Annotated in this window: 45 protein-coding genes (2 of these 45 running past the window's edge); 17 read left to right on the top strand and 28 right to left on the bottom strand. The window is 39.0% G+C overall.

All coding sequences use genetic code 11. The features are described 5' to 3' along the window. Positions 1-937: the 5' portion of a sodium-dependent transporter gene (locus IE199_RS04095; protein WP_189767544.1), read on the bottom strand. 410 nt of this gene lie to the left of the window's left edge; 937 of the gene's 1,347 nt are visible here — the first part of the coding sequence; its start codon is at positions 935-937; the stop codon falls past the left edge of the window. A 398-nt stretch (positions 938-1,335) separates the two neighbouring features. Here IE199_RS04095 and IE199_RS04090 point away from each other — a divergent pair, with 398 nt between their 5' ends. Beyond that, the gene (locus IE199_RS04090) at positions 1,336-3,081 is read left to right on the top strand and encodes a methyl-accepting chemotaxis protein (protein ID WP_189767543.1); all 1,746 of its coding nucleotides are present in this window, start codon (positions 1,336-1,338) and stop codon (positions 3,079-3,081) included. Positions 3,082-3,191: 110 nt separating this feature from the next. On the opposite strand, the gene IE199_RS04085 is transcribed toward IE199_RS04090, so the two are convergent. Continuing rightward, positions 3,192-3,674, bottom strand: a complete 483-nt coding sequence (locus tag IE199_RS04085; protein ID WP_189767541.1) for a YajQ family cyclic di-GMP-binding protein — start codon at positions 3,672-3,674, stop codon at positions 3,192-3,194. Between the two features lie 205 nt (positions 3,675-3,879). Between IE199_RS04085 and IE199_RS04080 the strand changes: the two genes are divergently transcribed. Further along, positions 3,880-4,167, top strand: a complete 288-nt coding sequence (locus IE199_RS04080; RefSeq protein ID WP_189767540.1) for a VanZ family protein — start codon at positions 3,880-3,882, stop codon at positions 4,165-4,167. Beyond that, positions 4,167-5,102, top strand: coding sequence for a ketopantoate reductase family protein (locus tag IE199_RS04075; protein WP_189767538.1), 936 nt, complete (start codon positions 4,167-4,169; stop codon positions 5,100-5,102). Before IE199_RS04080 ends, IE199_RS04075 begins: the two co-directional genes overlap by 1 nt. Here IE199_RS04075 and thiI read toward each other — a convergent pair. The 3 genes from thiI to pomA form a co-directional block, all read right to left on the bottom strand. Beyond that, entirely contained in the window at positions 5,083-6,537 is a 1,455-nt protein-coding gene (gene thiI / locus IE199_RS04070; protein WP_189767536.1) for a tRNA uracil 4-sulfurtransferase ThiI, read from the bottom strand. The genes IE199_RS04075 and thiI overlap by 20 nt on opposite strands. 134 nt (positions 6,538-6,671) lie before the next feature. Continuing rightward, positions 6,672-7,625 (bottom strand): flagellar motor protein MotB, encoded by a 954-nt coding sequence (locus tag IE199_RS04065; RefSeq protein WP_189767534.1) that lies wholly within the window; start codon positions 7,623-7,625, stop codon positions 6,672-6,674. A gap of 11 nt (positions 7,626-7,636) precedes the next feature. After that, on the bottom strand, positions 7,637-8,401 hold the full coding sequence (pomA, locus tag IE199_RS04060) for a flagellar motor protein PomA (RefSeq protein WP_189767532.1): 765 nt from the start codon (positions 8,399-8,401) through the stop codon (positions 7,637-7,639). Positions 8,402-8,653: 252 nt separating this feature from the next. Here pomA and IE199_RS04055 point away from each other — a divergent pair, with 252 nt between their 5' ends. The 8 genes from IE199_RS04055 to IE199_RS04020 all read left to right on the top strand — a co-directional run bounded on the left by IE199_RS04055 (position 8,654) and on the right by IE199_RS04020 (position 17,502). Beyond that, complete coding sequence (locus tag IE199_RS04055) at positions 8,654-8,899, top strand: exodeoxyribonuclease VII small subunit (RefSeq protein ID WP_189767530.1); 246 nt, start codon at positions 8,654-8,656, stop codon at positions 8,897-8,899. Position 8,900: 1 nt separating this feature from the next. Further along, entirely contained in the window at positions 8,901-9,791 is an 891-nt protein-coding gene (ispA, locus tag IE199_RS04050; protein ID WP_189767527.1) for a (2E,6E)-farnesyl diphosphate synthase, read from the top strand. 22 nt (positions 9,792-9,813) lie between these two features. Next, positions 9,814-11,676 carry a 1-deoxy-D-xylulose-5-phosphate synthase gene (gene dxs, locus IE199_RS04045; RefSeq protein WP_189767525.1) on the top strand — a complete coding sequence of 621 codons (1,863 nt, stop codon included), beginning with the start codon at positions 9,814-9,816 and terminating at the stop codon, positions 11,674-11,676. A 171-nt stretch (positions 11,677-11,847) separates the two neighbouring features. Further along, a complete protein-coding gene (locus tag IE199_RS04040) occupies positions 11,848-13,392 on the top strand; it encodes an amidase (RefSeq protein ID WP_189767523.1) in 1,545 nt (514 codons plus the stop codon). 42 nt (positions 13,393-13,434) lie between these two features. Continuing rightward, the gene (locus tag IE199_RS04035) at positions 13,435-14,301 is read left to right on the top strand and encodes a TIGR02285 family protein (protein ID WP_189767521.1); all 867 of its coding nucleotides are present in this window, start codon (positions 13,435-13,437) and stop codon (positions 14,299-14,301) included. Positions 14,302-14,666: 365 nt separating this feature from the next. Beyond that, positions 14,667-16,286 carry a serine hydrolase domain-containing protein gene (locus IE199_RS04030; RefSeq protein ID WP_189767519.1) on the top strand — a complete coding sequence of 540 codons (1,620 nt, stop codon included), beginning with the start codon at positions 14,667-14,669 and terminating at the stop codon, positions 16,284-16,286. Positions 16,287-16,319: 33 nt separating this feature from the next. Further along, positions 16,320-16,979: a hypothetical protein gene (locus tag IE199_RS04025; RefSeq protein WP_189767517.1), complete on the top strand. Its 660-nt coding sequence runs from the start codon at positions 16,320-16,322 to the stop codon at positions 16,977-16,979. A 4-nt stretch (positions 16,980-16,983) separates the two neighbouring features. After that, positions 16,984-17,502, top strand: coding sequence for an RNA polymerase sigma factor (locus IE199_RS04020; RefSeq protein ID WP_189767515.1), 519 nt, complete (start codon positions 16,984-16,986; stop codon positions 17,500-17,502). Between the two features lie 23 nt (positions 17,503-17,525). Here IE199_RS04020 and ribBA read toward each other — a convergent pair whose 3' ends face one another. The 10 genes from ribBA to IE199_RS03970 form a co-directional block, all read right to left on the bottom strand. Beyond that, complete coding sequence (ribBA, locus tag IE199_RS04015; protein WP_189767514.1) at positions 17,526-18,635, bottom strand: bifunctional 3,4-dihydroxy-2-butanone-4-phosphate synthase/GTP cyclohydrolase II; 1,110 nt, start codon at positions 18,633-18,635, stop codon at positions 17,526-17,528. A 9-nt stretch (positions 18,636-18,644) separates the two neighbouring features. Further along, a complete protein-coding gene (locus tag IE199_RS04010) occupies positions 18,645-19,307 on the bottom strand; it encodes a riboflavin synthase (protein ID WP_189767512.1) in 663 nt (220 codons plus the stop codon). A gap of 11 nt (positions 19,308-19,318) precedes the next feature. Continuing rightward, positions 19,319-20,446 carry a bifunctional diaminohydroxyphosphoribosylaminopyrimidine deaminase/5-amino-6-(5-phosphoribosylamino)uracil reductase RibD gene (gene ribD, locus IE199_RS04005; protein WP_189767510.1) on the bottom strand — a complete coding sequence of 376 codons (1,128 nt, stop codon included), beginning with the start codon at positions 20,444-20,446 and terminating at the stop codon, positions 19,319-19,321. 2 nt (positions 20,447-20,448) lie between these two features. Next, positions 20,449-20,904 carry a transcriptional regulator NrdR gene (gene nrdR, locus IE199_RS04000; protein WP_189767507.1) on the bottom strand — a complete coding sequence of 152 codons (456 nt, stop codon included), beginning with the start codon at positions 20,902-20,904 and terminating at the stop codon, positions 20,449-20,451. 123 nt (positions 20,905-21,027) lie between these two features. Next, positions 21,028-22,284 (bottom strand): serine hydroxymethyltransferase, encoded by a 1,257-nt coding sequence (gene glyA / locus IE199_RS03995; protein ID WP_189767505.1) that lies wholly within the window; start codon positions 22,282-22,284, stop codon positions 21,028-21,030. Positions 22,285-22,587: 303 nt separating this feature from the next. Next, complete coding sequence (locus tag IE199_RS03990; protein ID WP_189767503.1) at positions 22,588-23,244, bottom strand: hypothetical protein; 657 nt, start codon at positions 23,242-23,244, stop codon at positions 22,588-22,590. Next, positions 23,244-23,831, bottom strand: a complete 588-nt coding sequence (locus IE199_RS03985) for an RNA polymerase sigma factor (protein ID WP_189767501.1) — start codon at positions 23,829-23,831, stop codon at positions 23,244-23,246. The genes IE199_RS03990 and IE199_RS03985 overlap by 1 nt, the downstream gene beginning before the upstream one ends. 22 nt (positions 23,832-23,853) lie before the next feature. Further along, on the bottom strand, positions 23,854-25,017 hold the full coding sequence (locus IE199_RS03980) for an ABC transporter permease (protein WP_189767499.1): 1,164 nt from the start codon (positions 25,015-25,017) through the stop codon (positions 23,854-23,856). Beyond that, positions 25,014-25,760: an ABC transporter ATP-binding protein gene (locus IE199_RS03975; protein ID WP_189767497.1), complete on the bottom strand. Its 747-nt coding sequence runs from the start codon at positions 25,758-25,760 to the stop codon at positions 25,014-25,016. The genes IE199_RS03980 and IE199_RS03975 overlap by 4 nt, the downstream gene beginning before the upstream one ends. Positions 25,761-25,762: 2 nt before the next feature. After that, a complete protein-coding gene (locus IE199_RS03970; protein WP_189767495.1) occupies positions 25,763-27,202 on the bottom strand; it encodes an alpha/beta fold hydrolase in 1,440 nt (479 codons plus the stop codon). 204 nt (positions 27,203-27,406) lie between these two features. Here IE199_RS03970 and IE199_RS03965 point away from each other — a divergent pair, with 204 nt between their 5' ends. Beyond that, positions 27,407-27,625 (top strand): EF-hand domain-containing protein, encoded by a 219-nt coding sequence (locus IE199_RS03965; protein ID WP_189767492.1) that lies wholly within the window; start codon positions 27,407-27,409, stop codon positions 27,623-27,625. A gap of 97 nt (positions 27,626-27,722) precedes the next feature. On the opposite strand, the gene IE199_RS03960 is transcribed toward IE199_RS03965, so the two are convergent. From IE199_RS03960 to IE199_RS03940, 5 genes are all read right to left on the bottom strand, one after another. Continuing rightward, the gene (locus tag IE199_RS03960; protein ID WP_189767490.1) at positions 27,723-28,586 is read right to left on the bottom strand and encodes a universal stress protein; all 864 of its coding nucleotides are present in this window, start codon (positions 28,584-28,586) and stop codon (positions 27,723-27,725) included. A gap of 247 nt (positions 28,587-28,833) precedes the next feature. Next, positions 28,834-29,955, bottom strand: coding sequence for a pyridoxal phosphate-dependent aminotransferase (locus IE199_RS03955; RefSeq protein WP_189767488.1), 1,122 nt, complete (start codon positions 29,953-29,955; stop codon positions 28,834-28,836). Beyond that, positions 29,955-32,072 (bottom strand): 5-histidylcysteine sulfoxide synthase, encoded by a 2,118-nt coding sequence (ovoA, locus tag IE199_RS03950; protein ID WP_189767486.1) that lies wholly within the window; start codon positions 32,070-32,072, stop codon positions 29,955-29,957. Before ovoA ends, IE199_RS03955 begins: the two co-directional genes overlap by 1 nt. 12 nt (positions 32,073-32,084) lie before the next feature. Then, positions 32,085-33,215 carry a hypothetical protein gene (locus IE199_RS03945; protein ID WP_189767478.1) on the bottom strand — a complete coding sequence of 377 codons (1,131 nt, stop codon included), beginning with the start codon at positions 33,213-33,215 and terminating at the stop codon, positions 32,085-32,087. A 135-nt stretch (positions 33,216-33,350) separates the two neighbouring features. Further along, on the bottom strand, positions 33,351-35,255 hold the full coding sequence (locus IE199_RS03940; RefSeq protein WP_189767476.1) for a tetratricopeptide repeat-containing diguanylate cyclase: 1,905 nt from the start codon (positions 35,253-35,255) through the stop codon (positions 33,351-33,353). Between the two features lie 289 nt (positions 35,256-35,544). On the opposite strand from IE199_RS03940, the gene IE199_RS03935 reads away from it, so the two are divergent. Beyond that, the gene (locus tag IE199_RS03935) at positions 35,545-36,849 is read left to right on the top strand and encodes a GGDEF domain-containing protein (RefSeq protein ID WP_189767469.1); all 1,305 of its coding nucleotides are present in this window, start codon (positions 35,545-35,547) and stop codon (positions 36,847-36,849) included. Positions 36,850-37,019: 170 nt separating this feature from the next. On the opposite strand, the gene IE199_RS03930 is transcribed toward IE199_RS03935, so the two are convergent. The 4 genes from IE199_RS03930 to nagX all read right to left on the bottom strand — a co-directional run bounded on the left by IE199_RS03930 (position 37,020) and on the right by nagX (position 44,031). Then, a complete protein-coding gene (locus tag IE199_RS03930; RefSeq protein ID WP_189767468.1) occupies positions 37,020-37,916 on the bottom strand; it encodes a LysR family transcriptional regulator in 897 nt (298 codons plus the stop codon). Positions 37,917-38,269: 353 nt separating this feature from the next. Continuing rightward, positions 38,270-41,425 (bottom strand): efflux RND transporter permease subunit, encoded by a 3,156-nt coding sequence (locus IE199_RS03925; protein ID WP_189767467.1) that lies wholly within the window; start codon positions 41,423-41,425, stop codon positions 38,270-38,272. 4 nt (positions 41,426-41,429) lie between these two features. Continuing rightward, positions 41,430-42,623, bottom strand: coding sequence for an efflux RND transporter periplasmic adaptor subunit (locus IE199_RS03920; protein WP_189767466.1), 1,194 nt, complete (start codon positions 42,621-42,623; stop codon positions 41,430-41,432). 265 nt (positions 42,624-42,888) lie between these two features. Beyond that, positions 42,889-44,031, bottom strand: coding sequence for a transmembrane glucosamine N-acetyltransferase NagX (gene nagX / locus IE199_RS03915; protein ID WP_189767465.1), 1,143 nt, complete (start codon positions 44,029-44,031; stop codon positions 42,889-42,891). Between the two features lie 194 nt (positions 44,032-44,225). Here nagX and IE199_RS03910 point away from each other — a divergent pair, with 194 nt between their 5' ends. The 4 genes from IE199_RS03910 to IE199_RS03895 all read left to right on the top strand — a co-directional run bounded on the left by IE199_RS03910 (position 44,226) and on the right by IE199_RS03895 (position 49,759). Beyond that, positions 44,226-44,678, top strand: a complete 453-nt coding sequence (locus IE199_RS03910; RefSeq protein WP_189767464.1) for a tellurite resistance TerB family protein — start codon at positions 44,226-44,228, stop codon at positions 44,676-44,678. A gap of 150 nt (positions 44,679-44,828) precedes the next feature. After that, entirely contained in the window at positions 44,829-45,659 is an 831-nt protein-coding gene (locus IE199_RS03905) for a CvfB family protein (RefSeq protein WP_189767462.1), read from the top strand. Positions 45,660-46,127: 468 nt separating this feature from the next. Beyond that, positions 46,128-48,458, top strand: a complete 2,331-nt coding sequence (locus tag IE199_RS03900; RefSeq protein WP_189767460.1) for a methyl-accepting chemotaxis protein — start codon at positions 46,128-46,130, stop codon at positions 48,456-48,458. 224 nt (positions 48,459-48,682) lie between these two features. Continuing rightward, on the top strand, positions 48,683-49,759 hold the full coding sequence (locus tag IE199_RS03895; RefSeq protein ID WP_189767458.1) for a serine hydrolase domain-containing protein: 1,077 nt from the start codon (positions 48,683-48,685) through the stop codon (positions 49,757-49,759). Between the two features lie 61 nt (positions 49,760-49,820). Here IE199_RS03895 and IE199_RS03890 read toward each other — a convergent pair whose 3' ends face one another. The 4 genes from IE199_RS03890 to IE199_RS03875 form a co-directional block, all read right to left on the bottom strand. Further along, a complete protein-coding gene (locus tag IE199_RS03890) occupies positions 49,821-52,295 on the bottom strand; it encodes a TonB-dependent receptor (RefSeq protein WP_189767456.1) in 2,475 nt (824 codons plus the stop codon). A 510-nt stretch (positions 52,296-52,805) separates the two neighbouring features. Beyond that, positions 52,806-54,245: a metalloprotease TldD gene (gene tldD, locus IE199_RS03885; protein ID WP_189767454.1), complete on the bottom strand. Its 1,440-nt coding sequence runs from the start codon at positions 54,243-54,245 to the stop codon at positions 52,806-52,808. Continuing rightward, entirely contained in the window at positions 54,242-55,075 is an 834-nt protein-coding gene (locus IE199_RS03880) for a carbon-nitrogen hydrolase family protein (RefSeq protein WP_189767452.1), read from the bottom strand. Before IE199_RS03880 ends, tldD begins: the two co-directional genes overlap by 4 nt. Then, positions 55,068-57,671 carry the 3' portion of a YhdP family protein gene (locus tag IE199_RS03875; RefSeq protein WP_189767450.1) on the bottom strand. The gene runs 1,374 nt beyond the window's last position, so the window shows 2,604 of its 3,978 coding nt (coding positions 1,375-3,978); the start codon falls outside the window, past its right edge — the gene reads right to left on this strand; the stop codon is at positions 55,068-55,070. Before IE199_RS03875 ends, IE199_RS03880 begins: the two co-directional genes overlap by 8 nt.

Here is a 57,671-nt window from a genome sequence, read left to right as displayed (position 1 = left end):
AGCCAACATTGCCCATACTATCAAACAGTGTTGGTAACACCTTAAAGACTAAAGTTGGGCCTTCAAGTAAGTCGCCATTTTCGGCAAAAATTTGCACGCCTTGCGCTTGCGCTACATACATAGCAGGAATAATTAAAAGGCCGGCTAAGAATGCAATTGATACGTCTATCAAGGTAACCTGGGCACCAATTGACACCATATTTTCCTTTTTGGAAATATAAGAGCCATAGATCACCATAACACTGGTACCTAAAGACAGTGAGAAAAACGCTTGTCCAAGTGCGCTTAATAATAAATTAGGCTCTAAAACTCGAGAAATATCAGGATTTAGGTATGCATTTAATCCTTCTTGTGCACCATCTAATGTCAGCACATAGATAATTAACAACACCAGCAAGCCTATCATCATAGGCATTAAACGCTTCGACCACTTCTCAATACCGTCTTCAACCCCTTTGCGGATAATAATAATGGTTAAAAACATGAATAAAACTGTGAACAATAAATTTCGACCAATTGAAGAGCCAATGACCCATTCAGCAATCCATTCTTGTTTCAACACTATCGCAATGGGTTCAACCGCGTAGGAAATCATCCATCCGGCTAAAATACCGTAAAAGCTTAATATTAAAGAGGCGCAAATCACACCACCAAAACCAACAAAAAACGCAAAGCGCTTTTGAAAAACAGTTCTAGACATCTTTTGTAGCGATGTAACTGCGTTAGCTTGCCCTGAACGACCGATGAGAATTTCTGCCATAAAAGCAGGATATGCTAAGCAAAATGCTAACACTAAATAAACAAGTACAAACGCCGCACCACCGTTACTTGCCGTTTGTGTAGGGAACCCCCAAATATTCCCCAGTCCAACTGCTGAACCAGCAGCAGCCATAATAAAACCAATGCGAGAGCTGAACTCCCCTCTAGAACCTGCCATGTAAACCTTTCTTTTATTTTTATCTTATGGATCTATTGAATGGCATTTAATTTACTTAATCTAAACCAATAAAAACAGTACTTTCCCAAGTTTACTGCAATATAAATTCACGCAAAGTACAATCCTTGTAAACTCATGCGTACCATTTAGTATACAAAACAAACAATTGTTGAAATAAAACTGCGCTTACATAACTCCTCAATACTTTACAGAAGCTTTCTTTATATACCCTATCAATATCAAATTTTCCTTTGATTTTGTCATTACTAATTTATTTATAGTTGAGTAAATCACCCCTTCTATTCTAAAAGGATTGCTATCTCAATTATCCTTAGTTCTAGATGAAATCAAACATATAGACTATTTTTTAATCAAGCAACTTCATAAAAGGTAGTTATATGAACTTAAACTCGATTCGAATTTTGATGACCACAGTTTTCAGCGGCATTATTCTCTTTGTGATCACAGTTATTTTATTTGTCACCAGTATGTATAACGCAATTATTGATGTCGAACATATTGCAGATAACCGTTACAAAGCATATCAACTGGCTGACGAGCTAAGGCAAAGCTCTGACGATTTGACTCGACTGGGCAGAACATACGCGGTTACAGGCGATGAAAAATACGAAAAGATGTATTTGGATGTGCTTGCAATTCGAAATGGCGAAAAATCAAGGCCAGTTGGCTATCATAAAATTTACTGGGATCTTGTGTTAAATTATGGCGATAAGCCAAAACCTGACGGTCCCTCGTCGATACTAATTGATGAAATGAAGGCAATAGGTTTTACCCAGCAAGAGCTAGACTATTTATCACAAGCACAAAAAAACTCAGACGGCTTAGTCGCTCTAGAAGTTGAAGCCATGAATGCTGTTAAAGGAAGATTCAAAGACAGTGCAGGCAACTTTACCATTGTAGGTAAACCAGATTTAAACACGGCAATTCAATTAACTCATGGCGAACAATACCATCGCTACAAAAAAGAGATTATGGAACCCGTAGACGCTTTTTTTACAACCCTAGAAAACAGAACAAAGGAAACCTTTGAAGCCGCCAACAACAAAGTTGAAGCTCTGTTAACTTGGGTAATAATCTTGCTAGCTTTAACCGTAGCATTTAGCATTTTTGGTGTATTTTTAGTCCGCCATCGAATTGTTAAACCCATTGAATTATTAGGGAAAACTTTTGAAGAAATAGGTAAAGAAAATAACTTATCAAAATCTGTCGACGAAAATGGAGCAACGGAAGTAAAAGCTGTGGCAACCATCGTCAACAAAATGTTGAGAAGTTTTAAAAAAACCATCACCAACATTGGAACAGCTGGTGGACAAATGTCTAAAAGCTCCCAAAAAGTAGCAGAGTTTATAAGGCAAAACAAAGCATTAAGTGAGCAGCAAAACTTACGATTAGAAACAATTGCGACGGCGGCAGAACAAATGACTGCGACTTTGAATGAGGTAACGTCAAACACTGTGAGTACTGCTGATTACGCCAATCAGGTAGAACAAGAAGCACAAAAAGGTATTAATGTGATGTCAAATACAAGTCAACAATTTTCAGACTTATCTACCCGGTTTGATGATACCGCCAATATCATTGCGCAGCTAACCGCTCAAAGTGACCAAGTCTCAAATGTTGTCAGTGTTATCCAATCCATTGCCGAACAAACAAACTTACTTGCCCTTAACGCCGCCATAGAAGCAGCTCGAGCTGGCGAACAAGGTCGAGGTTTTGCAGTTGTTGCGGACGAAGTAAGAACTTTAGCGCAACGCACGCAGCAATCTACAGGTGAAATCAGCGAAATAATTAACCAACTTCAAGAGAAAGCTGGCGGAGCTAACACGGCAATTCAACAAAGCCAGCAGCAAGTTGGTTCTACCCAAGAACAAGTATTAATGTCAGCAGAAGTTTTAGAGAGTATTTTTAAGGCGGTAAGTAAAATTAAAGATTTGACGCAAGGGGTAGCTACAGCATCACAAGAGCAGCTCTCTGTTACTGAAGATATAAACAGAAATATCAATGAATTAAGCTCTATTTCACAAGATGCTGTTAATAAAATGACTCAGTTTATGCAGGTCGTAGACATATTAGAATTAACCAGTGAGCAACTTAAGGAAAACTCCAGAGAATTTATTGTTTAGGCAATGCTCAGCAAAGTGCTGTTGGACTAGCGCCTAATGCAAAAAATTGACGTATTCAAAAGCGTGAGTTGCTCCAATGTTCCAAGAGCAACTCAACTTACATTACATGATCAATCTTTAAAATTAGTAAATTGGAAAGATTGCTCTAGCTCAGCTTCTTTAACTAATCGCATGACTGCTTGTAAGTCGTCACGTTTTTTACCTGTAACACGTACTTGCTCACCTTGAATGGCCGCTTGCACCTTCAATTTGCTGTCTTTGATCAATTTGACAACTTTCTTAGCAACAGGCTGTTCGATACCTTCTTTAAAGCTACATTTTGCAGAGCACTTTTTACCAGAAAACTCTGGTTCACCAACACTCATTGCCTGAGGGTCAACATGACGTTTGGTTAATTGATTACGTAAAATATCGACAAGCTGCTTCACTTGGAAGTCACCTTCTGCAGTTACGATTACGTTTGGCTTTTTCCATTCAAAACTAGCGTCAACGCCTCTAAAATCGAAACGAGTACTTAATTCACGAGATGCATTTTCTGCAGCATTTCGCACTTCTTCAACATTAATTTCAGACACTATGTCCATTGAAGGCATGATTTTATTCCTCAGTACGTATAGTTAGCCAAATGATAACAAATAAAATGCTGTCTAAAAATAACCACAACGGGCATTTTTTAATTCTCCAACATGTTATTATGGCGCCAACCATGACTGTTCATATTTAAGTTTGTAAATGAGAAGCCAACACCATTTATTACTATTTCTAGTATTTTTATTACTAGTCATAGGTGTAAGTGTCATGTCGCATGACCTGCAGCGTATTATTTTTAGAGGCACTCAAATAGATTCTATCGGCCATATGGTCGGTTTTTTTGGCTTAACTTGGTTTTTGCACGGTATTCTAAAGTACCCGTTAATACCATTGAGTATTTGTCTTATTTTTTATGCAGCTCTTACTGAAATTGGCCAATGGTACTTAGGTTTTAGAAATCCAGAAATGAGCGATTTTATCGCAGACGTTGTCGGCATTACGGTTTTCATCGCTTTAAAATGGCTAAAAGTCATGTACTTTCCTAAGAGAAGCTGATGAATGTAACCATCGTTGGACAAGGAGCAATAGGCTTACTTTGGTATCACCATTTGTCAAAAATGGATCACCAACTAAATTTGATGTGTTCTGCTCGAGCCAAAAACATCCCTGATGAAATGCACTTTTTTGATATAGAAGGCAAAGCAACAACGAGTAAAATTTTCCAAGCTGACATCGATAGTTTAGCTAGCTCAAACGTCATCATTTTTTGCTTAAAAGCTTACCAAGTTATCCCAGCCCTAGCTCAATACTTACCAGCGATTAATCAGCAAGCCGACATTATCCTATGCCACAATGGCATATTACCCAAGGAACTCTTGATTCCTTGGAATAATACCCATCGTCTTTATCAACTGTTAACCTCACACGGTTGCAAAAAAACAGGTGATTTCGCTATCACTCATACCGGACTTGGTCAAAGCCAATTAGGTAGTATTTATGGTAGCAAGTTGAAAAACGCCAGTAAAAGTGATGCACAACTAACAGCCGAGTTACATCATGCATTACCTGACGTGAGTTGGCACCAAAACATTTCTCATCTACAATGGCTCAAACTCGCGGTAAATTGTGTGATCAACCCAATCACTGCTTTGGAAAATATTGATAACGGTGATATTTTAAAAACTGAATATCAGCAACAAATAAAAACATTGTGTAAAGAAATAGCCACTGTTGCTATTAGTCAACAAATAAACTTAAACCCACAAAAGTTGCTCGAGTTGGTGTATAAGGTAGCCAATAATACCGCAAAAAACTGCTCGTCCATGCGAGCTGATTTAATTCATCAACGCCAAACAGAAAATGAATACATCAATGGCTTTATTTATAGAATGTCACAAGAGCACCATTTGCCGTGCCCTGTGAACAACGCTCTGTACCAGCAAATAGCAGAGCGTGAAAAAATGTTGGGAATTACGGTCGATAAACCTTAACGTTTTTGTAACCGTTTCCAATAAGGTAAAGTGCTTGAAGTTTACTCATTACACCTTGGTCACAATACAAGAAGTATTCTTTACTTTGGTCTAAGTCGCCAAACTGAGTCGCTAATTTGAAGAACGGTAAGTGCTGTACTTCAACACCGTCAATGTCGAGTGGATTTTCGTCTTCTTCTTCAGGACTACGAATGTCTAAAACAATAGCACCTGATTCAATAGCAGCAACTTCTTCCACTGCGTGAATTTCTTCTTCTGACGCTTCTCCTATTTCTTTGATATCAAAGATCCGCGTTTCTTCAATCACTTTATCTAGAATTGAGAAATCAAAATGTTCTTCTTCTGCTTCAACTTTTGACAATATTGCTTTAACTGTCGGTTTTTTGGATATAACACCACAATATTCAGGAATAGTTTTAGCAAAATCTTCTGTACCAATTTTACGCGCAATATCAATAATATCTTGTTTGTCGTATGCAGCCAGTGGACGCAGAATTAATGTATCTGTAACGCGATCTATAACATTTAAATTAGTCACCGTTTGGCTTGATACTTGGCCTAAAGCTTCGCCAGTGACCAAAGCTTGAATACCACGTTTTTCGGCAATTTTGGCTGCAGCACGCATCATCATGCGTTTAAGTACTACGCCCATTTGGCCGTTATCAATCTTTTCTAGTATTTCGGCAACTACCGGCTCAAAATCTACTGCAAAAAATTTAACACGGTGTGAAGCACCAAATTTATTCCATAAATAATAGCTAACTTCTTTAACGCCAACTTCATGTGCTGAACCGCCTAAATTAAAGAAGCAAAAATGTGTTCTTGCACCCTTTTTGATCATTTGGAAGCTAGAAACACCCGAGTCAAAACCACCTGACATTAAAGACAGAACATCTTCTTGTGTCGCAATTGGGAAGCCGCCTAACCCCTTATAGCGCTCTGTAACAATAAACAGGTCGTTACGTTTGATTTCAAGATGAATAGTCACATCAGGATTTTTTAATTTTACACGCGCAGACTCAACCGCTTGGTTTAAGCCACCACCAACATATTGCTCAACTTGCAATGAAGAAAACTCATGCTCACCGGTACGTTTTACGCGAACACAGAATGTTTTATTTTCAATATGTTTAGCATGAACCGCCAAGGTTTTTTCATAGATGTCATGCAAGTCAGTAAAATCTCGCTGTTGCACTTCGATAATCATAGCAACGCCTGGAATACACTGTAACGTCTCAACAAGCGCTAAACGGTTTTCTTCGCTGTTATTTTTTGAGTTTACTTCAATACTGTCCCAATTAATGCGCGAAGTCACTTGTTCATCGACTCTACGCAAAACGTTTTTGATATTAGATTCAAGGATCTTAGTAAAACGCTTTCGCACTGGGCGGCTTTTGATGGCAATTTCTGCCTGAAGCTTGATGATAAATCTCATAACAACATACCTAGAAAAAATGAGCCGCGGATTATACCCTATGATAATTAACAGTGCGAAATAAAAAAGGAACATTATTTGTTCCTTTTTTATGCAATCTCGCTATGGATTAAATTTAGCTGACCAAATCTTAGCTATTGGCCGTTGTTTATAATCGAGTATGGCTCCGTTTCTTTAGCTTTACCTTGATTAATCGAGATTTCAACTCGGCGGTTTCGCCTTCTATTTAGCGCATTATTATTTGGCACTAGAGGTTTTGCGTCGGCATGCCCTGCTACAGTCATTCGAGAGGAATCAAAATTTTCTACTTTAACTAGTTCATGAGCAATCGCCACTGCACGTTTGCTTGATAAATCCCAATTGGAACTAAACAGCTCTGACGATATTCCTTGGTTATCCGTATGGCCTGAAACCATAATTTCACCTGGCACGGTATTGAGCAACTCACCAATTTCTTTAATTATTGGTCGAAACTTAGGTTGTAAAAACGCAGAGCCCGAAGGGAAAGAACCGTTTTCTCGAATTCGAATAGTGATCTGTTGGCCTAACTGTTCAAGCTCAATCGCACCATCTTGAATTTGCTGTTCTAGCTGATCAGCAATTTTTTTCACCAATTCATTTACTTGTTCTTGTGATGCTTGCTCTAGCTCATCACTGGCCTTTTGTCTTGCCTGTGCTGACATCTCATCAGCCGTACTTTGTGATTGGCCGCCACGTTCTGTACCACGTTGCTCCTGTCGACCACCTGCTGATGTTTCATCGCCTGCTTGAAACTCTAACATTTGCTGAGTCATTTCAACCGTTTGTTGCTGTATAACTTCAATCGGCGTTGGCTCCGGTTTACCCGGTCTAAACTCTTGTGCAATGATACTGGTGCCTTTTGGAATATCTTTGACTTCAATTTTATTTTGCACACCAAAAGCAAACTTCATTGAACCTGCTATTTGCTTAAATTTAAGTACGTCCATTTCCGAAAAAGATAACAGTAATACGAAAAAACACATTAACAATGACATTAGATCGGCAAACGTACCCATCCACGGCGGTAACCCTGGAGGGGGGCACTTACACTCTGGAGGATTAGCCATAAATTACCTCGTCACTCTTCTGTTGTATTAATTGCGCGTTTACTTTCCGCTAGATAGTTTTTCAGTAGGCCTTCAATAACACGCGGGTTTTGCCCATCTTGAATACCTAAAACGGCATCTAAAATCAGTTCTTGGTTTAGCTTTTCTTCTGCCATTCTAAGTTTTAGTTTATTGGCAATTGGTATAGCTACAACGTTGGCTAAGAAGGCACCATATAACGTTGTTAATAGTGCTACCGCCATGGCTGGACCTATCGCTTTCGGGTCATCCATATTTGATAACATCGCAACCAGACCAATCAAGGTACCAATCATACCCATAGCAGGCGCAACATCGGCCAATGCCGTTAACATGCCAATGCCTGTTTCATGACGCTCGGTTGTTAAATTAATATCTTTTTGTAGCGTGCCTCGTACAACGTCAGCATCATGACCATCCACTAACATATCAACACCTTTTTGCATAAAGGAGTTGGATATCTCAGCTTCTTCAAGCGCCAAAAAGCCACCTTTACGAGCAGCATCAGCCATTTCCACTGACTTTTCAATTAACTCTTCTGGCTTTTCAAGCTTGAACATAAAAGCCTTACCCATAATTTTGCCAATACCAAAAAATTGTCCTAGGTTGTAATTGGCTAAAACCACAAATAAAGAGCCACAAAATACAATTAGAATTGACTGGGTATCAACAAACATGCTGATATCGCCCCCTAAGATCATGGCCATTACCACGAAGCCAATGGCACCTAAAATTCCTAGTAGCGTAGCTAAATCCACTCAAGCCTCCGAAATATACTTTGCTAAATTGAGAGCGCTATACCGATGATAACCTAAGGGCTAAAAATTGCGAATGCATTATCGATATTTTGTTATTCATATTTATACATGTATTATCGCCCATATTGTCAATAACTTAACTATTTTCCTTGTTTATTTTTGATTCCTGTCAAATTCCTCAAAAGTTGACCAATTAAGCCTGCTCATGTACCTTGCGCCTATTATTGTAATTACCTGATAAAAGTACGTTCAATGGCACGCAAAAAAATCGAAAATTTAAGCTTTGAAGAGGCTTTAGTTGAATTGGAGTCAATAGTAGATAGTTTAGAAAAAGGTGATTTGAACCTAGAAGACTCGATGACGCTATTTGAACGTGGTTTATCATTGAGTCAAATTAGCCAAGTCAAACTTAAAGATGCTGAGCAAAAAGTGCAAATTTTGATGCAACGTCACCAAGATTCATCATTAGCAGATTTTCAGCCAGAAGAGACGGAATAACGTGCCGACACTCGAAAACCTACAAGATTACCAACAACGCATTGACCAATATTTAGAAAGTGCGCTGAAAAAATTACCAATCAATGATGCCAAATTACATGAAGCAATGCGTTATGGCTTATTAATTGGTGGTAAACGTATGCGCCCTTATTTGACCTACATCACGGGTCAAGCACTTGGGGCAAATATTGAAGATTTAGACGGTGTCGCCGCTGCAATTGAATGTATACATGCTTATTCTTTGCTACACGACGATTTACCCGCCATGGATGACGATGATTTGCGTCGAGGAAAGCCAACCTGCCACAGAGCATTTGACGAAGCAACGGCCATTTTAGCTGGCGATAGTTTACAAACCTTAGCTTTTGATATTCTAGCAAATCACCCATTAAGCCCAGCAATTGATACTAAACGTATCTCGCTTATTCAACAATTAGTTGGTGCAGCAGGTTACCAAGGAATGTGTGGTGGGCAAGCGCTGGATTTAGCAGCAACAGATAAAAGCATTTCTTTAGCAGAACTAGAAACGCTGCATTCATTAAAAACAGGTGCTTTACTTCGAGCTTCCGTGCTTATGGCAGCTGAGTGCGCGACTTCAGTGAGTGCAGAAGACAAAAATGCCTTAGAGCAGTACGCCCACAATATTGGTTTAGCCTATCAAGTGCGTGATGATATTATCGACATTATTTCCACCGATGAAGAGCTAGGTAAACCAGCAGGTTCAGACCTAGAAGCCAACAAAAGTACCTACCCGGCATTGTTAGGCTTAGAAGGCGCACAACAAAAAGCTGACGACTTGTTTCAACAATCACTTCAAGCTTTGAGCAGATTGCCTTACAATACGCAGAATTTATCTGACTTTGCGACTTTTATTATTCAACGAACACACTAGTTCGTTTTAGAATGTAATTATTATGACTATAAATCTAAACGATTACCCCTTACTGTCTAACATCAATTCTCCTGACGATCTGCGTCAACTCAATCGAGATCAGTTGCCAAATGCAAGTGATGAGTTACGTCGCTATTTATTAAATTCTGTCAGTAAGAGCAGTGGTCACTTTGCCTCAGGACTAGGCACAATAGAATTAACAGTCGCCCTACATTATGTGTACAACACACCTTTTGACCATTTAATCTGGGATGTTGGTCATCAGGCTTATCCACATAAAATCTTGACAGGTCGACGAGATCAACTTCACACAATCCGTCAGAAGGATGGCTTACACCCTTTTCCATGGCGAGAAGAAAGTGAATACGACGTGTTAAGTGTTGGTCACTCAAGTACGTCAATTTCTGCGGCTTTAGGATTGGCAGTTGCTGCAGAAAAAGAAGGAAAAAATCGTAAAGTTGTTGCTGTTATTGGTGATGGTGCGATGACAGCAGGTATGGCATTTGAAGCGTTAAACCATGCAGGTGATATCCATAAAGACATGTTAGTCATTTTAAATGACAATGAAATGTCGATTTCTGAAAATGTCGGCGCATTAAATAATCATTTAGCAAAACTATTGTCTGGCAGCTTTTATACAGGCTTCAGAGAAGGTAGTAAGCGCTTACTAAATAACATTCCACCAATCAAAGAATTAGCAAGCCGAGCGGAAGAGCATTTAAAAGGCATGGTGGTACCTAGTACTTTCTTTGAAGAATTAGGTTTTAATTATATTGGCCCTATTGATGGTCATGACGTTAACGGGTTAGTAGAAACTATTACTAACATGCGCAACTTAAAAGGCCCTCAAATACTGCATATTGCCACGAAAAAAGGCAAAGGCTATGAAGCGGCAGAGCAAGACCCAATTAAGTATCATGCAGTACCTAAATTTAACCCGTCTGATACCAGCCTACCGAAAAGTGCGCCAAGTCTACCTACGTATTCAAAAATCTTTGGTGATTGGCTGTGCGATATGGCTCAAACCGATGATAAACTTGCTGCCATTACTCCGGCGATGCGCGAAGGCTCAGGCATGGTTGAATTTAGCCAACGTTTTCCTGAAAAATACTATGATGTGGCCATTGCTGAACAACATGCAGTAACGTTTGCGGCGGGCTTAGCGATTGGTGGCCACAATGCCGTTGTTGCTATCTATTCAAGCTTTTTACAACGTGGTTACGATCAGCTCATTCACGATATTGCTATTCAAAACTTACCGGTATTATTTGCAATAGACCGTGCAGGTATTGTTGGCGCTGATGGTCCTACACACCAAGGTGCATTTGATTTAAGTTTTATGCGCTGCATTCCAAACTTAGTGATCATGGCTCCTTCAGATGAACGTGAATGTCGTTTAATGTTAAGCACAGGTCACAAGTTAGATAAGCCAGCAGCGGTTCGTTATCCAAGAGGTAATGGTATTGGTGTTGAATTGCCAGAAATAAACGAAACGCTTGAAGTAGGCAAAGCAAACCTGATCACTAAAGGTGAAAAAATTGCCCTACTGAACTTTGGCACTATGTTAGGCGAAGCCAAACAAGTTGCAGAAAACCTCAATGCAACACTGGTTGATATGCGATTTGTTAAACCACTTGATGAAACACTAGTTATCGAATTGGCCACGTCACACGATGTGCTCGTTACCATTGAAGACAATGCTATTGCAGGCGGTGCAGGTTCTGGTGTAAATGAATTTTTATTAAGCCAAGGTAAAGCGATAAAAGTGCTAAACATTGGCTTACCTGACCAGTTTATTAAACACGGCACGCAGGCAGAAATTCACCAAGAACTAGGCTTAGACGCACAGGGCATGACAGCAAAAATTCAACAGTTTGTTGGCTAATGTACTAAGTTAACGATTAAAAGCGGCTAAATAGCCGCTTTTTTATTAATATCAAACAAATAAGTTTATAAAATTATTAATAATTAGTGTTTGTAAAATTTTTAACAGCACTAGACAAGCTAACCCGTGTCGCGATATAAAGGAATGAAACAACAATAAGAGCATACGGTTATGCGTGAATTAATCCTTTGTTTAGCTTTAATTTTTAGCTGCTTTTCATTTGCCGACATTGGCGAAAATACAAACTCAAATATACGAGAAATCCATAAAAAATTTACCGATGGAACGCTCAACAGTGAACAGTTGGTCAGCTTTTATTTAAAACGCATTGAACAACTCGACCGTAATGGCTTAAAGCTAAACTCAGTTTCACAATTAAACCCACACGCACTTGAACAAGCCAAAGCTTTAGATAAAAGGTTTGTAAAGGAAGGATTAACAGGTCCTCTGCACGGAATTCCAGTATTGTTGAAAGACAATATTGATACTGTCGATGATATGTCAAACAGTGCTGGTTCTCTTGCTCTTGCTAAGCATTTTCCAAAAGATGATGCATTTTTAGTTAAACGTTTAAAAGCCGCGGGCGCTATCATTATAGGAAAAACCAATTTAAGCGAATGGGCTAATTTTCGTTCTACCGCATCATCATCGGGTTGGAGCTCAATGTATGGACAAACCAAAAACCCCCATGATTTAACACGCAGTCCCTGTGGTTCGAGCTCAGGTTCTGGTGCAGCCATTGCAGCTAACCTTGCCGTTATTGCTGTAGGCACTGAAACTGACGGCTCTGTCACATGTCCATCAGCCGTAAACGGCATTATTGGAATTAAACCTACGCTAGGTACGGTAAGCAGAGATGGTATTATTCCAATAGCTCACAGCCAAGATACTGCAGGTCCGATGGCAAGAACTGTAACTGATGCCGTTATATTACTGTCTGCCAGTATTGGTTACGACAGTGAAGATCCTAGCGCTATTAAGACCAATAGTAAGCTCATCGAACACCTTAAATTAGACGGTTTAAAAGGTAAACGTATCGGCGTAGTTCGTAATTTAACAGGCTACCATAACGCTACAGATCAGGTTTTTGAACAGGCATTAACCACGTTAAAACAGCAAGGTGCAACAATTGTTGATGACTTGGCGTTTTCAGAGAAAGATAACTGGGGTGGTGCCGAATTTGAAGTGTTGTTATTTGAATTTAAACACGGGTTAAATCAATACCTTGCCGACACCGACAGCAGTTTACCCAAAACGCTAAGTGATGTTATCGCGTTTAACAAACAACACGCTGATAAAGTAATGCCGTATTTCAAACAAGAAATCATGCTAATGGCGCAAAGCAAAGGTAGCTTAACCTCCGACAGTTACCTTAATTCACTAAAAAAAGCTAAAGCTGCAGCCCAGCAACAAGGCATAGATAAACTACTTGCTGACAACAAACTTGATTTGTTGATAGCACCGACAACAGGCCCTGCTTGGAAAATAGACAAAATTACAGGAGATCATTATCTAGGTGCAGCTTCTAGCGCAGCGGCAATTGCCGGTTACCCTCATATCACCGTACCTATGGGGTTTGTACATCATTTGCCAGTAGGTTTGTCCTTTTTTGCAGGTAAACTAAGTGAACCCACATTAATTGAAGCGGCGTTTGCTTTTGAACAAGCCACACTGCAACGTAAAACACCCAAGGCGATAAAAACAGAAATGCACTAAAACTGCATGACATTAACAGCTGAGATATAGTGGTTTTATAATTTGAATATTTGGCGGTACGCGTTTGTATTAGTACTTATTCTGAGTAGTTGGTCTATTCAGGCCAAGGACACTATTTATTGGCGGGTTATCGATTGGCCACCGTTTTACATTACTCATGGACAAGATCAAGGCCAAGGCATTTACGATGGTTTAATCGATCAAATGATTGCTGCCATGCCTGAGTATCACCATAAAAAAGTAGTGATGAACACACAACGAAAACTTATCGAGTTGAAAAAGGGCTCTAAGGTTTGCACCCCATCAGCGCTGGCAAATACTCCCGCCTTGCTATCAACGGCAAATAGTTTTTTATTGCCACATAGGCTGATTTACCACAGCTATGATTATCCTTCGTTTAAACACCTTGAAAAAGTGTCACTAAATCAGTTACTCAGTAGAGCCGACTTTAAACTGGGGATAGCCTCATTAAGATACCCAAATGCGATTAATGCCGTTTTAGCCAATCATACTGAAAATAAAAACATAACCGTGCAAAACAATTACAACAGTTTGATAAAGATGTTTTTTCGAAAACGTTTTGATGGGCTAATTGAATACCCTCCGGTAATTAACTATTCAAAAAAACAGCTCAATTTGAATATAAAAACAAGTAGTTTACAGCTACAGGAAATATCATCCCAAGATTACCTTACGGTACATTTTGCTTGCCCCAATAACGAATGGGGTAAAACAGTGATAGATAAAATAAACCAGGTGTTATTAGAGGAAACGTTTAGAGCCAACTATCTCGAACAACGATTACATTGGTATGATGAGCAAGACCAAAAAATCTTAAAGTACTTTTATCAACGCGATTATTTAAAAGATAAACACAGGTCTACAATTTCTCAGACAGCTAGTCCATAAAAAATAATCGTTTTGCTGAGTATGTTTTTTAAGTTAAGTTTTTTTCAGTTACTATTCGGTGAGCTTAACCCCAAACATAGATAGATTGGTCTTTTCATTAAAATTCAGACATATAATTGCCACCTTCACTGATGCTCTTACCGCCAAACTGAGCAAATCAAGCAGCAAAAACAATCCCAATTAACTTTTAGAAATATACCATCGCTTAATCAATATTCCCCAATTTATAAGGATATTTAGAGGTCTCCTGTGTCATGGTCAGTTTTGAAAAAAAATTGGCTTACTCAATTTAATTACAAAATAATGAAGAAAAAATCATGAGAGAGCACTAATAGCAATATTTACCTTTATTGTTAGGAAACGCCATGAAAAACACTGTCAAAAAAATCACATCACCACTATTTTTTTATAGCTTGGTCGTGTTTTTTTCTACCTTCAACCAGCACCTTTTTGCAAATAATTTAGACTTTTCTTCACTAGATCAATTAATCAAAAATGAAATAGCAGATAAACACTTTAAAGGCATAGTGCTAGTAAAACAAAATGATAAAATTTTGTATAGCAAGGTTACTCAAGGGCCAAGCTTAGTGAGAGCAGAAAACAAAGATGAACATACTCCCTACCCTATCGCTTCCCTTACAAAACAAATGACAGCGGTCGCAACTTTACGCTTAATAGAACGAGGTAAATTAGCATTTACGCAAAAGCTTTGTCTCTTTTTGAAAGAATGCCCATCTTCTTGGCAAGACATCACGATTAAACAACTGTTAACACATAGCTCAGGTATCGCTGATTACACTCAACACAAAAGCTTTAATAACATTAAAAACCAAGATCTTAGCCAAGACTCAATGCTAAACATTATGCAATCGACACCATTGGTTTTTGTATCAGGAAAGAAAGCATCATATAGCAACAGCAACTATTATTTACTTGGTTTAATAATCGAAAAAGCAGCTTCAACTAGCTTAAAAAAGATATTTACTTCACTATTTGCCCATGCACAAATGAGCAATGCAAGTCTAACTTGTAGCCACATCCCCAGGGGACATAAAGCGAATAACACTCCATTAACCCAATCTGACTATGTTTCTGCTTCAGTATCTTGGGCTGCAGGTGGAGTCTGTGCCTCCGCACGTGATTTACTGAGTTGGAATAGTAGTTTGTATAATCATAAACTACTTACAAAGAAAAGCATGGCAATACTGACAAACACCGAAATGGGTTTTGCTATGGGGTTATTTATTGATGATATTAATAATAAAACTAAGCTCATCCATCACTCTGGTCGCATTGATGGCTTTAGCTCAGAATTAGGATTTATCCCACAGCAGCAACTTTCTTATGTTGTGTTGGCAAATGTAGAATCAACAAGCGCAGCTTTGATAAAGCAACATATTGTTGGCTTATTTGAAACGAAAACGACAAACCATCATGTTTTAACTAAACTTACCGGTTTATTTCAAATGGAACGTAAGGGTATAAATACAAAAATTACGCTGTTAAACAACACTTTATATGGGCAATTTCCAGGTATGCCGCCAACACCTTTAATTAAGGATGAAAATGGATTTCAGGCGAAAAACCTCCCAATAAAGATAAAATTCGAAAATGATGAATACGGTGAAGTAAAAACCATTCGTGTAAATTTTAATGGCAGAATAATTCGAGGTAAAAAAATAGCAGAAATTCCCGTAAAAATACCTGCCAGCGTATCAATTGAGGATCTAAATAAACTTATTGGTCGTTATAAAGTGAACGATTCATTTATTGTTGAAATTTCAATAAAAAATAATGCGTTGTATGCACAAGTACAAGGGCAAGAAGGTTTGGCTCTAGAGGCTGAATCACGCCAAACATTTTTCAATGCAGCTATAGACCTTGTCGTAAAATTTGAAAGCAATCAAAAAAGTATCATTGATCGCTTAATTATTTTACAAGGACCTATTAAAAAAGTGGCAAAAAAAATGAAAGTATCTGAGTAATAAAGCACTAACAGAAAAAGTATTGGAGGATCTATGAATAACTGCAATCAAATTCGCAAGCTTTATCACAAATACGAGGCTCTCAGTGTGGAAGAGTCAACAGCTTTAACTGAACATATTGAAACATGTCAGCTTTGCCAAGATTACATCGCTCAGCTCCCAGTAACCAAAAATAAAATGCAAAACATGAATAAAACAACAACAATTAACAAAACTACGGTTATTGCTCTAGCTCAACAACATAAACGGCAAAAGATCTTGCGAATGTTTATTGCAGCATTTGGGGCTTTATCCAGTATTGGTGCCATTATATGGTTTGATAGCCAACAGACTTTAACAAGCGTAGGCGCATTAGTGTTAGCCATGTGGGCGATGACTTCTGTAATTTATTTTGTCGTTTTAAACCGACAAGTTAGTGACGATTTCAAAAACCAAGACGGCAACCAAAATTTATTTGCCAACTGGCAAAAAGATCTCAAGTTAAAGATAAATATCATTCGATATGTCGCGCCTTTTGCCTTAGTACAGTTTTTAGTACTGATCGCCATTATTTTATTTAAAGGCGCTATCTATACCAATGGTTTAGTCATTGTTTTTGCCATTTCACTAACATTAACCCTTTATATTCTCTATCAATTTTATTTCTCCTTACCAAACATGCGTAAAGAATTACAAATGATTGAACAGGAATAACTGAATGTTTAAGTGGTTAAGAAATGCCTCATCAAAACAGAATAAATATCAATTTGAACAAGTATTTGATGAAAATAAAGATTATGTATATCGGCTTGCTTTAAGCATTAGCGCAAATCCGGCAGACGCTGATGACATTACTCAGGAAGTTTTTGTTGCTGTCTATCAAGGGTTAGCCAAATTCAAAGGGAATTGTCATATACGCACTTGGCTATATCGCATCACGATTCGAATATCAGGTAAGCACTTGAGTAAGCGTCAGATGACACATAACCAAGCTGATGTCATTGAACTCGTTGCACCTGAAAATCATGCGTACAAAGAACAATGGCAACAATTATTATCTGCTATGCATCAACTGCCATTAATGCAACGAACAGTGATTAGTTTAGTGATAATCGAAGGGCTATCGCATCAAGAAGCGGCAGAAGTTCTTGGCATTCCTTCTGGTACGGTAGGCTCTCGATTACATAAAGCAAAAAATGCATTAATAAATTTGATCGAAAAAAAACGCGCTTACTAGCGCGTTTTTTGTAATTCATTCTGTTACTCGTTGATATATTCAACCACTTCTAAGCCAAAGCCAGATAGTGAATGATATTTTACTTGCGAGCTTAATAAGCGCATTTTACCAACGCCTAAATTAGCTAAGATTTGTGAACCAACCCCTACATTACGTGAACCAATGTGGCGTTTTACTTCTTTAACTTCTTCACCAGCATCTAATTTAGCGTATTTTTCTACTTGTGCTATTAATTCGTCCGGCGATTCATGTTTTCCAAGTAACACTAAAACACCACCTTCTTTGCCGATACGCTCTAAGGCATTGCCAATAGGCCATTTGTTAACACTTTCACGTTGACTGAACAGCAAATCTCTAAAGGTATTTTCCAGATGCACACGTACTAAGGTTGGCTGATCGTGGTTAATATCGCCTTTCGTTAAGGCAAAATGCGCTTGGCCATCAATCGTATCCTTAAATACCGTTAAGTCAAATTCGCCAAACGCTGTTGGTAACTTGCACTGTGATACCCGCTCAATTGTGGTTTCATTAGCATTACGATATTCGATAAGATCGGCAATCGTCCCCATCTTAATACCATGTTGTTGCGCGATAACTTCAAGATCAGGACGACGCGCCATGGTGCCGTCTTCATTTAATATTTCGACAATCACTGACGCAGGCTCAAGACCAGCTAGCCTTGCTAAATCAACTCCCGCTTCAGTGTGACCTGCACGGTTTAGTACTCCACCATCCTTTGCCATTAAAGGAAAAATATGACCAGGCTGAACAATCGAATGTTGATTTGCGTCTTTTCCAACAGCAGCAAGTACGGTTGTTGCACGATCAGCTGCAGAAATGCCCGTTGTTACCCCTTCAGCGGCTTCAATCGACACGGTAAAGTTAGTTGAAAACTGAGCGTCGTTTTTAGTGACCATCAATGGTAAATTTAGTTTTTTACAACGTTCAATGGTCATTGGCATACAAATTAAGCCTCGGCCATGTGTTGCCATAAAGTTGATCGCCTCTGGCGTCACCAACTCGGCTGCCATGATAAAGTCGCCTTCATTTTCACGATCTTCATCATCCATCAAGATAACCATTTTACCTTGCTTTATATCTTCAATAAGCTCCTGAGGAGTATTTAACTTCATGACAGCCTCTTAATATTTAATAAAACCACTTTGACGCAGTAAATCTTCTGTAACACCAGAAGGCGACGCTTCTGGTTGATGTTTTTTCAGTAATAATCGTTCGATGTAACGTGCCATTACATCCACTTCTACGTTGACCTTAGTACCCACTTGATATGATGGCATAATCGTTTTTTCTGCCGTATGTGGCACTATGGTTAATCTAAACCTATCTTCTGTAAGGCTATTGACGGTTAAGCTAATACCATCAATCGTAATTGAGCCTTTCTCTGCGATATAAGGTGCAATATCGTCGTTCATACTAAGCCAATAGTCAGTACTATTACCCGATTGTTTTATCTCAACAATTTCGCTTACAGCATCAACATGGCCCGATACAATATGCCCACCAAAACGCGTGGTTGGCAACATGGCTTTTTCTAGATTTACCGCTTGATTAGCTTGATAGTGTGCAAAGCCGGTTCTTGATAACGTTTCCGTTGAAACATCGGCAGTAAAACTTGATTGATCAAAGGCGACAACCGTTAGGCAAATACCATTGGTGGCAATGGAATCGCCTAACTTAACATCACGCATATCTAATCCATTGGTATCAAGCGTGATCCTCGCTCCCTGCGCATTGATTTGCAGTTGTTTAATTTTACCAACAGCTTCGATAATACCTGTGAACATAAAAATCTCTTTTAATTAATGAGTTGGGCGACAGTTTTAATATCTCCACCCACCATACTGATGTTAGTAATTTTTAGCTGTTTTGCCTGCTTGAGTTGCTCAACATCAGTGAACATCACTAAGCCTTGTGCATTGTCACCCAGTAACTTTGGCGCCTGATACAAAATCAATTCATCCACTAAGTGCTGTTCGATAAATGCTCCTGCCAATCGACGACCAGATTCGATCAACACGTCATTAATCCCCTGTTGGCCTAATGCAAATAGTACTGCATCTAGTTTCAGTTGATTGCTTTGTGGGCAAAGTGCTACTTCAATGTGCTGAACAAAATGAGGCCATTGGTGACGATTTTCAACCTTAGCAGTCATAATAATAATAGGAGAGGATTCGCTAAACAGTGCTAAATCTGGTGTTAATCGGTTTTTTGAATCAATGATGACACGAACAGGTTGGCGAATCTCTGATTCAGCATAGTCGTTTTTTAATTCGCCAAGTTCTTGCCAACGAACCGTCATACGGGCGTTGTCAGTGATAATAGAATCGGCACCACTGATAATAGCGCAGCTTTGAGCTCGATAGCGCTGCACATCTTGTCTTGCTGCTTTCCCCGTTATCCATTGGCTTTCACCACTAGCCATCGCGGTTTTACCATCTAAGCTTGCGGCCAATTTACAGCGTACATAAGGGCGCTTGTGCTGCATTAAGGTTAAAAAACCAGGATTTAAAGCTCTGGCCTCTTGTTCTAATAAGCCCGAGGCCACTTCAATTCCTGCTTGTTCTAACATGCTTAAGCCACGCCCAGAAACCTGAGGGTTAGGATCAACCATGGCGGCAACAACACGTGAAACCCCTGCATTAATCAAACCTTGAGCACAGGGTGGTGTGCGGCCAAAGTGAGAACAAGGTTCAAGGGTTACATAAGCTGTAGCGCCTTGCGTTTTATCGCCTGCTTGTGCAATAGCGTTTACTTCAGCATGGCCTTGGCCAGCTTTAACATGCCAACCTTCCCCTACGATCACCTCGTCTTTGACGATGACGCAGCCCACTCTTGGATTGGGAGATGTGGTGTACCAAGCGCGCTTTGCTAAATGAATCGCGCGGCTCATGTAATGATGATCCTTAGAAGTAAAAAGTCTCATAATTAATCGTCATTACCTAAACGAGCAATTTCTTCACCAAACTCTCTAATATCTTCAAATGAGCGATAGACTGAAGCAAAACGCACATAAGCAACTTTATCGAGCTTTTTGAGCTGCTCCATCATGATATTACCGAGCATTTCACTAGAGACTTCCCGCTCACCTGTTGCTCGAAGTTCTGATTTTAGCCGGTTAATTGCTTTTTCTGTCTGCTCAACACTCACTGGACGTTTTTCTAATGCGCGCATTAATCCTGAGCGCAATTTGTCTTCATTAAAAGGTTCACGCGAACCATCTCGCTTAATTATGCGTGGCATAACAAGCTCAGCAGTTTCAAAAGTGGTGAATCTTTCTTGGCAAACGCTACAGGCGCGTCGACGTCTGATCTGGTGACCGTCAGCAACTAATCGCGAATCAATAACTTTAGTATCTGTTGCTGTACAAAATGGACAGTACATACACATTCCGCAAGGTGAAAAGTGCCGTTATTTTAACGGAATTTAACCGCTGAAGTAATAGCAATAAAAAAAAACCCGATGTAATCATCGGGTTTTTAAGATCAGTTTAGTTAAATTCAGTGATTAGGCGTATACAGGGAAACGTGCACAAATCTCTTTAACTTTTTCTTGAACAGCTGTAATTACGGCTTCGTTCTCAATATCATCAAGAATGTCACAAATCCAGCCAGTTAACTGCTTAGTTTCTTCAACACCAAATCCACGACGTGTGATTGCAGGTGTACCTAAACGAAGACCAGAAGTAACAAATGGTGAACGAGGGTCGTTTGGTACTGAGTTCTTGTTCACAGTGATATGTGCACGACCTAATGCTGCATCAGCATCTTTACCAGTAATGTCTTTGTCGATTAAATCTAACAATAACAAGTGGTTTTCAGTGCCATTTGAAACAACTTTGTAGCCACGCTCTTGAAGCACAGCAACCATGGCTTTAGCGTTATCTAACACTTTTTGTTGATAGTCTTTGAACTCTGGCTCTAAAGCTTCTTTAAAAGCAACTGCTTTAGCAGCAATGACATGCATTAAAGGACCACCTTGACCACCTGGGAATACCGCAGAGTTTAACTTTTTGTAAATCTCTTCATCGCCACAGCCTGAAACAATCAAACCACCACGAGGACCCGCTAAGGTTTTATGTGTTGTTGTTGTCACTACGTGTGCATGAGGTACAGGGTTTGGATACAAACCTGCTGCAACTAAACCTGCAACGTGCGCCATATCTACCATAAAGTAAGCGCCAATGCTGTCCGCAATTTTACGCATGCGTTCCCAATCAACAACGCCAGAGAATGCAGAGAAACCACCAATGATCATTTCTGGTTTGTGTTCATTTGCTAAACGTTCAATTTCTGCATAATCGATATCACCTGTTTCAGGATCAAGACCATATTGAATCGCTTCATATGACTTACCAGAAAAGTTCACGTGTGCACCATGAGTTAAGTGACCACCATGAGCTAGGCTCATACCTAGTACTTTACCGCCTGGTGAAACTAATGCTTGGAATACTGCCGCGTTAGCTTGTGAACCCGCGTGTGGTTGAACATTAGCATAGTCTGCACCAAATAAAGCTTTTGCACGTTCGATTGCAAGCGCTTCTGCTTTATCAACAAATTCACAACCACCATAATAACGCTTACCTGGGTAACCTTCAGCGTATTTGTTTGTTAATTGAGAGCCTTGGGCTTCCAATACACGTGGGCTACAGTAGTTTTCAGAAGCAATAAGTTCAATGTGTTCTTCTTGACGAAGTGTTTCATCTGTCATTGATTGCCATAATTCTGGATCAAAGTCAGCAATATTCATATCACGAGTCAGCATGTTTATACCTCAGTTTCTCAGCCCAACGGTAAATATAGGAACTGGAAGTTAGTTCAAGTTAATTGCCGCATATTTTGCCTTATTCGCCATCATATGTATATGCAAAAACACCATGCAATTATCTCAATTTGCAATGAAATATATCGATAATATGTCGTGCAATATGCGGTAAAAGTTTTCTTTTGCGAGATCAAATTCGCTTGGAATTTAATATATCGAATAAAAAACCAAAGAACAATAGATAATATTCAGGTATTAACCAGTTTACTCGAATTAAATTTAATAAACTGGTTAATTTGCTGATTAATTTTTGGTTTTATCAAGAAGGGAGTCGAGTTCTTTTTGACGTTTCACACCAAATGCATGAGTAATAACATAAATAACTAAAATAAATAGATTAAGGATAATAAACCCTTTTACTGGCGACTTTTCGGCTTCGGTTGCTACTTCATATAAATGGTAATTTGCCAGAACAGCAAATGGTAAGCACGACCACTTGGTTAGTTTGATGTAATTAAGTGATGAGTAGTAACCTTCAATAGCATTGTTAATCGCCATATCTGGAGTGTCGTCAATATTACCCCAGGCTTTTTGACGAATTTTATATTCAAAATAACAAAAGATAATAGAAATGACAGTACCAAAGCCTAAGTAGTTTACTAAAGGTCGTTCCCAGTTACCCCACAACCAGCCATATAACCAACTATATAACAAACCAACAGTAGCTAAGATATTACTGCCAAACAGTAATTTTGCTTTAATAGTTCGACGTTTGGTTTGTTTCAATAACGCGTTTACATCTGTATGTTCAACCGGTTGATCTTGCCAGTCTTGTGTCAACGCAGCCCACTGCTCATCAATAGCACTGGTATCAATATCGTCGTTTAGCTCGTCAACAGTGGAATTAATGTTCATTAAATCGTTGTCTTTATCCACGTTTTTATCTTTTCGAGTATTCATTACGCTGCCCCCAGCAACTGACTCAGCGCGGCTTTAGAGCGCTTTAACCTAACACCAACCAAATTTGTCGTTATTGATAATACATCGGCAATCTCTTGGTAACTCATACCTTCAAGTGCCAGAGTGATGACTTGTTGATGCTCTAACTTAAGCTGTCGAATTGCTTTTGCTAATTTTTTTTGGCGCTGCTCTTTATCCAACGATTGAAAAGGCGTTGGCTCGCTGTTATCTCGTTCGGCGTCTTGATCTACATTAGTTAAATCTTGATCAGCCTTTATAGTTCTTACGGCTTTGGCAACATGCGTCGCCAAAACGTTGTGTGCGATACGTGCAACAAAAGTTTTTACTGACGAGTCATTTCGAAACTTAGGAAGTGCTCGCCATATATTTAGAGCAACTTCCTGATATAACTCATCCTGAATTGCCGGTTTTGCTTCAAAACCAGTAATGATATGACGCAACAAACGTTCGTGTTCCGTCATCCATTGGGTAAATGTAGCTTGGTGATCCAATGCGCTGTTATCCTCTACTGCCCGTCTAATAAACAGGTCTTTTTGTTGTAGCGGTAATTCTAACGAGTTATGCATGGTTCACCAAGTACTGTTTACATTAACTTAACGATTGAATGACTTTTTCAGACTGCAAACGCTTTGCCATCGCCATGACTAAGCCCGTGACGGCAACAAAGGTCAATAAGGTTGTGGTCGCTAACGTTGCCCACTCAATGGGTAAGCCTTTAAATAAGTCTTCCATGATAAGTGATTGGCCTGAAACAGGTACCCACTCAATCCAATCAGGCTTGCTTTCAATAAACATCAAAGCGAGTGGTATCATGGTTGGCACCATGACCAACATGGCAACTGTTGATTGAGCTTCTTTAAATGTTTTGGCCTGAAAACCAACAAACAATTGCAGTGCCGCTGCCAAGAAACATAAAGGCACTAATGAAATCATTAACGCGCCAACCGTTGGAAAGTCCAAACTAAAAGATGCACCTATTTTTGATAGGTCAACAAAACCTACAGCAATAGTTGTTAGCGACAACATGATAGAAATGGACAAAGTTGCAATCAATGCAGAAGAAATAAGCTTAGCTAAAACAATATTTTGTGTTTTAACTGGTTGACACAATAACATTTCTAATACGTTACGTTCACGCTCTCCAGCACTAGCATCAACAGCAATTGATTGACCAGAAACAAAGGCGCCCATTAATAAATACAGTCCTAACATCAAGCTAATGATCATCGCATTACTGCTAGGTTGTGAGGTGTCTTGTTCTTGTAATTGCACTGGATTTAATATTTTTATATCAATGCCTCGAACAAGCAGTCGCTTATAGCCAATCGAACGTGAATAATTTCTCACTTCGCGTTCTATACGTCTTAGTGGTGCTGCCAACGACTTTTCACTGTAATCAGCGCGTAAAATCACATCAATGCGTTTACCTTCTTGTAGATCTTGCGCAAAGGTTTCAGGAATAATGACTTCAACACTACGTTTATCCCAAAGTTTTTTATCACTTTCCGGGACATCGGCAAATGCTAAAATATTGGCATCTTTTAGCTGCTTGACCATTTTAGGAGCATATTCAGCACCAGTAAATTTTACATAAATAGCAGGTGTTTCTACTGCTTGTTTGATCATAAACTTTGACATCGCCACAATAACAACTGGCATCAGAAAGCCCATGCTCAGTGCTACCATTAATGCACGTTTATCTCTAAATGCTTCTTTTAATTCTTTTAAAAGTAACGCTTTAAACTGGATCATGCTGCAACTCCTTCGTCAGAACCAATTAATTTTACAAAGGCTTCTTCAAGTTGCGTTTCTCCAGCCAATTCACATAATTCTTGCGGTGTACCTTGAGCAGCTAACTTGCCATCTGCAACGATAATCACACGATCACAAAGCGCAGCCACTTCCTGCATTACATGAGAAGAGAACAAAATACAGTGCCCTTTTTCTTTGAACTTGTTCAAATAGTTGCGAAGTACTCGAGTGCTCATCACATCTAAACCACGTGTAGGTTCATCAAGCACGAAGTTTTGCGGAGAATGGACAAGCGCTTGTGCCAAGGTCACTTTCATACGTTGACCTTGAGAAAATCCAGCGCTTTTTCGGTGAGCTAACTCTTGAATATCTAGGTCAGCGATCACTCTTTCAATAGCTTGTTTTTTGTCGTTTCCGGTCATGCCATGTAAACTTGCAAAATAGTCTATTTGTTCATAAGCCGTTAAACGCTCATAAAGGCCAAACTTATCAGGGAAAATACCCAGTTTAGCTCTAGCACCGAGTGGATTTTCTGAGGCATTAATACCATCAATCGTCGCGTAGCCTTCATCCGCCTGCAACAATCCATACAAAGTACGTAAGCAGGTGGTTTTTCCTGCGCCATTTGGGCCTAAAATACCGGTGATCTCACCATCTCTTGCTTGAAAAGATAAGCCGTCAAGTGCAACAACCGTTTGTTTTTTGTTTTTAAAACTTTTACGTAAATTATTTACTTCAATCATGATTAAGCCCCACCATTTAGCCCTAACATAAATGACTCTTTCGGAATGTCTGCCAAGCACGACTCGTCCAAATCATTTGGATTTTTCTTATCTAAAAACTCAGCAATCATTTTTATTGCACACGCTGAAACACCTGGCGTATGAGAGCTATCTTTCATGATAATGTGTTTACTGTTAGGCAATGTTTTATTTGAATATTCACCATTACTTGGTGGCGTCACAGGATCTAAGTCACCCGAAATGATTAATGTTGCTACGTCAGTTGTAACGGGTTGGTAAAAATCTTCACTTGGACGATATTGTGGCCACACAGGACATGCGGTATTCCAAGCAAAGTGGCTTAAATTACCATTAAAACTATTGTTAGCATCTTCTGTAAACATGCTTGGTGTTACTTTAGGTATGTCTTCATTACATACGATATTTAGTGTAAGTCCTACATACATTTCCCCCATACCTGCAGATGCAATAACACCAGCAAGCGGCGAAAAATTCCCTTTAGCTGCTTGATCAATAACTAATGGAACTAAGCTACGTGTTTCCATGCCATACAACATGGTAAATATTGTGCTTAGGAATTTAGCTCGACTAACTAAAAATTCAGTTTTACTTCCTAGTGTTGGATGAGCAATATCAATAGTGACAGGCTGTTTTTCAAGCTGAGCAATTAACTGATTAAATTGTTGCCTAAGATTAGGATACGCCTGCTGACAGCTTGTATCTTGCTGACAGTTTTCTATTAGCATATTAAATGAACGCTCAGAGCTTTTGCCAAATAAACCAATCGGCACTTCTATTGGCCCTACACTGTCAAGCACTACTGCACTTAACGACTCAGGGAACAAACGCATATATACCAAGCCTGCTCTAGTACCGTATGAGCCGCCATAAATAGCTATTTTTTCATGGCCTAAAGCAGCTCTGACCGCGTCAAAATCACGAATGGCATTTTCAGAGTTAAATTGAGAAAGGTCACCTTCAAGTTTATCAATACAAGATTTAACGTTTGCTGCTGTATACGCCTCAGGCATATATGTGTATGGATCAAGCTCTAAGTCATCTTCACACTGTAAAGGATGAGATTTACCTGTACCACGCTGATCGACCAAAATAATATCTCGCGTTTTACGTACTTCGTTAAAGGCTTGATACAACCCGCCCGCCAAACTCACCGCAGCTTGGCCTGGCCCACCAGCTAAAAACATAATGGGCTCTTTGTTTTGATTTCTATCTATTGCAGGCAAAACAGCAAAGTTAATTGTTAGCTGATCACCGGTTGGGTACTGATAATTTTCAGGTACTTGTAACTTCCCACATTCTACTTGTTGAGAAATCCCATCTAAATGGCAATCTTCAAGCGTAAGCTTGTCTTCACTGGCCTTTGTCAAACCAGATAAACTCGCTAATGCAACTACCGCCAAACATTTCCAAGGTGTTGTCATTTTATCCATCCTATTTCAAACTCCAGAGGCTAGTCTGGCTTGCTTACAATTTATTACAGGTTAAATACAATTTTTTTGTTCTTTTTATCTACTGGTACGTGATGGCAGGTCATTCCACTGATAAAAAAATTAAATAATCATTCACAACCGCACCAATAAGGGATAAAGTCTTACCCATAAGTTACTAGAAGTAGAGGAATGCTGATGGAATTGAATCAGTGGGTAGATGAGTTATTTGAAGTTTTTGACGAAGATAAAGACGGTGTTATTAACCGTAGTGAATTTGTTGAACTGATCGATTGCTTGTTACAAGACAAAGGCATCCGTATGTGTGAATCCATTTTTAAGCGTTTTGACAAGAATCACGATAATTCGATTTCAAAAGAAGAACTGCGTGAAATGGTTATAGAATTAGCACTTTAGTTTTCAACGCTATTCTCAACAAAAAATAGAGTCTTAATAGACTCTATTTTTATTTGTTCTGTCGAACAATAAGCAATGGCAAGTTATACCATTTAAATTAAGGTTTAATCGCCAATAAATCAGTTTTTAATAGGCTCATAATTTTTTCTGCTGTATTGCCAATTAACTTGCCTTTAACCCCTGTTCTGCCAACAGTACCTATTACTACAACACCCGCATTGTACTTGGCTGCTAAACTTGGAATCACTTTATCTGGATTACCAGCATGCACTTTAAAGTGTTTACGAGGTATTTGATATTGTTCGGCCAGCTCATCAATCAATGGTGCTGTTGCTTTTTTAGCATCATGTTCAACATCATCTAAATAGTGGATGCCCAAATCTCTTAAAAGTTTTGAAACCGACGGTGCATAACAAACATATAATTCAACATCTAAACTGTCGGCTAAAATTTTTGCCTGTTCTAGCACCTTATGATTTAACGCTATTTTTTCTTTATTTTTGGTTTCTAAGTCTACCGCAGCAAGGACATTTGGCGACTTACGCCATTTAGTTTCCGCCGCAATTAACACTGGCGCATTACACTCGCGAATAAGATGCCAGTCTGTTGGTGTGTAGAAAGCCGTTTCGCTTCGGTGACCAGTTTTGATGACCAGTCTTGGAGAGTTTATTTCAGCATAATCTTCAATCCAGCGATGAATTGCTTTTTGCCAAACAACCTCAAAACTATAAGTCGCTTTATCACCAATAGATTTTTCTAGTTGTTTCGCCAGTTTTTCAGTGAGTTTTTCTACAACTTGATTTTTCAGTGCTTGTGCTTCACTGCCATTTGTTCTGAGCTTTTCATAGACAAACTGTACAATGTGGATAGAAGTCTTGTACGTTGCAGCCAGTAAAAGCGCTTGCTTTATCGCAACATCAGATTGTTCATCCAGATCCGCCACAACTAAAATGTTATTCATTTATCTCTCCTATCTCACCTTACTTTTACTTAGCTTAGCAAATTGACATTAAATGTTATTGATTTAGGTCATCTCACGTAAAGTAAACATGTCTGTTTAATGAATTTATAGGTAATACCTTTTTTAAACTAACATCACTAAAATCAAGAATCAGTATTAATGTATTTTGAAACCAATGCCATTTAGATTCAAATGTTACATCATACGTCAAACGGCTCTTTTTAAAAGTAATTTTAGATAGAACTAGCTATTTTTGCGCTTGAAAAACATATGCCAATTGGTCGAGCGCTTGATCAACCTTTACATGCCCTAAGCCAATTCTGACGTAAGGCTCGGATAAGCCAAATAGTGACGTTGGCAATAACAGCAAGTTGTATTGATTAGCTACCGATAAACACCAGCTTTCTATTGGTTGGTCCACATTAATTTTTGCGATGGACAAAATGCCTGCCGATGGCGCTTGCCAATGAATTCGCTCCTGATAACGCTGACAAAACTGCTTAAATTTTTCGGTGTTAGACAAAATGACTTGGTTATTGATATCGACCAATTTTTGCCAATCCGACAATACAGCTGTCGCAATAATTTCATCTATTTTTGAAGTACATATACTACCGTAGGCTTTAAAAGCTAAGGCTTTGTTGAGCAAAACTTTGTTTTTCGATACCAACCAGCCAACTCTTACACCAGCTAAACCAAAACTTTTCGACATCACAGAAACAACAAAAGCCCGATCATAATCTAAAAATCGGTGACTTAAAGCTAAGTGATTAAAATTACTCGCTTGAGCTACATCATCACAGATCAGGTAACATTGATATTGTTGAATAAGCGAAAGCAAACGATCACTGAGCGCGGAATCCATGATTGCACCTGTTGGATTGTGTGGAGAATTTAGCACCACAAGTTTAGTTTTGTCACTAATAACGCGTTCAAATTGTTCGTAACTCAGTGTTTGGTTAGGTTTAACATGTAACTTTTTAACTTTACATCCCAACTGTTTTGCCATGTGAAATAAAGAAGGGTAACACGGTGTCATTACCACCACTTCATCACCAGGCTTTAATATTGCTCGATAAGCTGCACTTAGCGCTTCTTGCGCACCAGAAAAGGTTAAAACATTGTCAACGTCTAACAAACTTGAGTGATGATTTAGCCCTAGGTGAAATTTGATGATTTGCTGACGAAGTTCTGTGTCGCCTCGCAAGGAGGCGTAACCTAGCGGCTCAGACATTAGTTTCGAGACATCCAATCCAATGGTTTCACTCAACGAAGCTAATGTATGCCTTTGTCCACAAGAATCACTGAGGTTATATTTAATATGTCCCTTGATAGACTGAGTAAACTTTATATGATCTGGTAGTTGCATCAATTATCCTGAGTACAGCGCCAAACAGTTAATTCAACTTGTTCATGTACACGTTGTCGACTATTTAGCGGTTTAACATGCAACAATGATTCGTTGTTCACTAGATTAAACCTTGGACTAAGTATCGCAGATAATCCTGCAGCACCTTCGAGGTTTTCGCCATTCACTTTAATACCACTAAGCCATTGAGATTTCTGACAGATATTTTCATCGTAAATATAACTACTGGCGATTAACAACAACCCACCTGGTTTCAATCGAGCACTTAAGGTCTTTAGCGCTTGTTTGGGGTCATAACTTTGCTCTAATGCTTGGTCAATTAAAATAACATCGTATTGTTCAAATATTGGTTTTAAGTTAACCGCATCACCTTGATAAAAGTTGAGATTATTAGTGTTATCAATGCATAGTTTATTGAGCGAAACCTCATGATAGTTAACAATTTCCCCCTGATTCACCATCTCAAAGCGAACCGACTCTTGTTGTTGCAACTGCACGCCAAACTGAATATATCTAGCGGTAAAATCTAGTGCATCAATTTGTTGAGCAGATTTTGCCAACGCAAATGAAGTTCGACCAACGGAGCAGCCCATGTGCAATAGTTTTGGACGATTAACATCAAACTTAGTCAAAATTTCGGCGACTTTATCCGCCAGTTGAACTGAAAAATTTTCATGTTCCGCCAGCCCATAATGACTGAATAATTCTCGACACACAGCAGGATCTGATTCAAATTTATTTACTGCTATATGCGGTATTTCTGCACTCTGGGCTTGTACATAACGAAATCCTGCATGCTGGAAGAAGTGCCTTCTAAAAGCGTAGCGCGAAGAGATTATCGCCTCGTTGCCGGTTGAAATCCATGAACCGCCTTTAATCAAATTATGTTTGCCGTCAAAAGTTGGGGTAGAAAAATCATCATATAAAGGATGAACAGCAAACCCAGTAAATGCGTCAATAGGCGACTCTGTCCATTGCCAAACGTTACCACATACATCAAACAGATCACCTTGTTTGAATCGATTAACCGGACAAGAAGAAGCGTAGTAAGCTAAATTCAAGTTGCCCGGTGTTTCTTGCCATTGGTAAGCATCTCCAGCTAGTTGCTGGCGTAGATAATACCATTCAGGCTCAGTGGGTAGGCGAACAAAACTGTTAGTTTGCTCACTTTTCCAGTTACAAAAAGCTTTTGCTTCCAAGTAATTAACTTCAACAGGCCAGTTCAAAGGCAGAGCCATTTCATTGAGTAAATTTCGCTGAATGTATTTACCCTGCTCTTTTCGCCAAAATCGTGGCATTTGTGCTTTTTTATATTCGAGCCACGAGCGGCCCTCTTCGCTCCAATAAGAGGGAGAATGGTAACCACCAGCTTCAACAAAGGCCAAAAACTCACCATTAGAAACAAGATATTCACTCGCTTTAAAAGCATCTACAGAATATTGTTCCTGCCCATATTCGTTATCCCAACCATACGTTAAATCATTTGTATTTTTACCCAGGGTAATTTGTGTCGCGGGAAAGTTAACCAAGCTATTTTGCGGAGCTTCATTAGACTCTGTGCAGCTAGCCCAAAATTCATTTTCACTAAGATTTTCAAGCGGCAACATCCGCATAATGACCGACGAAGTTTCTAGGTGAATTCTCTCATGTTCACAGCCCATCAATATAACCCAAGCGAGTGAATCTTGAGTTATCGGCAATTCTAATGGCATGTCTTCAATGAGTTGATTTACCAACTGAAAAACCTGTTTTCGATAGTCTCTTACTTCGTCAATTGTCGGCCAGTCGTAATGACTACTATCTAAATCATCCCAACTCATTTCATCAACACCAACAGCACAAATAGCTTCAAGTTTTTCGTTTACCCGGTTTGAAATATATTTACCTAAAATGAGTTTATTTATATAAAAGGTCGCAGTATGACCAAAGTAGAAAACAAGTGGATGGCGCAAAGGTTCAGGCCTTAAATAAAAAGCCTGATCATTATTAATTAAAGAAAATAATGCTTCATAGGTGTTCCAGCTATTTTTAAAGTACTGTTTTATCTCTGCTCTTTTCTCTTCTACAGAATCACCAATTAATTGTGGTGTCGGTAACTGCGTATTGGTGCTGCCCATAATAAATTCTTCTTAATAAATTAGTTTAACCTGCTGATATTGCGCTAAATACGCTTGCTTTAACCTTGCCCCAAGAGCTTGAACACTGGTTGCACAAATACCATCCCCAACCCTGTTCACGTATTGTTCAATCTCATCAATACGCTGGGCAAACCAGTTTTCTCGTGCAAACTGTGAAATAGCACCTAATGCCTGATCGGTATCTTCAAGGCATCGAGGTAAAACATGTGCTTGATTGGCTGACATAGTTTCAGGCACTGAATCTGCATTGGTTAGCGCGTCAATAACATTAAGCAATGCATAAACAACGTTAATATACGGATTGTAAAAACAGCTTGAGGCGCCAAGTCTGTACTCAACTCTAGCAGTTTTACGCCAATCTATATCACTTAAGATCACTTTTTGATGTTGATCATACAATAAAGGGGTTTCGCCCATTATTTGATTGTGCTTTCCTTTATCCAGATACAAAGCAACACTCCCTTGATGCCCGCCGGAAATATCTGAAGGAGAACATAGTTCGTCGTCCAAACCATACTTCTCCTTTAACAGTAACCGCTCAAACGCCATAGGCTCTGGTAAATAGAGCAGTGCGCATGATGCGCTGCTCTTTATAAAACATTGTTGCAAACGCTGACCAACGCCTTGCCGTGCAATTATGTTGTTACCTTGAGCATTATTTATACTCACGTTTAACTGAATTGCATTGGGTATATGTACTTGACGGTTTTCATGGGTAAACAATTGCCTACTGCCTTTTACCATGCGTTTACTGTCACCATTCCATACCACTGGAGCGATAATTGTTTGATTTATTCCCTGTTTATTAAATATTTGTGGAAGCATTTTTATTGCTTTCGCTACGCTGTGCGCTTCCTGCAATGGTGTTTGACCAGCAAAATTTGAGACAAACTCCCATTGGTTGTGCCAAAACTCACGCACCAATGTGCCTTGAATTCCTGCTTGTTTCAGGGCCTTGTTTGCCAAATCAAAATCTAATGAGGTGCCTTTATCAGACGCATAACAACCTTCAATTTCAAAATGAACAACCGCCTGATAACCAAGATTTTCAAGATAACACTCTAGCAACTCAATAACATCGATTGCCAGCTTTGTAACTTCACTGCTCACCTTAGGGATCATGGTTATATTTTGCTTTTAAAAAACGATAGACCGTATCGCTGGAAAAATAATTTCCCTTTGTTAAGCAGCTTTGAATTTATTACCTTTGTAGTAGAAGCTACTGATTTATAATCTATTCTCATTGTTCCAACTAACTTATGCTGAAAATTCTATACTATTTTTTCCAGATAACTTGGCGCGATACAGTGCAGCATCTGCCAAGGAATATAAGTTTTTTGCATCGATGTTGTTTTCATTGGCCGTTGCAATGCCAATGCTTACTGTCACTTGATTGTTTTCATGTTGTGTAATAACAATATGTTCACGCTTTATTGTTGTGCGTATTCGCTCAGCAATCGCTTTAGCTTGCATTTTGTCGGTTCGGGGTAAAACACACATTAGCTCCTCTCCACTAATGCGTCCGACAACATCAGATGGTCGCATGGCTGATTTGGTACATTTGGCTATTTTCTTCAGTACTTCGTCAGCAGTAGCATGACCTAACTCATCATTTACACTTTTAAAGTCATCGATATCTAACACTAACAGAGAGAGGTGACTTTTATCCATTTTTCTCTCGTTAAGTACTCGTTCTAAGTAGTCAAAAGTAAAGCGACGACTATATAAATTGGTTAGAGAGTCAATCACGTACAAGGCAATCATTTTACGGTTATTTCGATACAAAATTGTGACAACGACAATCACACCAAATAAAGACACTAAAAGAAATACAATGAAATAATAGTGCTCACGCAGCTCTTGTTGCTGTGCAGTTTTTTGTAAGTTTTCAATTTGCGCTCGTTCACTAGATAGTGCCTTTTCAATTTTTTGGCGCTCTAATTCAGCAGCATTTCGAATATTTGTTATACGCTCACTGGCATTTTTCATTAAATTATCAGCATAAATTTGATGATAATCTGCAAGTAGATCATAACCTTGTTTGTATTGGCCTTGCGCGTATGCCAGTTGGCTTCTTAGCTTGTCGTTTTCAAGTTGCCAAGCACTTCCTGTTAGCTCTGGCATTTTTGTAAAAATATCTTCAGATATCGTTAATGCAGCCTCTGCTTCATCCAACTGATTTAATTGAATTAAGCAGCTTGTTTTTTGTTTATACAATTCCGCTTCAAAATCTTCAGGACCATTTAACAACAATGCTTCATCTATATGCGTTAAGGCCTCACTACAATTTCCCTGCTCTGATAAAGTCATCGCTACCCCATAAACTCCATAGAAGCGTATATCAGGGTTGGGGGTGTATGACACCTTTTGTAAATACAGATTAAAGAACTTTATTGCCAGTTGATATTCCTGCCCATAGCGATAGGTATTTGCCAAGGCGTACATAGCGTCGGCAACATGTGTTGGATAGCCCAACCTTTCGTATGTATCAATTGCTTTTAAGTAATAATTTGCCGATCGTTCATATTCGTTCATGTAACTGTAAACGGCGCCATAGGTCTCATTAACCACGGCAATAAGAAACTGGTCTTTTTTTGCATAAGCTTCAACAAAAGCAGCCTGTATATCTTTTAGCGAAGCATCGTACAGCTCAGATAAACTATAAGTGTATGCATATTCTTGCTTAGTTTTTATATATATCTCTGTCAACTTTTCGGCTTTGGCAATTTCCATAGAGCGGCTGTATTGTCTTCTCGCTTGCTCATATAAGCCCGCCCGCTGTAAAGATATGCCTTGAAAGTAGTAATAGCGAGCTTGGAGTGCAGGTGCCACGTCTACGGATATCAAAGTAGACAGTTGTGAAAGCGTTTGGTCAAATGCGTGAAATAAATGTAATAAATTTTCGCACTGTGCTTTGCGAAAATACCACCAAGTTTGCATTGTTCCGTTTTGAGATTCTAGTTGCGATTCAAGCTCATTGATACGCTGATAAACAGCCATTGGATCACGAAAAATCAGACGTTCAATATCTATTAGATTGTCAAAATTAATATCACTTACCGATATTGTTTGTCGCTCAGCCGGATTAATTTCCTGTGCAGTAGCGCTAAAACTTCCAAAAAAAACATTTATAACAAACAATAAGATAAAGGAGTATTTCAACTTTCTTTCCCTGTAATAGGCATCATTTCCATTTAAGCACGAGCATAAAATGATGTAAACGGAACAGACTTTTCAAAGCACATAAATTTGTTCATTATCAATACTATTCACCTAAACGCTACCGTTTTAATCAAATTTTGCTTACACTGAGAACATGTATTGCTTTTTTTAGTGGCCAACAGCTGTCATGTGCTCGACTTTGGTTAGACTATAAAACTAAGGTCATCTGATTAGCACAAGACGGTTACCCTGTAGCTGTATTTATGTTTTAACGGTAGTGAGTTTTTAAATGCAAGCAGAAAAGTTCGATAATATGATCATGTCAGTTTTATTACTGATTACTCTCGTCGTTATTTTATTGCATACATTTTCACTAGATAAATCTTATGTATTAGACGCTAAAACAAAATCACCAGTTTATGCGGTGAGTGATGAAGGTATTGGCGGCACATCGATTGCAAAATTAATACGAGATGATGATAAGTTCATTTTGCAGTGTGAAATAAAGGCATCCAGTTACGCTTGGCCCTTTTGTGAAATTACCATTGCCATAGGTTTAGATAGAAAAAGAAACTTCTTATCACCGGTCGATTTATCACAATTTACTGATGTTATTGTAAAAGCTAAGTATGTTGGAGAAAATAGCACCAGCTTACGTTTTCAATTACGAACTTTTAATGAAGCCTACTCAAGCACCACTGACGATAGTTCATGGAAGTACAATGGCTTAGAATACTGGCCAGAGGCTGTCTCAACGTCAACAACCATTCCCTTAAATGCTCTTCAAGTGGCAACTTGGTGGTTATTTGATAGAAAAATACCCATTAAATATGCTGGCCCTGAATTAGAAAATGTACTAGTTGTAGAACTTGCTACAGGCAACGGTATTCAACCAGGATATTATCAAATTGAGTTGGAAAAAATTGAATTCGTAGGAAAAGTGTTTAGCAACAAACAGGTTTTTCTTTCAATCATCACCATGTGGGCGCTGGCTGCAATTGCCGCTTTAATTCTTAATTTACAACGTTCAAATCGCCGTTTAGTCGATGCACAAAATAAAGCTAAAGAATTAAAACAACTTAATAAATTACTAAGTGTTGAGTCTAATGTACTAAAACAACAAGTTGAACGAGATCCCCTAACAGGTGCATTAAATAGAATAGGTTTAGAGCAGGTTTTAACTAAATCTTTAGAAAACGTTAGTATGATTTTTATCGATATTGACCATTTTAAAACGTTAAATGATAAATATGGGCATGGTATCGGTGACGAAATACTACGAGAGTTTACTAAACTAGTAAGTGAAAATAGCCGCTCGAGCGATTTTCTTGCTCGCTGGGGAGGCGAAGAATTTTTATTGATCTGCCCCAATTGTAACTTGATGGAAGCACACGATATCGCGGAAGATTTACGCGAGGTTATTTCCTCTCATTCATTTACCCACGACATTGAAATTACCGCTAGTTTTGGTGTGGCGCACAGGGAAAATGAGACCACTGCAAACCTTATTGAACGAGCAGACCTCGCGCTATACGCGGCAAAGGCACAAGGTAGAAATAAAGTCGTTTTATCCGAAAACGTTAATTTATTTTGACTAGGGTCTGTTGTTCTTTTGAGCTGAATTTCGCAGCAGCTTGTGGGCTCTTTTTACAAGGCTGAAGCTAGTTATTCTACCTTATAAGCCGATAACGCAGTAGAAAGTGCCAACAAACGATTTTATCTCGAACAAATTTTAACCGCGAAAGTTCAACTGCCCCTAAGACACTAAGTTTTTAATTTCTTGGCAATAAATTTGATAAAAACATCAACTTTTGCAGATAAAAACTTTCGGTGCGGATATACGGCATAGATACCAAGTTTTTCTGGCGCATAACTAGGTAATATTTCAACTAACTTACCATTTGCAATTTCTTCACGGCAAAAAATGGTGGGTAATTGAAGCATCGCGATACCTGCCACACCTACTTCAACTTGCAAATCTGCATCATTGCAAACAAGCCTAGGATTGACTTTAATGTTAACTTTTTCTTCAGACTTAGGGCGAAACTCCCAGTATTTGGGTGTACTCAAGTTGCTGTAGCTTATAACTCGATGAGAAGATAATTTACTAGGACTTTCGGGAGTACCGTATTGCTTTAAATAGTCAGGGGAGGCCAAATAGGCAATGGGTGTTTCTCCGATACGCTTGGCAACTAAATTTGAGTCTTGCAAAGTTCCAATTCTAATCGCCACATCGTATCCTTCAGCAACTAAGTCCACTTTGCGCTGGCTATAATCTACATCAAGGTCAACTTCGGGATAAGCTTTTAAAAACTCAGCAAGAATAGTGTTTAAATGCGCTCTGCCCAAGCTCACTGGTGCCGTCAGTTTTAAAACACCTTTGGGAACTGCTTGCATTGACCCGATCGCTTGTTCAGTACTTTGTGCATCAATAACTAACTGCTGACTACGCTCGAAATATTGTTTACCAGCAGAGGTTAAGGTAATACTTCTGGTCGTTCGATTAAGTAGTCTCACTCCTAAGCGCGATTCAAGTTTGCTTATTTCTTTACTAACGTATGAGGCCGAATGACCGAGTATTTCTGCGGCTTTGCTAAAACTGCCAATTTCAACGGTTTTAACAAACACCACCATACCATCAAAAAGACTACTATCACCCATTAGTTAACTGACTTTTATCATTGCAAACTTGCTTTAATTGTATGCTTAATACCAATTGAAATAAATAAAAGTATTTGAGCCTAAATAACCTCAGGTTCGCATTAGCAATGCGTTTATAGGTGCTATTTTTACTGACTTCTGCGTTATTTTGAAGCGAAATAGCTAACTATTCCTGCTGCAAAAATGCCTTGAACCCAGACAAAAATATCGACCTAGAAAAACAAGAAACTGCTAACTTATTGTTATCTTTTATTTAGCACTATTTCTAATACAAACCTGAGGTTAAATACAAAAAGCAGCCAACAAGTTACCTTGCTGACTGCTTTATTTTGTTACGTTTTACAAATGACTATTTAAGCATTGACTTCTGACTCAATCGGGCCTTCGGCGTAACTGGTTTTTGCTTTTTTACGTCGAAAGAAGCCTTTAGCATCTTCAAAAATAACATAAAGTGTTGGGATCAGAACCAAAGTAACGACTGTCGCAAACAATACACCAAAAGATAATGATACTGCCATTGGAATCACTATTTGTGCCTGCATACTCGTTTCAAAGAAAACGATCGGTACCAGACCTATAAAAGTCGTTAAGGAAGTTAACATGATCGCTCTGAACCTTTTGCTTCCAGCAAATACCACGGCTTCTTTTAATTTAATACCTTGTTTACGCGCATTATTCACATAATCCACCATTACTAGAGAGTCATTAACCACCACACCCGCAGCAGCGATAATGCCGAACAAGGAAAGCGCATTAAGATCCATCCCGAGTAACATGTGACCAAAAATAGAGCCAGTAATACCAAACGGGATGACTATCATGATCATTAGAGGTTGCGAGTAAGATTTAAGCGGAATTGCTAACAGTGAGTACATCACCAACAATGAAATCACAAAACCTTTTAGCTGTTCAAAAAAGCTGTCCATTTCTTCTTGTATACGACCAGAGACTTCTGAATTTAACTGCGGATATTTACGTTTCAGCTGAGGAATAAAGTTGTCGCGAATATCATTTGCAACTTTAAATGGCTCAACTTGGTCGGCATCAACACTCGCCCATACGTTGATGGTACGATTACCATTTTCACGACGAATACGTGTTACCCCTTGTTTAACCGAAATATCAGCTAATTCAGATAGTGGCAGCTCGGCTCCGTTTGGTGCTTGGATCATTACGTCTTCTACGTGACCGACAGAGTTTCTCTCCTCAAGAGGGTAACGAACCATGACTTTTATTTCTTCGGTGTCACGTAAAATACGCTGAGCTTCTAAGCCATAAAAACTATAACCTACTTGTGATGCTATATCTTGCAAACTTAAACCTAAGCTATGAGCTAGTGGTTTTAAGCTAAATTGCACTTCCTTAGCGCTGGTTTGACGACTGTCATTAACATCGCCCACACCTTTAAGAGAATTTAACTTTTCTTTCAGTTCAGCTGCTGCGGCTAATAACACAGCGTCGTCATGACTTTCCAAACGGAAACTGATATCACCATCTTCACGCCCGCCACCAAACAAGTTGTCATCAATTGAAAATGACTTAACGCCTGGCATCACAGGAATAGCAGCACGCCATAGCTCTGCTAACTCAAAGGTATCCATTGGTCGCAATTCTGGATCCACTAACTTAACGGTAATGTCACCTCGTGTTCGACCGTTCAGTCTGACATTCATGTCAGAAATCATTTTATGACCGTGTTCAGTTTCCACTTTTTTATCAACGGCATATAAAATATTTTCAATTCGCAACACGGTATCTAAAGTCGCTTTTTCCGACGAATCAACGTTCATTTCAACAGTTACTCGTGGAAAGTCATGTGGGATCTTAGGTTGACCGATAAACTTGACAAAGCCACCGGCAAATAAACCAGCACTTAACAAGATAATGGCGATAAAAAACATTAACACGGCGTAACGAAACTCTAAAAAGCGTGTTAATGCTGGACGATAAACCGTCTCGACAAAATACGAAAGCTTAGTGTCGATAAAACGACGAGCTCGATCCACTGGATTTTTAGGATTAAACTTTTTCACTTTCATATTGGCTAAATGCGCTGGCAATATTAGCTTTGACTCAACCAGTGAAAATAGTAAACAGAAGATGACCACCCAACCAATCGACTTGTTAAATGCTGATGCTGGACCATCCCCCATAACAAAAGGAACAAATACAGCGATTGTGGTAAGTACACCAAAAGTTGCTGGCATTGCTACGCGTTTAACGCCACGGATTACACTCTCTGTGGTATGGCCTTTTTCTTCCATTTCAGAATAGGCACTTTCCCCCATAACAATGGCGTCATCAACAACAATCCCCAATACCAAAATGAAGGCAAATAAACTGGTGATATTGATAGTAACGTTAACAAACTCCATCGGCATCATCAGTATGGTACCTAAGAAACACACAGGTAAGCCCATCATGACCCAGAATGCTAATCGCATGCGTAAAAATAACGCCAACATTAAGAAAACAAGTATTGCGCCGCTATACATGTTTTCCAACATCATGTCTAAACGGCCTTGCAAGTAATAAGTCATATCCACCCATGGTTCTAACTTAACACCAGCAGGTAACTCATCTCTTTTATGTTCAATATACTGATGAATAACTTTAGCAACATTGGTAATACTTTGATTATCAGCAGCGCCAATAAAGAAAGTAGCTGAATTCATGCCATTAAATTTAGAGTACTGCAGGCCTTCTTGGAAACCATCTTTAATGGTAGCAATATCACCCAACATTACCTTTGTACCATCTTGCAAGGTCAGTACAGGAATACGCTCAAATTCGTAACCACGGTAAGCCTGATTTTCAACACGTAAATTGATGTAGCCATTAGCAGCTCGAATTTGTCCAGCCGACATGTTTCGCGACTGGCTGCGAACCGCACGTGCTACATCGGTAAAGCTTAGTCCGTATTCGCGAAGTTTATCTTTACTAACTTCGACAGAAATTTCATAACCTAAACCGCTATAAAATTCAGAGATATTAACGTTAGGTAATTGTTGTATTTCATCATGAATATTACGACCAAGTTCTTTTAATTCAGCATTGGTTAAATCACCGTATAGTGCAATGTAAAGCACTTCTTGGCGAAACTTGATGCGTTCAACTTTTGGACGTTCCATACCATCAGGGAAGCTTGGGATGGAATCAATTGCTGATTTAACTTCCTCTAGTACAATTTGAGGATCATAGCTTTCATCAACACGAAAGTAACCAGATGAAAAATTACGATTTGAGTAAGTAATTACTCGCTCCAAACCTTGAACTGTTTCAAGTGCTTCCTCAATTTTTATCGTAATACCTTCTTCCACTTCTTGTGGTGCAGCACCTGGATAAGCAGCACTGAATTCAATCCAGTTAATTTTAACTTGCGGAAACATTTGTTTATTTATGGTGAGCGCGGTAAGTAAGCCACCAATGATAATCAAAATCATTAAAAGGTTTGCCGCAACACTGTTTCGAGCAAACCAGGCAATCAAGCCTTTATTGGTATCTTCCATTACGTTACTCCTTTACGCTAGCAATTTGCGTATTGGCATCTTGTTCGGTATCTGAAGATTCTTCTTGAGCAGATGGTAACGCCAGTTTCATGCCATCAACAGGGTAATCTAAGGCTGAAACAATTAGCTTATCACCAGTAGAAAGACCATTCGAAATAATAACATTAGCGCCATCTTGGCGAACAATATCAACGTGAACAAACTGTAATTTTGATTCACTATTTAATATCGCAACTTTATCTTTGTTTATCAGGTGGCGAGGAACAGAAGCGGCTTTAGCAAGCTGTTTACCAATAATTTGTGCATTAACATAGGAGCCAAATCTGAGCGGTGTTTGTGCTGTTCCGCCATTTAACATATACGGGTCTTTTACTTCAGCTACCAAATAACTCATGCGGCTTTTATCGTCAACAACGCCTTCGCTACGCGCGATATTGGCTGTCCATGATTGTTCTTCACCTGCAAATGTACCTATAAGCTTAACTGAGGCATCCGCACCGCGGTCAACCAAAAACTGTAATTGGTTATCTGCAACAGGTAATCTCACTTCTGCCACTTCAGTACCAAGTATTTTCCCTAAACGATTAAACGTACCGACAAAGGAACCTAAGCCAACAGTTCTTTCTTCTATCATGGCGTCATACGGTGCTTTGATATAAGTTCTTTCTAAATTGCGCTTGGCGCGCAGAACTGAAGCTTCTGCTGCTTTAACACGAGCTTGCTCTTGTGCTAGTTGAGGTTTGCGCAAACTCAGTTCCGTAGGGGATGCATTAGAAATTCTGCTCCACTCATCTTCTGCAACTTTACCTCGTGCAACTTCTTCTTTCAGTGAAGCCTTGGCAGAGGCTAAGTTTGCTTCTGCATCAATTAAAGCTGCTTGGTAGTCGCTTGGATCTATTCTTGCCAAAAGCTGCCCTTCTTTGACAAAACCTCCTCGAACAAATAAAGGAGAGAGTGATACGATCTGTCCACTGACTTGTGCGACTAACTCCGTTTCATATTTTGGCTTTACAACACCGTAAGATCCAACTTCTAGTGTTAAAGGGGCTACAGAGATTTCTTCTACTGCAACGATTGGGGTATTATCAACCTGCTCTTTTTCTTCAGGTGGTTTTTTCATGCTCATCAGAGCAAAAAATACTGCAACGCCTGCTGCTAGGATGACAATCGGGAGTATAATTTTCGTTTTTCGAGTCACCGCTTATTCCTCTCAAAGTTGTGTTCAGCTTATAACACTCATGCCATTTAAGCATAACCTATGTTATTACTAAGATATGACAAAAGATGTAAACGGCTGTTACAAAAACTGCGCCGCTTTTACCAACAATGAATGAACTTGTCGAAGATTAAAATTTACTCCTTTATTTTCAGTACCTTAATTAAGTCCGACATTATAAATTAGCAAATAAAAAAAGGAGCTAACATATCGCTCCTTTTTTATTAATTGTGAAATTCGCCAAGTTTTAAACTTTTACGAAAATTTTTCGACAATATAACCAATAAAGTACTAACCATTGCAACAACAACATGCCGCCATACAAAATAACATCTTGCCAACCCGCCGGCGCAACACTGATAAAACCACCAAATAGACTCTTACTGGTATATCCCCAGTTAATTAGACTTGAGCCAAGGTAAACAATAATTGAATTCATGCCAATAACAGCAAAAAATGTTGCCCATAGTTTAGTGTTCATCACGTCAATTAATGTGTAGAACAGTGTCAATAGTAAAACACTGTAGCCAACAGTCACTAAGACAAACGAACTGGTCCAAAGGGTTTTATTGATTGGAAAAATGACTCCCCAAGCATAACCAGCAGCTAGTAATAACAGGCCGACCATGGCCAAAGACGAAATAAGTTTTTTCGGTTGTTGCATATGTTTGATCATATAACGACCAACAAATACTCCAAGTAAAGCATTGACGATAGACGTTACGTTAGATAACAATCCTTCCGGATCTAAAGGCAAGTTACGATAAGTTGCACCTGGTAAAAAGTGTTGATCAAACCATACATTTATTGCACCAGACGCAGTAAAATCACCACCTCCGTATTGCCCTAAGGTTACAAATGATAATAAAATCCAATAGCCGACCAATATACCAATGGCGACAATCCATTGGGTGCGCTCAGAAACATACCAAACGAGTAAAGCGGCAACAAACCATGAAATACCAATACGTCCAAGCACGCTGGCAAAACGAATATCTTCCACTGACGCAGGAATTCCACGTCCCCAGGCATGGTTGTAAATAACACCAAATAAAATCAATAAAGCCAATCGCTTAAATCCATGATGTAAAATTGATTTCGCCTTTTCTGGTGGATAACTTGAAAGCGGTTTGGCCGCTATTCCTAAACTTACCCCAGATAAAAAAATGAATAGTGGAAAGATTAAATCGTAAGCAGTAAAGCCGTGCCATACAGAGTGCTCCATTTGCTCAGCACCCCAGTGGAAAAAAGACCAGCCGGTAATGATGAAAAATGCTGCAAAGAGCTTTTCTCCACCTAAAATCCAAAACATATCGAAGCCACGCAACGCATCTATGGATAATAAGCGTTTCTTCTTTTCGCTAGGGATAGTTTCTTGCCCTTGACTCATATTAAACCTCTTCACTCACACTAAAGACAGCGCTGTCATTTTATTTAGCAGCATTGTAAAGCAGCCACCTTTAAGTTGAAACCTTTATTGTAAGTTTATGGTCGCGTCACAGAGACAATTTGTTGCAAGCTTTTCCTTGAGTTTGTTATGTTGCTTAGTCATATTGTTAATAATCTTGATAAAGGATAATGACGATGCTAAATAAAATTACTCAGTTCTTTCAATCACTTCAGCAAGTGAATGATGAAAGTACACCACAACATTTATCCATAGAGTTAGCATGCACCGTGTTACTTTGTGAAGTCATGAGAGCTGATGGTTTACTTGATCAAGAGGAAAGAGATGCTCTTAATCAGCTTGTACAGCAAAGGTTTAACTTAACGACAAACGACGCGGAGCAGCTGATCTCTCAAGCGATTGATTTATGTGAACACTCAACGGATTTTCACCAGTTTACCTCTATTGTTAATCGCACTTACGATGCAACAGAAAAAACCAAAATTGTCAGCTTACTTTGGCAATTAGCGCATGCAGACGGTCATGTCGCCAGTGTAGAAGAACACACCATTCGACGCATAGCTGACTTGTTACATTTACGCCATAGTGAGTATATTTCAGCTAAAACAGGCGTTTTATCTGACAACTAAGCAATACAAAAATGAAGAGTTGTTAAAATTGCGCCAATATCTCTAAGCAACAACATAACATTATGCTAATTTAATCGATTCGTAGAAATGCCAAGCCTTCGCTATTTTGATTAGGTATAATGTGGCTATTATGCGCAAAATGAGATAACTATGACGCCTTTAGGTCAATTTACCCTACTCACAATCAAATCTATTGTTCCTCAAGGGGCTATGCTTGACACCGAGCAGTTTGGTGAAGTGCTGTTGCCCAATAAATTTATCAATCAAGACCTATCACCAGGCGACGCCATTGAAGCCCTGTTGTATAGAGATGGCTCAGATCGTATTTGTGCAACGACTGAAGTGCCATTGGTACAGGCAGGACAATTTGCTTCGCTAAAAGTAAAACAAGTAAATAAGTTAGGCGCATTTCTTGATTGGGGAATGCCCAAAGACATCCTTGTTCCGCCTAAATTGCAATTACGAAAAATGGAGCAAGGTAAATCATATTTGGTATATGTCTACTTAGACGAGCATACGCAAAAGTTAGTGGCAACCAGTAAAATAGAGAAGTTTATTGATATTTGGCCAGCCGATTACACTGCAGGTCAAACCGTAGATATTATTATTGGCGGTAAAACTGATTTAGGCTTTAAAGCGATAATTAATCATAAACATTGGGGGCTGATCTATCGTAATGAAGTATTCAAGCCTTTAAGAGTTGGCCAGCAGTTAACCGCCTACATAAAACAGGTACGTGAGGATGACAGAATCGACCTTAGTCTGTCTCGTGCAGGCAAGCACAAAGTGAAAGATTTTGAAAGTGAATTCATAGATTACTTGACACAAAACAATGGCTTTTCTCATATTAACGATAAAAGCTCCCCTGCCGATATTTCTCAAACCTTTGGTGTCAGTAAAAAAACCTTTAAAGCGACCGTAGGACACCTGTTAAAAAAAGGTAAAATCGAACTTACACAAACTGGGATTCAACTCAAATAATTGTTATTAAAAATAGCAAATAGACTAACAAAGCCTCGTTTTATAAAGCAGTAATTCAATTACTGCTTTACTACTTCACAAATACTCCCACCCAAGAAAAAAGAAACATATATTTAACATTTACTATTCTATTGATAATTATTATCGTTTAAAATGCCTTCGAGTGTTGCTTATGCAACAACACAATAACATGGTTAAAGGAATAACTCTTTTGACGCTTGTTAACGAATGGATAAGTTACCTTTAAAGCGCCAAACTTAAAGAAAATCGAAACATCTGTGTATTGGGTTTTTACTTAAAAAGACAGTTCAAAATATCTAGGTAGGAATTATTCATTGATAATGATATTCCATAACTTAGAAAGCCTTGACCTCCTTACATTCAAAAGCAGCACCATTTCATTTTCTTTCATTTTTTGTAAATAACAAAAAATACCTTTATTAAATTAATGGCCTTTAAGAACTTGATATGACCATAAAAACCAAGCTTATTATCCTTGCAATATTACTCGCTTTAATTCCTGCGTTAATTTTATCAACAACCATTACTTACAATGCTAATCAATCAGCATTTAGTGCCTTAGAGCAAAAGACAACACAAAGATTAACTTCGCTTAGAGAACTGAAAAAGGCACAAATTAGTGATTATATCAGCGATATAGAAGCACAAATTTCAGTGATGTCGAAAAATATAGCGGTCAAAAGTGCGGCTGAAAAATTTATTCAAACTTTTCACAATAAGGATGTATCTCACTACGATCCGAGCGTTCATCGATTTAATGTTACCCAATATTATCAGCAACAATTTACCCAAACGTTCAAAACAAAAAATGATACATTCAACCTGTCTAGTCAGATAACACAAACGTTAGCTGCGCTAGATGAAAAGGCAATGTACTTTCAAAATAAGTACATTGTAGGAAATCCTAATCCAATAGGAGAAAAGCAACGTCTTACTGCCGCTGGAAATAGTCACTATGATGTTATTCATAGCCAATATCACTCAATGTTTACCCATTATTTAAACCAGTTTGGCTTTTATGATTTATTTATTGTTGACGCAAAAACTGGACACATTGTGTACTCAGTTTTTAAAGAAGTAGATTTTGCGACGTCATTAAAAACAGGTCCGTATGCAAATTCAGCTATTGCCAAGGCATTTAATCAAGCGCTATCTCTTAAAAAGAATACAAACTCGACTTTAGTTGAGTTTGAAAATTATTTCCCTTCATACGACCAAGCAGCTTCTTTTATCGCTTCACCAATTAACAATGCAGCAGGACAAACTCAGGCCGTTTTAATTTTTCAGATGCCAATTGATGGTATCAACAACATCATGACCAATAATAAACAATGGCAGTCGATTGGTTTAGGCTTATCTGGTGAGACCTACTTAGTTGGCCCCAACAAAACTCTTCGAAGTGAAAGCCGTTTTTTAATAGAAAATAAAACCGAGTATTTAGACAACATAAAAAGCTTACTAACCGAACAAACCATAACCAAAATTAAAAACTTTAATAGTGCAATCGGCCTACAAAAAGTTGATACCCTAGGTGTTGAGTTAGCATTAGCAGGCAAGACAGGGGTTAATCAATTTCAAGATTATCGCGGTGAGTCAGTATTGTCTGCTTATACGCCTTTTAAATATGGCAACCACACTTGGGCACTACTGGCAGAAATTGACGCAAAAGAAGCCTATGCCGACGCAGTTTCACTCACTGAAAACCTAATTTATGACGCTATTGTAACTTTAATTATTACCACAATTATTAGTGTTATTATCGGATTATTTGCTGCAAGCCATTTAATTAAACCACTACAAATCTTAGTAAAACGTATCAATGCAATTGCTCAAGGCGATGGCGATTTAACCGTAAAACTTGCATTAGCAGATCGACCCGATGAAATAGGTCAAGTGGGCAAAGCCTTTAATACATTTATCGAAAAAATACGTAATATAATTCGAGACATCGATTTACACGCAAGTCAATTAACAACATCCTCAGAAGAACTTTCTGCAGTCACGTTAAGCACTACAGAAGTAGTTAACAAGCAAAAACATAAAACTGAACATTCTTCACAAATCATGACCGAATTTAATGAAGATATTAAAGATATTGCCAACAATTCAATCGATACAGCTGAATTAACTCAACAAGCAAATACTGAGTCATCACTCGGGGCAAAAATATCAAGCCAAGCTGAACAATCTATTCTTCAACTGGTAAACTCCGTGACTGTCGCCTCAACAGAACTTGAAGCACTAAATAAGCAAATATTAGAGATCACTGACATATTAAATGTTATTGACAGTATCGCCGATCAAACCAACCTACTCTCCTTAAATGCAGCAATTGAAGCGGCTCGTGCAGGGGAATCAGGTCGTGGCTTCTCTGTGGTAGCTGACGAAGTACGAGGTTTAGCAGCTAAAACTCAACAATCTACTATTGAGATTCAACAAAAGATCCATTGTTTACATAGCTCGTCAAACACTTCGGTCAGTGCAATGCAGGATGCAGTAGACGAAGCGCAACATGGTATTGCACTGGTAAAGAGTACGGCTCAAAATTTACAGCTAGTTGCTAATTTAATGGCACGAGTCAGTTGCAAAAATCAAGAAAGCGCACAAGTAGCGCACCATCAATGTGATAATGTAAACCACGTCCATCAAAACATTAAAGATATCGCTGCATATACTGAGAACACCGCGAGCGCATCCTTACAAACATCCCAAGCGTCAGAAGAGTTAGCAATTTTGGCTGTTCAATTATCGACAATAGTAAGGCAATTCAAGTATTAACTAAAACAACAATTATTTAACTATATTAGCCACTTATGGTGGCTTTTTGTTCAGAGGCAAAACATATCTGTCTGATTTTTAATTTGACGCCACTTTCCTTACAGCCCTTTATTCTTAAGCCTTAATCGTATTATTTAGCCATTATTTTCTGATAGGCGCAGTTATTGCTTTTTAACATCGAGCAAGGGTTCACCAAGCCATATTTGATAAAAGGACCAAATAAGATGTTAAAAAAACTAAAAATAACTTCATTCATTTTTCCAATTGCACTTTCAACTTTATTAGCGACACAGGTACAAGCTAATGAGGTAGATCAATTGATTAAAAATACGATGCAGGAGAGAAAAATACCGGGCCTTCAACTAGCAGTTGTAAAACACAATAAAATAATCAAACAAGGTTATTACGGTGTAGAAAGCATCGCAACAAATAAACCAGTGACCAAGGATTCTATTTTCACTATTAATTCAATGACAAAAGCATTTACAGGTGTTGCTGCTATTAAATTAGTGGAGCAGGGAAAGCTACAGTTAAGTGATACCTTAGACATGCATCTAGAAAACTTGCCTAACGCTTGGCAAAAAATGACTGTTCAGCAAGTTTTTAGCCATACTTCAGGACTTCCAAGGGTGCTTAGTGGTAAAGGTGTTGAGCTAATTGGCGATGGAACAAGTGAAGGCGCTTGGCAAGCTGTACAAAAGTTACCAGTAAAATTTGAGGCAAATAGCCGCTTTCAATACAACCAAACAGGTTATGCCATTTTAGGTAAAATAATTGAGAAACATTACCAGCAGCCTTTTGTTAAAGTTCTCGAACAGCAGTTTGTTAAGGCTAATATGCCACTAGCTAAACATTACAGCTTTACTTTTGATCAGCAGAAACTTGATACTCTTGCCCAGCAATATCTATTACCTGATGGCAATAATTTACAAGAAGTCGAGGTAGTATTTGAGCCGTTAATATACCCGGCTGCGGGAATGGCGACGAATGTATCAGAGCTTGCCAATTTTATTGCCGCACTAAAGCAAGGTGAGTTTTTTGCGCCAGAGTTGCTTAAAGATTTATGGGCACCAGCGATTTTAAATAATGGTAAAACGGAAGGTTTTAATAGCAGAGAAAATGGCTATGCCGCAGGTTGGCAGGTGATTGATAGAAAAGTTAACCCTGCGATCAGCGCAAGTGGTGGAGATGCAAATACGATTATCATCTATCCAGAAAAAGAACTTACCATCATAGTATTAACTAACCTAATTGGCGGTTTACCGATAGAGTTTGTAGACGATATCGCACAATACTATTAAGCCAGTAAAAACAAAAACGGCACAATTAATGTGCCGTTTTTCATTCAACAGTTTTATTTACCTAAAAACTTCCACGAATACCAAATTCAACACCACGCCCTGGTAATGGTGCGATATCCTTTAAGAATGAAGTGTGAACTCTAGCCTCTTCATCAGTTAAGTTATTACCTTTGACAAAAATAACAAAGTCATCACCTATACCTTCGAGGTAATAATTAAAGTTAACATCAACTAAAGTATACGCTTCAGTGTCAGTTTCTCTTGGCGCAATATCATCTTGCTTAAAATAATGGCTAACAGACAATTGTGCACTGTATTGATCAGCTAAATAATCAAACTGAGCCCCTACTCGCATTGGCGGAATACGAGGTAAATTACCACCGTCTTTTAACTTAGCACGGGTATAGTCACCAAATATTGTTGAGCGTAAGTTAGCTGACCACTGATAAACAACTTCCGCCTCTAAACCGTACATCTCAATATCACGTTGTTGATAAAGATAGATTGGCAATTCACCTTCGGCATGTTCGTCTTCAGCGTGTTCTTCATCATGGTCATCGTGATCATGTGCACCTTCAGCAAAAAACACTGTTTCACCTTGGAAAAAGAAGTCATCAATTTGATTGTAGAAAGCACCTACAACAAAACCTAAATCTCCTTCAAATTTTCGCCATGTAATATCTAAGTTAGTCGAGGTTTCTAGTTCTAGACGTTGATCACCTAATTCAACGTGTACATCTTCACCTTCATAGTGAAGCTCATAAAGTGCACCAACCTCAAAACTGTTAGTACCGATATGTGGACCATTAGAAAATAGTTCAGCCGCTGACGGTGCTCTTTGTGCATAAGCGACAGAGAAACCAAGGTTGTAACCTGGCTGATAATCCCAAACTAAACCCGCTGATAAACTAACAGGGGTAAAGCTTTGTTTCTCAAAATGACCATCGTCTTCGTGATGATCATCTTCTTCGTGTTCGTCGTGCTCATGCTCTTCATGATCATGTTCGATAAAACTGTCTTTAGCTTCTATTTCAACATGCTCTATTCGAGCACCAAGTTGTAATAGCACATCATCAAAGTGTTTTTCTTCTAACCAAGCCAAAGCAACTGAAGATGTTTTTGATGGTGGTGTAAAAGCTTCTTCTCCAAGCGCTTCAAAATCTGTGTGTTTGTAATGAAGTGTCCAAGCCCCTTTCCAGCCTTCAAATGCTTGATGATATACGTCAAAACGCGCTTCAGTCATTTCATTATTAAAAACAGTACCTACTTCACCATTTTCAATTTCTTTGTGTTGGTAGTCGGTATAGGCAACTTTACTTGAAACTTTGTTGATAAAACCTTGATCAAATGTCAATTCGCTTAGTAATTGAATTCTGTCTTGTTCAAGATCGCCATAGACACTTTCTTCGTGTTCTTCATGATCGTCATGTTCGTCTTCATGTTCATCATGACCATGGCTGTGACCCGGAATGCCATATTCACGTGACAATTTGCCGTAAGAAAAGCCAATAAATCCATTATCTAAAATATAGCTAGAACCTACCGTGAAGCCTGATGCTTTTGCAGCACTATTAGGTAGCTTACCTTTAGCACCAAGTTCATGTTCTTCATGCTCTTCGTGTTCATCGTGTTCATCATGCTCTTCATGTTCATCGTGATCGTCATGAGCATCAATAGATTCGGCATAACCAGGAATTTTGTAATCTTCGCCATCACGCCAAAAGCCATCTAGATGAAAAGCTAATTGCCCAGATGACTTATTAAGTGAGATTGATGCCTCGTCTTCACTAGCTACCGTATTATGCTTAAACATGTAATTGACGTTGTCATCTAAACTAGTAGGCACTCTATCGTCTACTACGTTCACAACACCACCAATCGCACCACTTCCGTAAAACAAGGTTGCAGGACCTCTCAATACTTCAATTTGCTGAGCTGTTGCAGTTTCTGATGCTACAACATGGTCAGGGCCAACACGTGAAGCATCTGCGGCATCTAAACCATTTTGAGTCACTAACACTCTTGGACCGTCTAGTCCTCGAATAATTGGGCTACTGGCAACTGGGCCAAAATACGTAGAATGAACACCCACTTCATTTTTCAACGTTTCACCTAAAGTAGATGCTTGTTTGGTGCGAAGTTCATCTGACGAAATGACGTTTACAGGTAAAGCAGATTCAATGGTTGATGAATGTAATGGTGTTGCGTGTACATCAATAATCTCCATCACTGTTGGTGCTAAAACAAAGTTAACACCACTAATATCTTCTTCAGTAACAACAAGTTTTTTATTTCTGTGGCTAAAGTTTTCTGCTACAACATGAAGCTCTAAAGGCCCTTTCGCCAGATCAGTAAACACAAACCGACCTTGGTTATCAGTTAACACCTGTTTTTTGCTGTTAACAACAGCGACCTTAGCATTTACTATTGGTTGACCTTCCGTAGTCTTTACAACACCAGATACATCTTGCGCTCCAGCAAGATTGGAATAAGCTAACGACAACGCACAGGCTGTCGCAATAGGACTAAGTTTCATGAGAAATCCACAAGTTTGTTTAAATATAAGTACAGGCCGCTTGCCTATGCAAACCACCACATAAAGTTGAATTAGCTTTTAGGTATTAAACCGCTGGTGGGGCTCGTTGCCCAGGCAGTTCTTGATGAAAAGAGATGAGTTGATGCGAGCATTCAAAATATAAGCTTGTATGATATACGCCTATATTTACTGAGATAGGTTTTATATGAGAAGTTTTAGGCTCAGTTTTACTGTGACAAAGTTTACAGTCGAGCTGTTCAATGTTCGTATCACCATTTGGTAGATCATGGGTATGACTAACCGTTGAAAATAGCAAAGCCAGCAGAACAAGAAGCCCTACTAACAGAGAGTTTTTTCGGTTGTACGTACAATGAGATAATTTCATGGCGGTGATAATATAACATTGCACAACCAATGGCAATTACCGAAGTTTTACCAATTGATGACAATATTGCCGAATCTTGAGTATAAAAAAAGCGCCAAAAGCGCTTTTTCATCATTAGAAACAAATTATTGGGTGCCGCCAATGGTCATTTCATCAACCTTTAATGTTGGCTGACCAACACCAACAGGTACACTTTGACCATCTTTACCACAGACCCCGATACCAGGATCAAGTGCCAAGTCATTACCCACCATACTGACTTTTTTCATCGCTTCAGGGCCACTACCAATCAATGTAGCCCCTTTAATTGGTGAAGTAATTTCGCCGTTTTCAATTAAATATGCCTCTGAGCTGGTAAAAACAAATTTACCTGAAGTAATATCAACTTGGCCTCCGGCAAAATGAGGAGCATAAATTCCTTTTTTCACACTTTTAATAATATCTTCTGGCGAATGCTCACCCGCTAACATATAGGTATTGGTCATTCTAGGCATAGGTAAATGAGCATACGATTCTCGACGGCCATTACCTGTTGGCTTAACTCCCATAAGTGCAGCATTGTGCTTGTCTTGCATGTAGCCTTTTAATACGCCCTTTTCAATCAACACATTATATTGACCAGGAACACCTTCATCATCGATTGTTAATGAGCCGCGACGATTTGCTAACGTTCCATCATCGACAATAGTACAATGCTCAGACGTCACTTGTTGCCCAACCTTACCAGAAAATGCTGAAGAGCCTTTGCGGTTAAAATCTCCCTCAAGGCCATGACCTACCGCCTCATGGAGTAATACTCCAGGCCAACCAGCGCCCAATACTACAGGTAGCGTACCTGCTGGAGATTCAATCGCGACTAAATTTACCAAGGCTTGTCTAACGGCTTCTTCTGCATAGTGTAAATAACGTGTTTTATTTCCTTCTGCTTCAAAGAAATAACTATAATCTGTTCGGCCTCCACCGCCAGCACTGCCTCGCTCACGTTTACCATTGGCCTCAACCAATACCGAACAATTTAGTCTTACAAGCGGTCTTATGTCATTGGCATATGTGCCATCGCTCGCTGCAACTAGGATTTTCTCGTAAACACCTGATAAGCTGACAATAACTTGTTTAACACGTTCATCCTGCTGTCTTGCGTGGGCTTCAACTTCATGAAGAATATTAATTTTTTGTTCTTGTGTTAGGCTGCTCAGCGGATCTATCGCTTGATATACATCGTGCTGCGATTGCGCAGTGAGTATTTTTACCTTTTTACTTTCTCCGTCTTTAGCAATACCTTTAGCCGCTTCAGCAGCTTTTAATAAAGCTTGAGGGCATATGTCATCTGAGTATGCAAAGCCCGTTTTTTCACCAGAGATAGCCCTAACACCAACACCGCGCTCTATATTGTATGAACCTTCCTTAACTACGCCATCTTCTAACAACCAAGATTCATGTGCACTTGATTGAAAATAAAGATCCGCCAGATCTACATGTCGCTGATGCATTTGCGCCAATACGTCGTTTAAAAAGCCCTGATCAATATCGCTATTGCCAAGTAGTTCGCGCTCTACTGTATTCATAGTGTTTTTATCTTCGTAATAAATTGATTATGCTGTGCAACAGGAATAGCCTGACGCACGCTTTGCAGAGTATCTAAGTCAAAATCTGCTGAAATAGTCCCTACACCTTGTGTTATTTCTGATAATACCTCACCCCATGGGTTGATAATAACACTTTGCCCCCAAGTTTCTCGGCCATTGTCGTGTACACCGTATTGACCGGCTGCAACAATATACACTTGATTCTCAATAGCTCGAGCTTGCAGTAATGGTAGCCAATGGGCTTTACCTGTTACTTTGGTAAATGCTGCTGGAACAGTAATCACTTGCGCACCCAAAGTGGTTAAATGACGATATAACTCAGGAAAACGCAAATCATAACAGATAGACAAACCTAAGGTTAAACTATCAAGGGTTTTCGTTATCGCTGACGTACCTTTTTCAGTATATCGAGATTCTCTATATTGTTTTTCACTATCGTTAACATCAACATCAAATAAGTGCATTTTATGATACTGGGTTAGTAACTCACCAGAACCAGAAAAAACGCAACAGGTATTATAAAATTTATCCTGCTGTTCGATATACTGCGGAATACTGCCGGCAACGAGCGTTACGTTATATTGCTTCGCCAATTTAGATAAGCCCGTTTTAAGTTCGTTTGTCGTTGCATCCTGTTTTGCTAAATCAAGTTGCGCACGATCAGTGCCACCAAAAAACAAACAACACTCAGGCAATACTACAATATGTTGTTCAGCAAAGGGTAATTGACTCATTAGCCGTTCAATTGTCGCAAGGTTATCCTGCACATTGGGTGAAGAGGACAGCTGAATCGCAGATAGTTTAATCATTAAATCGGTCTAGTTGATGTTTATCAATGGGCTCTATTAAGCCTGTCTCAGGGTTCAGTATCCCTTCAATTTTTGGCTCAGTTGGAAACTCAGGTAACGCTTCTACCACCTTAGGTGGTGAATCTCGTCCGACACTGATATTTTTGGTTTTCTTATCAATCTGTCTAAAGTTTGGCTCTGCAATACTACCGGTTAATGCAAATTTATATTCAACAGGTACTTGAGAAGTAATTACCCCATCAATTGCCACACCAGCTAAAAAGGTCACAGGGTTTAAGGTAGCAATCCAAGCAATGGCTGGTAAGCTAGATGTTACGTTAGGCGCATAAGACATACTGTAATCTAATGTTTTAGTATTCAGATCAGTATTGCCTTTTAACGACATATCACCAGCGGCACCTTTTAAGAAAGTATTCTTGGTATACAAGACACCATTTTGCAGATGATAGTCGCCTTTTATTTCGCTGTAGAACATGCCATCTGCAAAAATATCACGAAAATCAAACTTTAACTTACGCACTAGTGATTGCAAACTAAGTAACGATAAAGCACGAGCGGAATCCGGCACTTCTTTAAGTACCCCTTCGTCTAATCTTGCCGTGACATCTCCGTTTAAGTAACGAATTTGAAAATCTTGTGGTCCACCCAACCAATTAATATCAAAACTAGCTTTTAAACCGCTATCTGCAACCGTAGAAGAAATACCAAGTCGCTCTAACTCGCGTTCAACATCATTGCTTTCTAATGTACCTTTTAAAGCCGTATTCGAGATTGTACTATTGTGTTGCCACTGTCCATCTAGTTGTAACTTCACACCTTTTCTTTTAGCAACAAAGTTATTTATAGTGAGCAAATCAGCGGTTGGACGGCGTAACTGAAAATCAACTTTACCAAGCTGTAAATTACGATAACTACATTCCCCGCAAGATACAGTTAATGGTGGAATATAAGGAAATACTTCATCATTTACCTTAATATCAAATGGCGCTATTACTACTTTTTCACTAGCATCAACCACCTCTGTTGCATCATCACTGCTCTTTATTAGTAATTCATTTGGCGCCAAACGAACATAATCAGCATTAATTTCTAGCCCTTGTGTCTGAATGTCAGGGAATATCTTGATATTGGCTCTTGCTTCTAAACTCGACAATGACAATAACCACCAACTGGTTTCATCTGTGAGATTAAAGCTAACATCGTGTAGGGACTCGCCAATAAAAGTCACCTTATTAATATTCCCTCGGATCCTATCAGGTACAGGTAAAATGCCGACTTGGCCATTATCCGGGCCTGACGCCTGCTCTATGCCAGCAAGTAAATCAACAATAAAAGGTTGCCATTGCTCATAAGCAGCCTCGGCAAGTGCTGATGTAACGTGAAAGCCACTGACAGGTAAAAACATAGGTTCATTACCCAAGATCAAGTGACTTTGCGTGAAGGTTGTTTTTTCGTGATCCAATTTTCCGTAGAAAGTGAGCTGCTCACCAATATGCGCATCAACGGTAGATTGGGTTAAATTACCTACCACTTTGACATTACTGACCAAGCTTTGCTCAGCCGATTTAGTAAACGGCTCAGGCAAGGTTAAGTTGACATTTGCTAAGTCAGAATTAACCGAAAGATTGTAAGTAAAATCACCATCATTATAGTTATTAAGTACTAACTCACCCTGCCAATTAAGTTGACCTTCGCCATATTTTTGTAGCTCAGCTGGCAACTGTTTAAGCCATAAATCACTTGCCCAGTTAGCATTAATCGCTAATTTAGTTTGGAAATATACAGGTAGTTGAGCTGTGTTTACGGCTATTTTAAGTGGCATATTACGCCACAGTAGATCAAGCCCAGTAGATTTTACCTTTTCATTTTCAAAAGTAATCTTGCCATTGACTTGTGTGAACTGCATATCTGGCGTTTGTAAATCCACACTGTTATCTACTAATAAAATTTCACCTTTAGCAACAGTGGCATCTATATCATTAATAGGCAAAGTCAAATCTAGGTTACCTGAAAAAGGCTTTGCCACAACCAACTTCTCTAATACATTACCAACAGTGTCAGATAAAGGACTGGCCAGCATCAAATTAGTAACAAGCTTAGGCTGTGTTTGATTAAAGTTAGCCTTGATCTGCAGTACCTGCTCATTAGATAGATCATCAATTCTCGCAGTAACACCAGCAACATCTATTCCTGTTAATGAGCCAGTTAACCCAGTGACCAACATACTATTGTTGGTAAAGTTTAAGTTAGCATCAAAGTGCGTGATCGCCGGCCATTTCTCATCAAAAATAAAGGTACTATTTGTCAGTTTGGCATCTACGTTAAAATATCCAGTACCGTCTTCAAATGGAAAGTTTTTTATCGGTCCATTCACCAATACGTTTGCTAATTTTACATTACCTTTTTTTAATGCACTGTTTAGATAATCGATCAGGGATTGTCCCATAATTGATTGTGGGTAAAATTTAGGCGCGTCGACGACATTTACATCATGTAATTGAGCAAATAATGACATATGCGTTTCTTTGTCCTTGCCACCAAATAAACCTAACTCAGCGGTTAACTTTAGTTCAGGGGCAATAAACTCAACTGACGG

The sequence above is a fragment of the Thalassotalea marina genome, from assembly GCF_014656435.1.
GTDB classification, from domain to species: Bacteria; Pseudomonadota; Gammaproteobacteria; order Enterobacterales; family Alteromonadaceae; genus Thalassotalea_C; species Thalassotalea_C marina.
Note: the sequence above shows the minus strand (reverse complement) of the source record. Positions and strands in the feature narration are given on the sequence as shown.

Coding starts and splice junctions, on each gene's coding strand:
- IE199_RS04090 (WP_189767543.1), top strand. CDS start 1,336: ATGAACTTAAACTCGATTCGAATTTTGATGACCACAGTTTTCAGCGGC.
- IE199_RS04085 (WP_189767541.1), bottom strand. CDS start 3,674: ATGCCTTCAATGGACATAGTGTCTGAAATTAATGTTGAAGAAGTGCGA.
- IE199_RS04080 (WP_189767540.1), top strand. CDS start 3,880: ATGTCGCATGACCTGCAGCGTATTATTTTTAGAGGCACTCAAATAGAT.
- IE199_RS04075 (WP_189767538.1), top strand. CDS start 4,167: ATGAATGTAACCATCGTTGGACAAGGAGCAATAGGCTTACTTTGGTAT.
- thiI (WP_189767536.1), bottom strand. CDS start 6,537: ATGAGATTTATCATCAAGCTTCAGGCAGAAATTGCCATCAAAAGCCGC.
- IE199_RS04065 (WP_189767534.1), bottom strand. CDS start 7,625: ATGGCTAATCCTCCAGAGTGTAAGTGCCCCCCTCCAGGGTTACCGCCG.
- IE199_RS04055 (WP_189767530.1), top strand. CDS start 8,654: ATGGCACGCAAAAAAATCGAAAATTTAAGCTTTGAAGAGGCTTTAGTT.
- dxs (WP_189767525.1), top strand. CDS start 9,814: ATGACTATAAATCTAAACGATTACCCCTTACTGTCTAACATCAATTCT.
- IE199_RS04040 (WP_189767523.1), top strand. CDS start 11,848: ATGCGTGAATTAATCCTTTGTTTAGCTTTAATTTTTAGCTGCTTTTCA.
- IE199_RS04030 (WP_189767519.1), top strand. CDS start 14,667: ATGAAAAACACTGTCAAAAAAATCACATCACCACTATTTTTTTATAGC.
- IE199_RS04025 (WP_189767517.1), top strand. CDS start 16,320: ATGAATAACTGCAATCAAATTCGCAAGCTTTATCACAAATACGAGGCT.
- IE199_RS04020 (WP_189767515.1), top strand. CDS start 16,984: ATGTTTAAGTGGTTAAGAAATGCCTCATCAAAACAGAATAAATATCAA.
- ribBA (WP_189767514.1), bottom strand. CDS start 18,635: ATGAAGTTAAATACTCCTCAGGAGCTTATTGAAGATATAAAGCAAGGT.
- IE199_RS04010 (WP_189767512.1), bottom strand. CDS start 19,307: ATGTTCACAGGTATTATCGAAGCTGTTGGTAAAATTAAACAACTGCAA.
- ribD (WP_189767510.1), bottom strand. CDS start 20,446: ATGAGACTTTTTACTTCTAAGGATCATCATTACATGAGCCGCGCGATT.
- nrdR (WP_189767507.1), bottom strand. CDS start 20,904: ATGTACTGTCCATTTTGTACAGCAACAGATACTAAAGTTATTGATTCG.
- glyA (WP_189767505.1), bottom strand. CDS start 22,284: ATGCTGACTCGTGATATGAATATTGCTGACTTTGATCCAGAATTATGG.
- IE199_RS03990 (WP_189767503.1), bottom strand. CDS start 23,244: ATGAATACTCGAAAAGATAAAAACGTGGATAAAGACAACGATTTAATG.
- IE199_RS03985 (WP_189767501.1), bottom strand. CDS start 23,831: ATGCATAACTCGTTAGAATTACCGCTACAACAAAAAGACCTGTTTATT.
- IE199_RS03980 (WP_189767499.1), bottom strand. CDS start 25,017: ATGATCCAGTTTAAAGCGTTACTTTTAAAAGAATTAAAAGAAGCATTT.
- IE199_RS03975 (WP_189767497.1), bottom strand. CDS start 25,760: ATGATTGAAGTAAATAATTTACGTAAAAGTTTTAAAAACAAAAAACAA.
- IE199_RS03970 (WP_189767495.1), bottom strand. CDS start 27,202: ATGACAACACCTTGGAAATGTTTGGCGGTAGTTGCATTAGCGAGTTTA.
- IE199_RS03965 (WP_189767492.1), top strand. CDS start 27,407: ATGGAATTGAATCAGTGGGTAGATGAGTTATTTGAAGTTTTTGACGAA.
- IE199_RS03960 (WP_189767490.1), bottom strand. CDS start 28,586: ATGAATAACATTTTAGTTGTGGCGGATCTGGATGAACAATCTGATGTT.
- IE199_RS03955 (WP_189767488.1), bottom strand. CDS start 29,955: ATGCAACTACCAGATCATATAAAGTTTACTCAGTCTATCAAGGGACAT.
- ovoA (WP_189767486.1), bottom strand. CDS start 32,072: ATGGGCAGCACCAATACGCAGTTACCGACACCACAATTAATTGGTGAT.
- IE199_RS03945 (WP_189767478.1), bottom strand. CDS start 33,215: ATGATCCCTAAGGTGAGCAGTGAAGTTACAAAGCTGGCAATCGATGTT.
- IE199_RS03935 (WP_189767469.1), top strand. CDS start 35,545: ATGCAAGCAGAAAAGTTCGATAATATGATCATGTCAGTTTTATTACTG.
- IE199_RS03930 (WP_189767468.1), bottom strand. CDS start 37,916: ATGGGTGATAGTAGTCTTTTTGATGGTATGGTGGTGTTTGTTAAAACC.
- IE199_RS03925 (WP_189767467.1), bottom strand. CDS start 41,425: ATGGAAGATACCAATAAAGGCTTGATTGCCTGGTTTGCTCGAAACAGT.
- nagX (WP_189767465.1), bottom strand. CDS start 44,031: ATGAGTCAAGGGCAAGAAACTATCCCTAGCGAAAAGAAGAAACGCTTA.
- IE199_RS03910 (WP_189767464.1), top strand. CDS start 44,226: ATGCTAAATAAAATTACTCAGTTCTTTCAATCACTTCAGCAAGTGAAT.
- IE199_RS03905 (WP_189767462.1), top strand. CDS start 44,829: ATGACGCCTTTAGGTCAATTTACCCTACTCACAATCAAATCTATTGTT.
- IE199_RS03900 (WP_189767460.1), top strand. CDS start 46,128: ATGACCATAAAAACCAAGCTTATTATCCTTGCAATATTACTCGCTTTA.
- IE199_RS03895 (WP_189767458.1), top strand. CDS start 48,683: ATGTTAAAAAAACTAAAAATAACTTCATTCATTTTTCCAATTGCACTT.
- IE199_RS03890 (WP_189767456.1), bottom strand. CDS start 52,295: ATGAAACTTAGTCCTATTGCGACAGCCTGTGCGTTGTCGTTAGCTTAT.
- tldD (WP_189767454.1), bottom strand. CDS start 54,245: ATGAATACAGTAGAGCGCGAACTACTTGGCAATAGCGATATTGATCAG.
- IE199_RS03880 (WP_189767452.1), bottom strand. CDS start 55,075: ATGATTAAACTATCTGCGATTCAGCTGTCCTCTTCACCCAATGTGCAG.